This window comes from Collinsella sp. CLA-ER-H2, from assembly GCF_040092405.1.
GTDB lineage: Bacteria > Actinomycetota > Coriobacteriia > Coriobacteriales > Coriobacteriaceae > Collinsella.
This window is the reverse complement of the sequence record NZ_JBBNLO010000015.1, coordinates 1-57671: the sequence shown is the minus strand read 5'-3', so window position 1 is coordinate 57671 and position 57671 is coordinate 1. Positions and strand designations below refer to the sequence as shown.

At 60.7% G+C, this 57671-nt stretch carries 46 protein-coding genes (1 of these 46 running past the window's edge); 18 read left to right on the top strand and 28 right to left on the bottom strand.

Features of this window, described 5'->3' with window-relative positions; all coding sequences use genetic code 11:
* On the bottom strand, positions 1 to 2287 hold the 5' portion of the coding sequence (locus AAAX59_RS05845; RefSeq protein WP_349071083.1) for a bifunctional (p)ppGpp synthetase/guanosine-3',5'-bis(diphosphate) 3'-pyrophosphohydrolase. It extends 74 nt beyond the left edge of the window; only the first 2287 of its 2361 coding nucleotides appear in the window; its start codon is at positions 2285 to 2287; the stop codon falls past the left edge of the window.
* A 15-nt stretch (positions 2288 to 2302) separates the two neighbouring features.
* Entirely contained in the window at positions 2303 to 5590 is a 3288-nt protein-coding gene (gene recJ / locus AAAX59_RS05840; RefSeq protein ID WP_349071082.1) for a single-stranded-DNA-specific exonuclease RecJ, read from the bottom strand.
* Between the two features lie 274 nt (positions 5591 to 5864).
* On the opposite strand from recJ, the gene AAAX59_RS05835 reads away from it, so the two are divergent.
* Positions 5865 to 6863 carry a bile acid:sodium symporter family protein gene (locus AAAX59_RS05835; protein ID WP_349071081.1) on the top strand — a complete coding sequence of 333 codons (999 nt, stop codon included), beginning with the start codon at positions 5865 to 5867 and terminating at the stop codon, positions 6861 to 6863.
* Positions 6864 to 6893: 30 nt separating this feature from the next.
* Here the strand turns inward: AAAX59_RS05835 and AAAX59_RS05830 are convergent, their stop codons facing one another.
* The 8 genes from AAAX59_RS05830 to AAAX59_RS05795 all read right to left on the bottom strand — a co-directional run bounded on the left by AAAX59_RS05830 (position 6894) and on the right by AAAX59_RS05795 (position 13875).
* Positions 6894 to 7691 carry a DUF4931 domain-containing protein gene (locus AAAX59_RS05830; RefSeq protein WP_349071080.1) on the bottom strand — a complete coding sequence of 266 codons (798 nt, stop codon included), beginning with the start codon at positions 7689 to 7691 and terminating at the stop codon, positions 6894 to 6896.
* 3 nt (positions 7692 to 7694) lie between these two features.
* Positions 7695 to 8372 carry a copper homeostasis protein CutC gene (locus AAAX59_RS05825; protein ID WP_349071079.1) on the bottom strand — a complete coding sequence of 226 codons (678 nt, stop codon included), beginning with the start codon at positions 8370 to 8372 and terminating at the stop codon, positions 7695 to 7697.
* 174 nt (positions 8373 to 8546) lie between these two features.
* Positions 8547 to 9248, bottom strand: coding sequence for an ABC transporter ATP-binding protein (locus tag AAAX59_RS05820; protein WP_035137222.1), 702 nt, complete (start codon positions 9246 to 9248; stop codon positions 8547 to 8549).
* Between the two features lie 12 nt (positions 9249 to 9260).
* Positions 9261 to 10121, bottom strand: a complete 861-nt coding sequence (locus tag AAAX59_RS05815; RefSeq protein ID WP_349071078.1) for an ABC transporter ATP-binding protein — start codon at positions 10119 to 10121, stop codon at positions 9261 to 9263.
* Positions 10111 to 11190: a branched-chain amino acid ABC transporter permease gene (locus AAAX59_RS05810; RefSeq protein WP_006234440.1), complete on the bottom strand. Its 1080-nt coding sequence runs from the start codon at positions 11188 to 11190 to the stop codon at positions 10111 to 10113. The genes AAAX59_RS05815 and AAAX59_RS05810 overlap by 11 nt, the downstream gene beginning before the upstream one ends.
* Before the next feature lie 9 nt (positions 11191 to 11199).
* Positions 11200 to 12081, bottom strand: a complete 882-nt coding sequence (locus AAAX59_RS05805) for a branched-chain amino acid ABC transporter permease (RefSeq protein WP_040358647.1) — start codon at positions 12079 to 12081, stop codon at positions 11200 to 11202.
* Between the two features lie 139 nt (positions 12082 to 12220).
* Complete coding sequence (locus tag AAAX59_RS05800) at positions 12221 to 13408, bottom strand: ABC transporter substrate-binding protein (protein WP_035137075.1); 1188 nt, start codon at positions 13406 to 13408, stop codon at positions 12221 to 12223.
* 215 nt (positions 13409 to 13623) lie between these two features.
* A complete protein-coding gene (locus AAAX59_RS05795) occupies positions 13624 to 13875 on the bottom strand; it encodes a hypothetical protein (RefSeq protein WP_230308399.1) in 252 nt (83 codons plus the stop codon).
* A gap of 252 nt (positions 13876 to 14127) precedes the next feature.
* Between AAAX59_RS05795 and AAAX59_RS05790 the strand changes: the two genes are divergently transcribed.
* Positions 14128 to 15471 (top strand): homoserine dehydrogenase, encoded by a 1344-nt coding sequence (locus AAAX59_RS05790; protein WP_148332586.1) that lies wholly within the window; start codon positions 14128 to 14130, stop codon positions 15469 to 15471.
* A 214-nt stretch (positions 15472 to 15685) separates the two neighbouring features.
* Positions 15686 to 16435, top strand: coding sequence for an SDR family NAD(P)-dependent oxidoreductase (locus AAAX59_RS05785; protein ID WP_349071077.1), 750 nt, complete (start codon positions 15686 to 15688; stop codon positions 16433 to 16435).
* A gap of 280 nt (positions 16436 to 16715) precedes the next feature.
* Here AAAX59_RS05785 and AAAX59_RS05780 read toward each other — a convergent pair whose 3' ends face one another.
* Complete coding sequence (locus tag AAAX59_RS05780) at positions 16716 to 18278, bottom strand: cation:proton antiporter (protein ID WP_349071076.1); 1563 nt, start codon at positions 18276 to 18278, stop codon at positions 16716 to 16718.
* 184 nt (positions 18279 to 18462) lie between these two features.
* On the opposite strand from AAAX59_RS05780, the gene AAAX59_RS05775 reads away from it, so the two are divergent.
* Both AAAX59_RS05775 and AAAX59_RS05770 read left to right on the top strand, forming a co-directional pair.
* Positions 18463 to 22209 (top strand): phosphoribosylformylglycinamidine synthase, encoded by a 3747-nt coding sequence (locus AAAX59_RS05775; RefSeq protein WP_349071075.1) that lies wholly within the window; start codon positions 18463 to 18465, stop codon positions 22207 to 22209.
* Between the two features lie 99 nt (positions 22210 to 22308).
* On the top strand, positions 22309 to 23244 hold the full coding sequence (locus AAAX59_RS05770) for a DMT family transporter (RefSeq protein WP_349071073.1): 936 nt from the start codon (positions 22309 to 22311) through the stop codon (positions 23242 to 23244).
* Between the two features lie 99 nt (positions 23245 to 23343).
* On the opposite strand, the gene AAAX59_RS05765 is transcribed toward AAAX59_RS05770, so the two are convergent.
* The 4 genes from AAAX59_RS05765 to AAAX59_RS05750 form a co-directional block, all read right to left on the bottom strand.
* Entirely contained in the window at positions 23344 to 24486 is a 1143-nt protein-coding gene (locus AAAX59_RS05765; protein WP_349071072.1) for a diguanylate cyclase, read from the bottom strand.
* Between the two features lie 189 nt (positions 24487 to 24675).
* Positions 24676 to 25698 (bottom strand): 2-keto-3-deoxygluconate permease, encoded by a 1023-nt coding sequence (locus AAAX59_RS05760; protein WP_138375064.1) that lies wholly within the window; start codon positions 25696 to 25698, stop codon positions 24676 to 24678.
* Positions 25699 to 25839: 141 nt separating this feature from the next.
* Positions 25840 to 26163 carry an AzlD domain-containing protein gene (locus AAAX59_RS05755; RefSeq protein WP_055310541.1) on the bottom strand — a complete coding sequence of 108 codons (324 nt, stop codon included), beginning with the start codon at positions 26161 to 26163 and terminating at the stop codon, positions 25840 to 25842.
* Positions 26153 to 26809, bottom strand: a complete 657-nt coding sequence (locus AAAX59_RS05750; RefSeq protein WP_161145017.1) for an AzlC family ABC transporter permease — start codon at positions 26807 to 26809, stop codon at positions 26153 to 26155. The genes AAAX59_RS05755 and AAAX59_RS05750 overlap by 11 nt, the downstream gene beginning before the upstream one ends.
* A 162-nt stretch (positions 26810 to 26971) precedes the next feature.
* Between AAAX59_RS05750 and AAAX59_RS05745 the strand changes: the two genes are divergently transcribed.
* Positions 26972 to 27784, top strand: a complete 813-nt coding sequence (locus AAAX59_RS05745; RefSeq protein WP_349071071.1) for an HD domain-containing protein — start codon at positions 26972 to 26974, stop codon at positions 27782 to 27784.
* Here the strand turns inward: AAAX59_RS05745 and AAAX59_RS05740 are convergent.
* From AAAX59_RS05740 to AAAX59_RS05730, 3 genes are read right to left on the bottom strand one after another with little or no spacing between them, the layout of a single operon-like run.
* Positions 27781 to 28986 carry an electron transfer flavoprotein subunit alpha gene (locus AAAX59_RS05740; protein WP_349071070.1) on the bottom strand — a complete coding sequence of 402 codons (1206 nt, stop codon included), beginning with the start codon at positions 28984 to 28986 and terminating at the stop codon, positions 27781 to 27783. The two genes, AAAX59_RS05745 and AAAX59_RS05740, sit on opposite strands and share 4 nt — an antisense overlap.
* Positions 28987 to 29802 (bottom strand): electron transfer flavoprotein subunit beta/FixA family protein, encoded by an 816-nt coding sequence (locus tag AAAX59_RS05735; RefSeq protein ID WP_347478248.1) that lies wholly within the window; start codon positions 29800 to 29802, stop codon positions 28987 to 28989.
* Between the two features lie 2 nt (positions 29803 to 29804).
* Positions 29805 to 31406 (bottom strand): FAD-binding oxidoreductase, encoded by a 1602-nt coding sequence (locus tag AAAX59_RS05730; RefSeq protein WP_349071069.1) that lies wholly within the window; start codon positions 31404 to 31406, stop codon positions 29805 to 29807.
* Positions 31407 to 31752: 346 nt separating this feature from the next.
* Between AAAX59_RS05730 and AAAX59_RS05725 the strand changes: the two genes are divergently transcribed.
* From AAAX59_RS05725 to AAAX59_RS05685, 9 genes are all read left to right on the top strand, one after another.
* Complete coding sequence (locus tag AAAX59_RS05725) at positions 31753 to 32049, top strand: hypothetical protein (RefSeq protein ID WP_349071067.1); 297 nt, start codon at positions 31753 to 31755, stop codon at positions 32047 to 32049.
* A complete protein-coding gene (locus AAAX59_RS05720) occupies positions 32046 to 32555 on the top strand; it encodes a hypothetical protein (RefSeq protein ID WP_349071066.1) in 510 nt (169 codons plus the stop codon). The genes AAAX59_RS05725 and AAAX59_RS05720 overlap by 4 nt, the downstream gene beginning before the upstream one ends.
* A gap of 90 nt (positions 32556 to 32645) precedes the next feature.
* Positions 32646 to 33245, top strand: a complete 600-nt coding sequence (locus AAAX59_RS05715) for a hypothetical protein (RefSeq protein ID WP_161160416.1) — start codon at positions 32646 to 32648, stop codon at positions 33243 to 33245.
* 49 nt (positions 33246 to 33294) lie between these two features.
* Positions 33295 to 33510 (top strand): hypothetical protein, encoded by a 216-nt coding sequence (locus AAAX59_RS05710; RefSeq protein WP_138111941.1) that lies wholly within the window; start codon positions 33295 to 33297, stop codon positions 33508 to 33510.
* Positions 33511 to 33528: 18 nt separating this feature from the next.
* The gene (locus AAAX59_RS05705; protein WP_349071065.1) at positions 33529 to 34959 is read left to right on the top strand and encodes a hypothetical protein; all 1431 of its coding nucleotides are present in this window, start codon (positions 33529 to 33531) and stop codon (positions 34957 to 34959) included.
* Between the two features lie 49 nt (positions 34960 to 35008).
* Positions 35009 to 35794: a DUF554 domain-containing protein gene (locus AAAX59_RS05700; RefSeq protein ID WP_239057625.1), complete on the top strand. Its 786-nt coding sequence runs from the start codon at positions 35009 to 35011 to the stop codon at positions 35792 to 35794.
* A gap of 87 nt (positions 35795 to 35881) precedes the next feature.
* Complete coding sequence (locus tag AAAX59_RS05695) at positions 35882 to 37642, top strand: TerB N-terminal domain-containing protein (protein ID WP_349071063.1); 1761 nt, start codon at positions 35882 to 35884, stop codon at positions 37640 to 37642.
* Complete coding sequence (locus tag AAAX59_RS05690) at positions 37635 to 38939, top strand: ATP-binding protein (RefSeq protein WP_349071062.1); 1305 nt, start codon at positions 37635 to 37637, stop codon at positions 38937 to 38939. Before AAAX59_RS05695 ends, AAAX59_RS05690 begins: the two co-directional genes overlap by 8 nt.
* A gap of 116 nt (positions 38940 to 39055) precedes the next feature.
* Complete coding sequence (locus AAAX59_RS05685) at positions 39056 to 41500, top strand: DEAD/DEAH box helicase (protein ID WP_349071061.1); 2445 nt, start codon at positions 39056 to 39058, stop codon at positions 41498 to 41500.
* Positions 41501 to 41526: 26 nt separating this feature from the next.
* On the opposite strand, the gene AAAX59_RS05680 is transcribed toward AAAX59_RS05685, so the two are convergent.
* The 4 genes from AAAX59_RS05680 to AAAX59_RS05665 form a co-directional block, all read right to left on the bottom strand.
* Positions 41527 to 42405 carry a fused MFS/spermidine synthase gene (locus tag AAAX59_RS05680; RefSeq protein ID WP_349071060.1) on the bottom strand — a complete coding sequence of 293 codons (879 nt, stop codon included), beginning with the start codon at positions 42403 to 42405 and terminating at the stop codon, positions 41527 to 41529.
* A complete protein-coding gene (locus tag AAAX59_RS05675; protein ID WP_349071059.1) occupies positions 42406 to 44313 on the bottom strand; it encodes a tRNA uridine(34) 5-carboxymethylaminomethyl modification radical SAM/GNAT enzyme Elp3 in 1908 nt (635 codons plus the stop codon).
* A gap of 98 nt (positions 44314 to 44411) precedes the next feature.
* Entirely contained in the window at positions 44412 to 45314 is a 903-nt protein-coding gene (locus AAAX59_RS05670; protein ID WP_349071058.1) for a DUF4097 family beta strand repeat-containing protein, read from the bottom strand.
* Complete coding sequence (locus tag AAAX59_RS05665) at positions 45311 to 46033, bottom strand: helix-turn-helix transcriptional regulator (RefSeq protein ID WP_349071057.1); 723 nt, start codon at positions 46031 to 46033, stop codon at positions 45311 to 45313. The genes AAAX59_RS05670 and AAAX59_RS05665 overlap by 4 nt, the downstream gene beginning before the upstream one ends.
* 267 nt (positions 46034 to 46300) lie before the next feature.
* Here AAAX59_RS05665 and AAAX59_RS05660 point away from each other — a divergent pair, with 267 nt between their 5' ends.
* The 3 genes from AAAX59_RS05660 to AAAX59_RS05650 all read left to right on the top strand — a co-directional run bounded on the left by AAAX59_RS05660 (position 46301) and on the right by AAAX59_RS05650 (position 50911).
* Positions 46301 to 47173 (top strand): class I SAM-dependent methyltransferase, encoded by an 873-nt coding sequence (locus AAAX59_RS05660; protein ID WP_349071056.1) that lies wholly within the window; start codon positions 46301 to 46303, stop codon positions 47171 to 47173.
* A gap of 118 nt (positions 47174 to 47291) precedes the next feature.
* The gene (locus AAAX59_RS05655) at positions 47292 to 48131 is read left to right on the top strand and encodes a methyltransferase (RefSeq protein ID WP_349071055.1); all 840 of its coding nucleotides are present in this window, start codon (positions 47292 to 47294) and stop codon (positions 48129 to 48131) included.
* A 98-nt stretch (positions 48132 to 48229) separates the two neighbouring features.
* Positions 48230 to 50911 carry a DUF3516 domain-containing protein gene (locus AAAX59_RS05650; protein ID WP_349071054.1) on the top strand — a complete coding sequence of 894 codons (2682 nt, stop codon included), beginning with the start codon at positions 48230 to 48232 and terminating at the stop codon, positions 50909 to 50911.
* Positions 50912 to 50991: 80 nt separating this feature from the next.
* Here AAAX59_RS05650 and AAAX59_RS05645 read toward each other — a convergent pair whose 3' ends face one another.
* The 6 genes from AAAX59_RS05645 to AAAX59_RS05620 all read right to left on the bottom strand — a co-directional run bounded on the left by AAAX59_RS05645 (position 50992) and on the right by AAAX59_RS05620 (position 57221).
* Positions 50992 to 52749: a DUF2130 domain-containing protein gene (locus AAAX59_RS05645; protein ID WP_349071053.1), complete on the bottom strand. Its 1758-nt coding sequence runs from the start codon at positions 52747 to 52749 to the stop codon at positions 50992 to 50994.
* A 139-nt stretch (positions 52750 to 52888) separates the two neighbouring features.
* Positions 52889 to 53653, bottom strand: a complete 765-nt coding sequence (locus tag AAAX59_RS05640) for a ChbG/HpnK family deacetylase (RefSeq protein WP_117799923.1) — start codon at positions 53651 to 53653, stop codon at positions 52889 to 52891.
* Between the two features lie 77 nt (positions 53654 to 53730).
* Positions 53731 to 55179 carry a PTS transporter subunit EIIC gene (locus AAAX59_RS05635; RefSeq protein ID WP_349071052.1) on the bottom strand — a complete coding sequence of 483 codons (1449 nt, stop codon included), beginning with the start codon at positions 55177 to 55179 and terminating at the stop codon, positions 53731 to 53733.
* A 340-nt stretch (positions 55180 to 55519) separates the two neighbouring features.
* Positions 55520 to 56356, bottom strand: coding sequence for a PRD domain-containing protein (locus AAAX59_RS05630; protein ID WP_158548887.1), 837 nt, complete (start codon positions 56354 to 56356; stop codon positions 55520 to 55522).
* A gap of 73 nt (positions 56357 to 56429) precedes the next feature.
* Positions 56430 to 56975 carry a metallophosphoesterase gene (locus AAAX59_RS05625; RefSeq protein WP_349071051.1) on the bottom strand — a complete coding sequence of 182 codons (546 nt, stop codon included), beginning with the start codon at positions 56973 to 56975 and terminating at the stop codon, positions 56430 to 56432.
* Between the two features lie 66 nt (positions 56976 to 57041).
* On the bottom strand, positions 57042 to 57221 hold the full coding sequence (locus AAAX59_RS05620) for a hypothetical protein (protein WP_117563521.1): 180 nt from the start codon (positions 57219 to 57221) through the stop codon (positions 57042 to 57044).
* Positions 57222 to 57671: the final 450 nt, after the last annotated feature.

Sequence of the window (57671 nt, the reverse complement as noted above, 5' to 3'; positions counted from 1 at the left end):
TGCTGATGGAAGCAAGCAGCGGATCCAGACCACTCGCGTCCGAGATCTCGACCATAAAGCGCAGGGTTGCAATACCCTCGCGGTTAGTCGACGTGGCGGCAGAAAGGATATTGCCGCCCGCATCGCCAATGGCAATGGTGACATCCTTGAGCAGGCCCATGCGGTCCAGGCATTCGACCACGATCTCGACCTGGAAGAGGGTGTCGGCAGCGCCGTCCCACTCCACTTCGATCATGCGCTCGGGATGCTCCATAAGACCCTTGACGTTGGGACAGTTGGCGCGATGCACCGAAACGCCACGGCCGCGCGTGATGAAGCCGACGATATCGTCGCCCGTCACCGGATTGCAGCAATGCGCCAGACGGACCAGCAGGCCGCTGTTGCTCTCGCCCTTGACGAGAATGCCATTGCTGGCGCTCTTGCCGCGCTTTTGCGGCTTGCGGTTGGAGCCGCGGGCAGGCTGCTTGACAACCTCGGCGATGGCTTCAGTCTTGGTGAGCTGCTCCTCGGGCTTGGGGTCCAAGATTTGCTCGACCTTGTTACCCACAGCGCGCGGGGCAACCTTGCCGGCGCCGACGGCAGCAAACAGGTCCTCGAGCTGTTTGTAGTTAAATTGCTCCGCCACGGCGTTGAGCGCACGCGTGGATCGCGGCGTAGAGATGCCATACCCGCGCTTGCGCAGGTCCTTGGCCAGTATATCGCGGCCGGCAGCAGCGTCATCGTCTTTGGTCGCGGCGGCGAAATAACGGCGGATCTTTGACTTGGCCGAAGGTGTCTTGACGATCTTGAGCCAATCGCGCGATGGCTTGGAGCTCTTGTTCGTCAGAATTTCAACGCGGTCGCCCGTCTTAATCTCGTGCGTGAGCGGAGCCACCGCACCGTTGATTTTGGCGCCGACGCAGTGGTTGCCCACCTCGGTGTGAACGGCGTAGGCAAAGTCGAGCGGCGTGGAGCCGGCACGAAGCGCCATGACCTCGCCCTTGGGTGTAAAGACAAAGATCTCCTGGTCGAACAGATCAACCTTCAGCGAATGCAGGTATTCCTTGGCGTCCGTAATCTCATCAGACGCTGCCCAATCGAGCGAATGTTTGAGCCAGTTAATCTGGTCGTCCAGACGCTGAGCGTCATTGGTCTTGGAAGCAGACGATCCGCCCGACTTCTTATAGAGCCAGTGGGCGGCAATGCCGTACTCGGCCTGCTCATGCATCTCGTAGGTTCGAATCTGAATCTCGAGCGGGCGGGCCGTGGGGCCGATAACCGTCGTATGGAGCGACTGGTAGTTATTGACCTTGGGCATGGCGATATAGTCTTTAAAGCGACCGGGCATGGGGTGCCACAGCGTATGCACCGCGCCGAGCGTGGAGTAGCAATCGCGCACCGAATGCGTGATGACGCGCAGCGCCACCAAATCGTAGATCTCGGAGAACTCCTTGCCCTTGCGCTTCATCTTTTGGTAGATGGACCAATAGTGCTTGGAGCGACCATTGATCTGGAAGCCCTCCAGGCCAATGCGGTTGAGCTCGTCGGTGAGCGTCTTGATGGTCTCGGCCAGATAGCGCTCACGGACCTCGCGCGACTCAGCCACCATGCGCGCGATGCGCTGGTAGGCGTCGGGCTCAAGGTAGAAGAAGGACAGGTCCTCGAGCTCCCACTTAATGGAGCTCATGCCCAGACGGTCGGCCAGGGGCGCATACACGTCCATGGTCTCGCGAGCTTTAAACAGGCGACGGTCTTCACGCAGGGCTGCAAGGGTGCGCATGTTGTGCAGACGGTCGGCAAGCTTAACGATGATGACGCGGATGTCCTTGGACATGGCGAGAAACATCTTGCGCAGCGTGAGGGCCTGCTTCTCGTCCATGCTGTCGACTTCGATGTTGGTGAGCTTGGTCACGCCATCGACGAGCTCGGCCACCGTATCGCCAAACAGGCCGGAAACATCGGCAAGCGAGGTCTCGGTATCCTCGACGGTATCGTGCAGCAGCGCGGCGCACACCACATCGCAGTCCATTTTGAGATCGGCCAAAATGATGGCAACCTCGACGGGATGGTTAATGTACATCTCGCCCGAACGGCGCTTTTGGTTGCAGTGCTTCTCGGCGGCAAAGCAGTAGGCCTGCTCAACCTTAGAAAAGTCGTCCTCATTCATATATTTGAGGCACAGGCGCTCCAGCTTGTCGTAGCTGTCCGCCATAATCTCGGGCGGCAGCTCATCGGCATGCTTATAGTGCTCCATCTCCGAGAACGGCTGGAGGGTGGAATCATGGGTGGTACGGGCTGCGGCATCCATCGAGGTCCCCTTCCCCTAAGCCCGCGGAACGATCGGGCGGTTAACTTTGGCTAGCATATCAGAAGCACACGAATCGAGTGCCCAGCTCCGAAAAGCCGAGAACTCCATGCGCGAGCGCAAGCCCTCCAAATAGCGAATCGACCTGCTCAATTGCACGCGGCCGGGGTTTTCGGCCATCGCGATGCGACGGGTGTCGTCAAACCCCGAAACGCGACAGAAACCAAGCTCTTCGAAGATTCCCAAGCCGCTTTCCACCGAGCGCTCGTCGACCGGCGTGCGAGCATCGATGGCAAGGCACATCTGCGCGATGTCGATATCGCTCGCGCTAAAGGAATCGTCCCCGGTCTTGCCGCGGTTGGAGCGCCACATGGTCTGCAACGCACGATAGAGCGTGACGAGCTCGTCGCGCTCGGGCGCATAGCAGTCGAGCAGGCGCTCGTTAATGCGGGCGTCGCGCGACGAATAGAGCAGATGGATCACGGCGGGCTGGCCATCGCGACCGGCGCGGCCGCTCATCTGGTTAAACTCAATGCCGCCAAACGGCATGTGATAGAGCACGACATGGCGAATATCGGGAAGGTTGACGCCCTCGCCAAAGGCAGATGTCGAGACGATGCAGCTGAGGCTGCCGTCTCGAAACGCCTCCTCTACGCGATGGCGGTCGGTGCGCGTAAGGCCCGCGTTATAGAACGCGATACGGGTCGCACAGTCGGGAACGCGTTTGCGTAGCGTCTTGGCAAGCGCCACAGACTGATCACGCGAGTTGACGTAGATGACGGTCTTCTCCCCCGTCGCGACGATGGACACCAGGCGGTTTTCGCGACTCGCAAGATCGCGGTCGTCCTCGAGCTGCAAGTTCTCACGCACGGTCTCGTCGACCACCGTACGGGTAATCGGCAGCACGCGGGCAAGCTCGGCCACGACCGGAGCCGTCGCGGTGGCCGTCGCCGCCATAACGACCGGGTCGCCCAGGGCTTTCAGGATATCGGGCATGTCGAGATAGGCACTGCGATCGCCGCCCTTGGCAAGACCGGCATGATGCGCCTCATCGATAACGACAAAACCGATGCGCCCCGGACGCGCAAAGCGGTCGCGGTGAATGGACAGGAACTCGGGCGTCGTGAGCACGATGCCGGTGCGGCCCGAAGCCAAGCCGGCAAACACATCATCGCGCGCCGCCTCCACGGTCTCGCCGGTCAGCACGCCTACGCCAATGCCGAGCGCGGCCATCGTCGACGAGAGGTGATAGGCCTGGTCGGCAACGAGCGCGCGCAGCGGATAGACAAAGATGCTCGCACGCCCGCGAAGGACCGCCTCACGCGCGGCGTGAACATGGAAGATAAGAGACTTGCCGCGGCCCGTTCCCATAACGGCCAAAACGCTCTGGTGGTCGGCGAGCGCGTCGAGTGCCTCGACCTGCGCGCGGTGCGGCTGGTTCGAGCCGATAAAGCTATGGATAAGCGAGCGCGTCAGCTCGGTATAAGAAAGCTGGGCGAGCGTCTCGCGCTTGCGCGACTCCAGGCGCGGGCCGGAATCCGCCGGCTGCACGCCACGACGAAGCTCGCACGCCGGATCGTCAAAGCCTCGCGCCGTGGTATCGCGCACCAAGACATCTTTGACCATGAGCTTGGGCTTCACACGCCCCTGCCAATGCTCGGCAACGGCCTCGAACACCACGTCGACGGCGCTGTCGCAATTGATAAGCCTGTCGATCTGCGGTACACGAAACATGATGGCCGGCACACTCGCGGCGCCATCCGTCGCCACGAAGCGCATATGCTCGCCGGTCTTACCCACCACGGCGCGATCGCACATCGTCACGCCCTCGGCGGCCAGAAGCGGCACCTTATTGCCCTGGCCAAACGGCTCAAGACGGGAAATCTGCTCGATGGTCTCGATATTTAGCTCGGAAAGGTCAACGGTAGCGGCAACCTCGTCGGTGTCTTCAAAGTCCTCGGCGGGAAGCTCCGATAGCACGGCGGAAAGGCGACGACGAAATTCATCGAGCTTGGATGCCTCGATGGTCACGCCCACCGCGCCGGCGTGTCCGCCGCGACGAATCAGCAGGTCGGAACAGCGCTCGACGGCGTCAAACAGGTTAACTTTGCCCACCGAGCGACCCGAGCCGCGTGCGATGCCATCCTCGATCGAGAAAAGCAGCGCCGGCACGTGATAACGGTTGGTCAGGCGGCTCGCCACGATGCCCTTGACGCCCTCGTGCCAGCCTTCTCCGCCCACGACGATTGCGCGCCCGCCGTCATAGGTCTCCTCGACCTTTGCCATGGCATCGCGCGTAAGCTCCGCCTCGATCTCACGGCGCTGGCGGTTAATCTCCTCGAGCTCGGCGGCCAGTGCGCTCGCCTCGATGGGATCGCGGGCAAGCAGCAAGTCGAGCGCCAGCTTGGGATCGGCCATGCGGCCGGCAGCGTTTAAGCGGGGAATAAGCGAGAATGACAGGCCGTCGGCCGTAATGGTAGAAAGATCGGCCTTGGCAAGTGCGGCAAGCGCGATATAGCCGGGACGGGCCGTCACGCGCATCTGCTGGATGCCCTCGGCGACCAGCGCGCGGTTCTCGGGCGTCAGCGGCATCATGTCGGACACGGTGCCCAGCGCCGCGACCTCTATCAGCGAACGCCAATACGACGGCTTGCCCAGGCGCTCGCCCAGAACCTGCACCAGCTTGAGCGCCACGCCGGCACCGGCAAGCTCACGCGAAGGGCCCTCGTCCTCGAGCTTAGGGTCGGTCAGGGGCACACCCTGCGGCACCTGGTCGGAGGGCTCGTGATGATCCGTGACCACCAGCTCGATCCCCAGGCTCTCCAGATAGGAAACCTCTTCCTTGGCGGCAATGCCGTTGTCGACGGTCACGATCAGCTGAGGATGAGCGAGCTCATTAACGCGGTCGAGCGCCACACGCGACAAGCCATAGCCCTCGTCAAAGCGGTGCGGGATGAATGGCGTGACATTGGCGCCAAACGTTCGCAGCGCCTCGGTCAACAGACAGGTCGATGTAATACCGTCAACGTCAAAATCACCAAAGACGGCAATGTGCTCGTGGTTGCGGATAGCGCGCTCGACGCGGTCGGCAACGACCGACATGCCCGGGATAATAAGTGGGTCGGCCCAGTCGCGATCGAGCGAAGGCGTCAAAAATAGCTGGCCTTCCTCGATGGATGTAATGCCGTGCGCAACCATAATGCGCGCCACCAGCCCGGGTATGCCCAGCCCAGCCGAAAGCTCCTTTTCGAGCTCGGGGTTTTGCTGAGCGACCGCCCAGCGATGCGTCGTCTTAAGCGATGACATGAGCGCCCACCCCCGATAGGGGCAGGTCGCCGCGATACCTCTCACGGTTCATAGCGATGAGTCCTCTGTGTATGCCCGCTTCGGCAGGCAGATCTGTTGAACGGATTTATTATACCGTGCAGCGCGGACGCAAAACGCCGCGGTGCGCCGCGGTTTCGGCAAACGATAGCGGTAATGGCCTCGAAATAATCGAGCGTTTCAGCCGCACGGACACATACGAGCGTCTAGCATATCCATACAAACGAGTTCGCGGATAAAGGGAGTCACGGGGCATATGAAGCAATGGGCTGGACTGGGAAAGTTCCTCGCGGGGCATATGCAGGTCATCGTTCCGATTTGCGTAACGCTCGGCGTACTCTTTCCCCAGCAGATCGGCGTACTCAAGCCCATCGTTCCCGCCCTGTTTGCCTTTATGACGTTTCAGGGTGCGCTCAGCAACACCTTTCACCAGGTGGCTGAGGTGTTCCATCGTCCGCTGCATTTGATTTTGGCGTTAATTGTCTCCGCTGCGCTCATCCCCATCGCGGCGTATGCCATGGGCTCGCTGTTCTTTGGTTCCAACCCCAACCTTGTCTGCGGCATCGTGCTCGAGTACAGCGTACCCGTGGCAGTCACTGCCTTTATGTGGATTAGCATGTTCGGCGGCAACGGCCCGCTCGCGCTCACCATCATCCTGACGTCCTCGGTCATCTCACCTGTGACGATTCCTCTTACGCTCAAGCTCCTGCTGGGCGCCACCGTCTCGATCGATGTGCCGAGCATGATGCAAGACATGGCCTTTATGATCGCCATCCCCGCCGTGCTCGGCATCGTGATCAACGAACTCACGCGCGGATGGGGACACGAGAAACTCTCCCCCGCGCTCTCGCCCGCCTGCAAGTTCATGATGATGGGCGTTATCGCGTCTAACTCCACCGCCATGAGCGAGTACGTGCTGCACATGAACGCGGTGCGCCTGGAAGTCGCCCTTTTTATTTTGGCCTTCGCCATCAGCGGCTTTGTCGTCGGTTTTCTGGTCGCCCGCGCGCTCCATCTGCCATATAACGAGACGACTACCATGTGCTTTACCTGCGGTATGCGTAACATCTCTTCGGGCGCCGTCATCGCCACGCAGTACTTTCCGGGCGAAGTCGTGTTTCCCGTCATGTGCGGAACGCTGTTTCAGCAGGTACTCGCTTCGCTTATCGGACATCTCTTTGAGCGTCTGACCGGCGAGGAGCGCGCCGCCCAGCGCAAGCGGGTCGAGGCCGGCCGCGACGCCATGGCACGCTAGGCTGTCCGCATTACGCGGGTGTCAGTCTTGCTATACGAGCGTTTCCAGATGCGCACGCAGGCGCTCAGCATCGATATCGAGCGTTGTCTCGGCATTGACCTGGGCCAAACGATAGCCGACAAAGTAGGGCGAAACCACCCAACGCGGCAGCGCCTTGGCAATGGTCCGACCGCCCAAGTGATAGAAGAACAAGTTGTACGACTCTGCGCGACCACCGTGGTGCTCGTCCAGGATATAGCGCAGAGTTGCCTGGATCGCATCGGCGAAGAGATCCGCCTCGGCTTGGTCTCGCGTGCCATTGCTGGCGGCGATTCCCTGCGGGGCTGAAACGTTGACCTCAAAGAACCCCATAATCGGTTCGGTTGAGATATTGACCGAGATTCTCCCCTGTTGCCAGACATTGATGCCTTCGAAATTGGCGGGGGCTAGTGCCGCATAGCCGTCTTCCTGCTCCAAACCCACAATCTGCATGTGCGGATGAACGAGACTACCGCCCGAGAGCGGGCCCTTGTTTTTATACATGAGCACGCTTCGATACTGCTGTGAATCGATCATCTGCTGCCAGCAACCCAGGGCAAACCGCATCACATGATGCAGCTCGTCCGGCGCATAGGTCACCAGGTCGGCATCGTGATCGGCTGACTCGATCAGCACGGTTTGACGGGTGGCGCGCAGGGTTTTGAACTTATTCTCGAGCCAGATACAGCCACCGTCGCGCCGGATGATATTGGCGAGTTCCTCGGTATCGCAAAAGGGGCACGCGGTGCCAGGGCGCCGGTTATCGTCGGGCTTACCGTTCGCCTGCTGAACGTCAAATACCAGCGCCACGGGTTATACCTCCATCGGCACGATCTTGGTGCCATGGAGCTCGGAGACGCCCAGTGCCGCCGCCACGGTATCGCGGTTGGCCGTGGAAATGCCACCGCCGGGAAGGATGGTCAGGCGGTCGCCCGCATACTCGATAAGACGCGACAGGTGATCCAGGTTGTCCTCGATCGGCGTTCCGGCAGCGCCACCATGCGTCAGGATGCGCGTGATACCGCAGTCGGCGAGTGTGTCGACGGCATCGAGCTGAGCCTCGGGCGAGAGCTGGTCGAAGGCCATGTGGAAGGTGATGTCGATGGGCTCGCGCTTGCATTCCTCGGTCGCGCAGCCCGCAGCCATCACGAGGGCGCCGAGTGTAAGCTCATCGAGCGCCCATCCGCCGGCACAAGGCTTGCAGCAGCCAAAGACCAAGCCGTCGGCGCCGGCGCTCACGGCAAGGCCCAAGTCCATCTCCATCATGCGCAGCTCGTCTTGGTTGTATTGAAAGTCACCGCCACGCGGGCGAATCATGCACATCACTCGCGCGTCATGCTCGTGAGCATAGCCGACCGTAGCGCTGATAACGCCAGCCGAGGGCGTGGTACCACCGACGGCAAGGTTGTCGCACAACTCGATGCGCTTAGCACCGGCATCGATAGCCGCCGGCACCCGCTCAAAGTTCTCGGCACAAAACTCGTACAGCATAGATAGACCCCCAAAGACAGCAGATGTTTTCCGACGGGCATTGTCACACATCCCCATGAAGTTGCGGTGGAATAGGGACTCTTTTGGCCTCTGGAGCCCGTATTCAGTCCCTATTTCACCGCAACTAAAAAGGGGCGCTGACTGAGATAGTCAGCGCCCCTTTTGTTAGGTGGGTTAGCCTCCGAGGTAGGCTTTGCGGACGTTATCGTCGTGCAGGAGCTCTTGGCCGGTGCCGGTCATGGTGATCTTGCCGGTCTCGAGCACGTAACCGCGTGTGGCGATGGAAAGCGCCATCTGCGCGTTTTGCTCGACCAGAAGCACCGTGGTGCCGGCCTTGTGAAGGTCCTCGACAATCTGGAAGATCTGTTCAATCAGAATCGGCGCCAGACCCATGGAAGGTTCGTCGAGCATAAGCAGTTTGGGGTTACTCATAAGGGCGCGTCCCATAACGAGCATCTGCTGTTCGCCGCCTGAAAGAGTGCCGGCGACCTGGCGACGACGTTCCTTCAGGCGCGGGAACTGCTCGTAGACGCGCTCCAAGCCCGGAGCCACCGTGGACTTGGGCTGCGTATAGGCACCCATCTCCAAGTTCTCCTCAACCGTCATCTGCAAAAAGGCGCGACGACCCTCGGGAACCTGAGCCAAGCCCTTACCAACCAGCTTATCAGCGGGCGTATGGGTAATGTCCTCGCCCATAAACTTGATGGAGCCGGTCTTGGAGCGCAGCAGGCCCGAGACGGTCTTGAGCGTTGTGGACTTGCCGGCACCGTTGGCACCAATCAAGGCCACGATCTCGCCCTCGTTAACGTTAAAGGAGATGTCCTTGATGGCGTGGATGGCGCCGTACCAGACGTTGATGTTGTAGACGGAAAGCATCGGCTCTGCCATTTAGTTCTTCCCCTTATCCTGCTTACCCAGATACGCCTCGATAACGGCGTCGTTGTTCTGGATTTCCTCCGCCGTACCCTTGGCGATAACCTTGCCAAAGTTAAGCACGCAGATGCCCTCGCAGATGTTCATAACGAGCGACATATCATGCTCGATAAGCATGATGGCGATGCCGAAGGTATCGCGAATCTTGACGATGTTCGCCATGAGCTCTGCGGTCTCGGACGGGTTCATGCCGGCGGCAGGCTCGTCGAGCAGCAGCAGCTTGGGGTTAGTGGCAAGCGCGCGGACGATTTCCAGACGGCGCTGAGCGCCGTAAGGAAGCGAGCCGGCCTGTTCATTTGCCAGGTGCTCCATGTCAAAAATGGACAGCAGCTCCATGGCGCGCTCGTGGGCGGCCTTCTCGTGCTTCCAATACGTCGGCAGGCGCAGCACGCCCTCAAAGCCGGAGTAGCGCTCCTGGTTGTGCAGGCCGACCTTAACGTTGTCCTCCACCGTCATGGTGTTGAACAGGCGAATGTTCTGGAACGTACGGGCAATACCCATGCGGTTGACCTGGTAGACCGACTTGCCCGAGGTGTCCTCACCATCGAGCAGGATGGTGCCGTGCGTAGGCTGGTACACCTTGGTGAGCAGGTTGAAGACCGTGGTCTTGCCGGCACCGTTGGGGCCGATGAGACCGGCGATCTCAGTCTTGCCGATGGTCAGGCTAAAGTCATCGACTGCCTTAAGGCCGCCGAATTCAATGCCCAGGTGGATGCACTCGAGCGCCGGGCGCTGGCCCAGGTCGCGGTCGGGAACGATGGCGCCAGAAGGATACGGGACCATCTTGCCCTTGTTGAACTCAAACTTACTGGGCATCGGCTGCCACCTCCTTCTTGGAAGCAAAGCGATCCTTAATGCGTGCGAAGAACGCCTTGAGCTGTGGGTTGTTGGTAAAGACCATGACCAGAATCAACACGATGGCGTAGATGAGCATGCGGTAGTCCGAGAACTGACGGAGCAGCTCGGGGAGCACCGTGAGCAGCGCCGCGGCGATAACGGAGCCGCGCATGTTGCCCAGGCCGCCCAGGACCACGAACACCAGAATGAGAATGGACGTATTGAAGTCGAACTTAGTGGCGGAAAGCTGCGAGAAGTTACCGCCGAACAGAGCTCCGGCAGCACCGGCGAGGGCAGCGGAAACCACGAAGGCGATCATGCGGTACTGGGTGACGGAGATGCCCACAGACTCGGCAGCGATCTTGTTGTCGCGCACGGCAATAATGGCACGACCGGTACGGCTGCGAACCAGGTTGAGCACAATCACGAGCGCGACCATAACCAGGATTGCGCCGGCAAGGAAGGTCGAATAGGTCGACACGCCCGATGCACCCTGCGCGCCCTTGATGATGGCGGTGCCGTCCTCGAGCAGGTGCAGGTCGTCGATCGTGGAGTTACCCGTGATGTTAAAGATCACATGCAGGCCGCGGGAATCGACGCCCACAATGAGGCAGGTGACGACCTCTTTGATAATCTCGCCAAAAGCCAGGGTCACGATGGCCAGATAGTCGCCGCTCAGGCGCAGGACCGGGATACCGATCAAGAAGCCCAAGATGGCAGCGGCGATAGCGCCGACCACAATGCTGATGATCAGACGCATCGGATCAGACGGAACGGTGCTCTCCAGCGCGACGGCAGTGACGATGCCCGTATAGGCGCCGACGCTCATAAAGCCCGCGTGGCCCAGCGACAAGTCGCCCGCGATGCCGACGACGAGGTTAAGGGAGATGGCCATGACGATATAGGCTGTTATGGGAACCAGCTGACCGGCGATCATGCGCGGGATCATGTGGTTGGACTGCATAAAGAACACGATGGCGAACGCCACAACGCACATGGCGTACGTGACAAAGTCGTGACGCGTCTGCTTGTCTTTAAGAAACTTCATAACGCTCACCTACACCTTCTCGGGGACGTACTTGCCCAAGAGGCCGGCAGGCTTGACGAGCAGGACGATGATCAAAACACCAAAGACGATGGAGTTGGCAAGGCTCGTGGAAATGTAAGCCTGCGCCATCGCCTCGATGATGCCGATGAGAATGCCGCCGACAAAGGCGCCGGGGATGGAGCCGATGCCGCCGAAAACGGCAGCGTCGAAGGCCTTGATGCCAGGCATGGCGCCCGTGGTGGGCTGCAGGACCGGCGAGTAGGAGCACAGGAGCACGCCGGCGATGGCAGCGAGGGCGGAGCCGATGGCGAATGTCATCGAGATGGTGCGGTTGACGTTGATGCCCATGAGCTGAGCGGCGGCCTTATCCTCGGACACGGCGCGCATGGCCTTGCCCATCTTGGTCTTACCTGTAAAGAACATCAGGCCGGCCATGATAACCAGGCAGGCGACGATGGTGACGAGCGAGACGGCGCTTACGTTAAACTTGGCCAAGAACTCCGGCACCGGGAAGGTGACGAGCGAAGTGAAGTTCTTGGGCGTGGCGCCCCACAGAAGCTGCGCGGCGTTCTGCAGGAAGTAAGACACGCCGATGGCCGTGATCAGAACGGCCAACGGGCCCGCTTGGCGCAGCGGCTTATAGGCCAGACCCTCAATGAGAACACCGAGAACCGTGCAGACCACACAAGAGAGAACTACAGATGCCCAGCCCGGGAGGCCGAGATACGACGTGGCGCAGAACGAGACATAGGCACCGACCATGATGACGTCGCCGTGAGCGAAGTTGAGCATCTTGGCGATACCGTAGACCATGGTGTAGCCCAACGCGATGATGGCGTAGACGCTGCCCATGGACAGGCCGTTGACCAGGTATTGGATAAAGACCGTCATGTTCCACATCCCCCTTTCGAATAGGTTTCCAGTTAATGAATGAAACAGGGACGTTACATAGCCCCTAGATACCAAGCAAGCAGGGAAGGCCAAAACCTCCCCTGCTTGGGATCAAAACCGCTCTATGTAAGGCGGCCAATTAGGCCTGTACGTACTTGCCGTCGGTGATGACGTACGCCGTGGGCTCCTTCTGGACCTGGCCCTTATCGTTCCAGGTGAGCTTGCCGGTCAGACCATCAACGGTAATCTTGAGCATAGCCTTGGACAGCTTCTCGGCGACCTCGGTCGGGTCGGCGTCGACACCAAGACCGGCCTCCTTGACGGCCTCGGCCACCGCGTGCACGCCGTCATAGGCGTCGGCGGCAAACTGGTCGGGGGTATCGCCGTACTTATCCTTGTAGGCGTTGACGAAGTCGGCGTTCTTCTCGTCGTCGGCAGAGAACGGAGTCATGAGCAGCAGACCCTCAGCAAGAGAGGTATCGAAGCCCTCAACGCCCAGGATGCCGTCCATACCGTCGCAGCCCATCATCTTGACGTCGTAGCCCATGTCCTTGGCGTTCTTGAGCAGGACGGACGCCGGCGTATAGTAGATCGGCGCAAAGATCATGGTGGCACCGGCCTGCTTGGCCTTGGTCAGCTGGTTGGTAAAGCTCGTGGCGGAGTCGTCCTTAAAGGTCTCCTCGTCAACAATCTCGAGCTTGGACTCAGCGGCCTGGGCTTTAAAGGAATCTGCGATGCCCGAAGAATAGGCGTCGCCGGAGTTATAGAACAGCACGAACTTCTCGTCCGCATACTTCTGCGCCAGGAACTTGGCAGCGTTGACACCCTGGTTGGGGTCGGTGAAGCAAACCTGAAAGACGCAATCCTTGCCGTCGGTGACGTCCTCGGAGGACGCGGACGGGGTGATCATGAACGTCTTGGGGTCGTTACCACACTCTGCGGCAACGGCAACCGACGCACCCGTGGTGGTCGGACCGACGAGGGCCTGCATGCCCCAGTCGAGCAGGGTGTTGAAGGCGTTGACGGCCTTCTCGCCATCGGCCTGGTCATCCTCGGCCTTGCTGGCAAGCGGCAGCTCCTTGGTCGAAAAATCCTTGCAGCCAAGCTCGACACCCTGGGTAACAGACTTGCCGTAGGACGCGTTGGCGCCGGTCAGCGGGCCGATGGTGCCGATCTTAAACGAAGCGTCGCCCGAAGCGGAACCGCTGTCGCCGCCGTTGGAGGAGCAGCCAGCTAGAATGGACATCGCCCCCAGACCTGCTGCGCTCGCGATAACGCTCCTGCGATTCATAACAGGGTTCAATGACTTACCGGTGAGGCTCGACATGCGGCTCTCCTCTCAAATCTCGTCGGGTTTCGGTTACCCGACAGGCCATCCTTCGCCGTGTTCGGCGTTCGCAAAATAGTAGACGCTTTAGTTGAGAAAAGTGGCGATTATTTCGACTTTTCTTTGGATTTGTTCATTTATCCATAATTATGCGTATTTCCATTGTTTTATGCAGTTTAGCCACTTTATTATGTAAAAGTAATGTTTCCATTCTGTTACAGGCGTCCCTGCCCTGAATAAAACAGCCTCACCGGTCGTGCTTTATGCGCACTTAGGAAGCGATGTACTTGCCGTCCTGGATCACATAGGCTGTCCATGCCGTCGACACCCATTAGTGTCATGTCGTAGCTCATGTCCTTGGCGTTCTTGAGCAAAACGGACGCTGGGGTGTAATAGATCGGGGCAAAAATAAGCGTGGCTCCGACAAGGAAACTCCTGCGGTTAAGTACGTTGTTGATGCTAAACATGGTGTCCCCCTTTTTTCGCTGGCCGCGGTGCGGCCGTCTTGCGGTACAGGGCAAACCTTATGGCGCAAACGTTGACAGTTTGTTACGGAAGTTCGTTTGTAGCGAGCATGTTTCCAATGTTTCCGCAGCGTTTCGGGGGTGCCGTTTTGTGCGACTCCTGTTGCCTGGCGAGCACGCACCCTCGGTTCACGCTAGAATGCACTCAACCTTTAAGCGGTTAATCCATCCATAAGATGCACGAAGGAGCTATCTATGAGCGAACCCCTGCGCACCGTGAACGTCGGTCTGATCGGTCTGGGAACCGTCGGCGGCGGCGTGGCCCGTCTGATCAAGAGCCACCACGATGAGTACCTGGCAGCCTACGGCATCGACCTTAAGCTGACCCGCGCCTGCGCGCTTGCCTGGGAGCAGGCCGAAGCAGCCGGCATTGAGCGCGAGGCCTTTACGAGCGACTGGCACGATGTCGTCACCGACCCCGCCGTCGATATCGTCGTCGAGCTGATCGGCGGCGAGCATCCCGCGACCGAGATCTTCACCACTGCCTTTGAGCACGGCAAGCACGTCGTCTCTGCCAACAAGGCCCTGCTGGGCCGTCACGTCGAGACGCTTGCCGAGAAGGCGCGCGCGTGCGGCGTGCAGATTAAGTGCGAGGCCAGCTGCGGCGGTGGCATCCCCATTGTCAGCACGCTCGAGCACGACCTGGTGGGCAACAAGATCCTGACCATCGCTGGCATTCTCAACGGCACCACCAACTACATCCTGTCGCGCATGGACGCCGAGGGCGCCGATTACGCCGACGTGCTCGCCGACGCCCAGGCAAAGGGCTATGCCGAGGCCGACCCGTCCGCCGACGTCGACGGCTTCGACGCCGCCAGCAAGACGGCAATCCTCGCTTCCATCGGCTTTGGCACCCGCGTGACCACCGACGATGTCTACCAGCAGGGTATCCGTACCATCGGCGCCGAGGACATTGCCCAGGCCCGCGAGCTCGGCTACACCATCAAGCTGTTGGGCATCGCCCGCAATACCGACGCCGGCGTCGACGTCCGCGTGCATCCCACGCTCATCCCGGCAGACCATATGCTCGCCAAGGTCAACGGCGCCATGAACGCCGTCTACGTGGTGGGTGACGCCGTGGGCGAGACCATGTTCTACGGCGCTGGCGCAGGCTCCTTCCCCACCGCGAGCGCCGTCGTGGGCGATATCCTGTCGCTCTCCGAGCAGATCAGCCGCGGCGTGGCTCCGCTGCCCGAGATTGAGCCCTATGGTCACAATCTCGCCTTTAAGCCTATGGACGAGCTCCAGACCAAGTACTATGTGCGCCTGAAGGTCGCCGACCGCGTGGGCGCCCTGTCCGAGACGGTCGACATCTTTGCCAAGCACAACATCTCGATCTCGCTCATCAACCAGGTCGAGGACGGCAAGTCGGGCGTCAGCGATGCCTGCTCGGTCATCTTCCTGACGCACCGCGCGCTCGAGAAGGACGTCCAGGCTGCCGCCGCCGAGCTTGCCGGCGTCGACTGCGTGGCCGAGGTCGCCAACGTCCTGCGCATCGAGGACGTTGAGGCTTGGACCGAAGGCGTCATGGCGAACTAGCCCAACGCTCGCCTAGCAATACGCGCCTTGAGGGCTCCCGTCCGATGTGGGACGGGAGCCCTTTTGTCACCTGCCGTAAGCACAACGGCAGAGCATATTTGCGCGAGCCGCTCATCGGTAACGCGGGCTACCGTTCACCGATATGCAAACGCGGCCGATTCCGGCTACCGCTACGCTGAGCTGCGTATGTCCGCCCGCGATGAGAGGAAATACCATGTTGCTCGAGGGCAAGAAAGCAATCATCACCGGAGGCACGCGCGGTATCGGCTATGCGATCGCCTGCCGTTTTATCGAGGAAGGCGCTGCCGTCACCGTCTTTGGCTCACGCCAGGAGACTGCCGACGCGGCCGTTGAGAAGTTGGCGGCCGCCTATCCCGACGCCAAGGTCTGGGGCCGCTCCTGCGACCTCACCTCGCTCGAGGCCGTGACCGAGGCCTTTACCCAGGCTGCAGCCGATATGGGCGGTTTGGATACAGTCGTCAACAATGCCGGCATCTCCCAGCGCTCACCCCTTTTGGACTACACGGCCGAGGAGTTCGCTAAGGTTATGGACCTCAACGTCGTCGCCGTCTTTAATGGCCACCAGGCAGCCGTCAAGATCATGACCGAGGCAGGTCATGGCGGCACCATCACCACCACGAGTTCGATGGTCGCCAAGTACGGTCAGCCCTCCGGCGTTGGCTATCCCACGTCCAAGTTTGCCGTCAACGGTATGGTCCAGTCGCTCTCGCGCGAGCTCGCCCCCATGGGCATCCGCGTCAACGCCGTCGCGCCTGGCGTAACCAAGACCGATATGGTCGCCAACCTGCCCGAAGAGGTTATTAAGCCCATCATCGCCACCATTCCGCTGGGTCGCATGGGCGAGCCCGAGGATGTCGCCAACGCCTTTGTTTTCCTGGCGAGCGACATGTCCTCCTACGTCACGGGCGCCGTGCTCCCCGTCGACGGAGCCGCCCGCTCCTAAAGGTCGCAAACCACGACTTCGAACCTCAACGAGGCCCAACGCAAAAGGCGCGCTGTCTGCATCAACCGCAGGCAGCGCGCCTTGTTCTGCTTGCAGGGGAAGCTGCGTCCCGGTATTTCAGCTCAGAACGGGGCGCAGTTTCCCTCAGGGCCTTCTTTCGGAAACTATGTCCCATTCTGGGCGCGCATTCTGGGACACGCTTTCCGCAACGGGCTTCTCGCGGAAAGCGCATCCCACTCTGGACGCCAATTCCGGGATGCATTTTCCGCGGCGGTGTCGGCTACTTGCCGTCGTCGTCCTCGGCTTCTTCTCTTGCATAGAGCTCCAACATGCGGCGGCGGTATTCGCGCACGGCGAGCTTGGCGCGCTCCAGGCGGCGACGCTCGCGCGGGGTCAGCTCGGACGGGTCGACCTCATCACCATAGGTCTTATCGGCAAGAAGATGCGCCGCGTCCACGATGCGGGCATCGATGTGGCCGCTCGCCGCCTCGGCGGAAAGACGCTCGGCAATCGTATCGAGCGTAGGCAAGCCCTCGAATACGCGACCATGGCCATGCGAAGTCAGCAGCTCGTGCTCACGTGAGAGCAGGCTCGCCAAATCGTGATGGGCGCGCAGGATGTCGAGCGCATCGGATGGATGCTCGGCAACTTCTGCCACGGCGGCGACCGGCGCGGCGTCGACCACGCGGTAGAAGAGCTGCGCGAGCAACGGCATCAAGAACACCGTGATGGCACCGGCAGCAACCATGACCGACGCAATATCTTGCGACAGCGCGCCCGCGTTGACGGCAACGCTTGTCACGGCAACGATGATCGGCAGGGCCGTGGTGCAGTACAGGGCCACGGTAATGCGACCATACGCCGACACATCGCGCGTCGCAGGACAAATGCTCATAGAAATAAGTATGGGCACGGCACGAATAATCAACAACGCCACGATAAAGCCCACGAGCAGACCCGGGCGCGACGCCACGGCCGTCAGATCGATCTTTGCGCCCGATACGGTAAAGAATACCGGAATCAAAAAGCCGTAGGCCAGGCCATCAAGCTTGGTCTCGAGCGTATGGTTGCCCTCGGGGATGATGTAGCGCAAGACAAAGCCGGCGGCAAAAGAACCCAACACGATGTCGAGATCAAAGACAGCCGAGAACGCCACGAGCGTGACTAGGATGAGCACCGTCAGGCGCACGAAGGTCTGCGACGTGGTATCGGCGCGTTCCTCGACAAACGCAAAGAAGCGACTGCCGACGCGCTTGGAGCGGCTCGGGACCACGGCCAGCAACACGCAGACCACCGCAAACAAGCCAAGGATTACAAGCGTTTGGATGCCGGTGCGGGCAGACAGCAGCACCGACATGGCAAGCACAGGGCCGAGCTCACCCCAGGTGCCATACGCGAGAATCGAGTCGCCCACGCGCGTGCCGGTGAGCGAGCGCTCACGCATGATGGGCACGAGCGTACCGAGCGCCGTCGAAGTGAGGGCAAGCGTCACGGCGATACCGTCGAAATGACTGACCGAGAACCACGGGGTAAAGCGCACGGCAAGCCAGGCGATACCAAACGTGACGACCCACGTCGCCAAGCCGTAGCGCCCCTCGACGCCCGTGATGCTCTTGGGGTCGATCTCAAAGCCGGCAAGCAGGAACAAGAAGGCCAGGCCCAGCTCGGACACAAGCGAGACCTCGGCATCTACATGGATGACGCCGAGCATATGGGGTCCCAGCACCGCGCCGAGCACGAGCAAAAAGACCGTCTCGGGAACAGGTTTTCCGGGAATCGCTGAGGCGATAAAAGGACTCGCAAAGGCCACGAGTGCGATGATGGCGAGCGAAACGAATGCCATGTGATGCCTTTCTCTTGTTTGCGCTTCACTGTAGCACCCTCGCCGTCCTCAACGCGCCGCGAGCTGTCGTATCATAGTGAGGTTTACAAACATGTGGCTCAAGGCGACCGCGAGGCTTGCCCCGCAAACCGACCGCTGCCGCATACCGTACCGTACGCCCAACCGATCAGGAAGGCAGGAACCAATGGTCTCTCGTATCTACGTGGAGAAGAAACCCGGGTTCGACGTCGAGGCTCAGCAGCTCAAGGGCGAGCTGACCGAAATTCTCGGCATCAAGGGCATCGAGGCCCTGAGGATCATCAACCGCTACGACGTCGAGGGCATCGACGAGGAGCTTTTCCGCTCCTGCGTGCCGACCGTCTTTAGCGAGCCCCAGGTCGATGTGACCTACGACGAGCTCCCCGCAAGCGATGGCGCCGTCTTTGCCGTCGAATTCCTGCCTGGCCAGTTTGACCAGCGCGCCGACTCCGCCAGCGAGTGCGTGCAGCTCATCAGCCAGGGCGAGCGCCCCGCCGCGCGCTCCGCCAAGGTCTATATGATCTCGGGCGCTCTGGACGAAGCCGCCATCGATGCCATCAAGCACTACGTGGTGAACCCCGTCGAGGCGCGCATCGCCTCGCTCGACCTGCCCGAGACGCTGTACATGGAGACCCCCGAGCCCCAGCCCGTCGAGGTGCTCGACGGCTTCCGCGAGCTCGACGAGGCCGGCCTTGCCGCCTTTATTTCCGAGCGCGGCCTTGCCATGGACGAGGCGGACATCGCCTTCTGCCAGCAGTACTTCCGCGATGAGGACCGCGACCCCACCATCACCGAGATCCGCGTGATCGACACCTATTGGTCCGACCACTGCCGCCACACCACCTTCGGCACCGTCCTGGATGACGTGACGATCGACGACGCCGTGGTGCAGCAGGCCTTCGACCGCTACATGGAGATGCGCCACGAACTCGGCCGCGACGCCAAGCCCGTCTGCCTCATGGACATGGGCACCATCGGCGCTAAGTACCTTAAGAAGACCGGCGTAATGACCGATGTCGATGAGTCCGAGGAGATCAACGCCTGCACCGTCAAGGTGAAGGTCGATGTCGATGGCGAGGACCAGGACTGGCTGTTCCTCTTTAAGAACGAGACCCACAACCACCCGACCGAGATCGAGCCCTTCGGCGGTGCCGCCACTTGCGTGGGCGGCGCTATCCGTGACCCGCTCTCGGGCCGCAGCTATGTGTATCAGGCTATGCGCGTCACCGGTGCCGGCGACCCCACCGTCCCGGTTTCCGAGACGCTCGAGGGCAAGCTGCCGCAGCGCAAGCTCGTGACCACTGCCGCCGCCGGCTACTCCAGCTACGGCAACCAGATCGGCCTTGCCACCGGTCAGGTCAACGAACTCTATCACCCCGGTTACGTGGCCAAGCGCATGGAGGTTGGCGCCGTCGTGGGCGCTACCCCGGCAAACCACGTTCGTCGCGAGTGCCCCGCCCCCACCGACAAGATCATCCTGCTGGGCGGCCGCACCGGCCGCGATGGCATCGGTGGCGCCACCGGCTCCTCCAAGACCCAGAACACCGAGTCCATCGAGACCTCGGGTGCCGAGGTCCAGAAGGGCAACGCCCCGGTCGAGCGCAAGCTGCAGCGTCTGTTCCGCCGCGGCGACGCCTGCCGTCTGATCAAGCGCTGCAACGACTTTGGCGCCGGCGGTGTCTCGGTCGCCGTGGGCGAGCTTGCCGACGGCCTGTATGTCGACCTTGATACCGTGACCAAGAAGTACGACGGCCTGGACGGCACCGAGCTCGCTATCTCCGAGTCCCAGGAGCGTATGGCCTGCGCCGTCGCCGACGGTGACGTCGAGGAGTTCATGGGCTACGCCGCCGAGGAGAACCTCGAGGCGACCGTTATCGCCGAGGTTACCGCCGAGCCGCGCATGCGCATGGCCTGGAACGGTGTCGCCATCGTCGACCTATCCCGCGAGTTCCTCAACTCCAACGGCGCGCCCAAGCACCAGATCGCCCACGTGTGCGCCCGCAGCGTGTGGCAGCCCAGCTGGGCCGGCACCACGCTTGCCGAGCGCATGACCTCGCTTGTCACCGACCTCAACGTCGCTTCCAACAAGGGCCTTTCCGAGCGCTTCGACTCCACCATCGGCGCCGCGACCGTGCTCATGCCCTTTGGTGGCAAGACGCAGCTCACCCCAAGCTCGGCCATGGTCGCCAAGTTCCCCGTGGACGGCGAGACCACCACGGCGAGCGCTATGGCATGGGGCTTCAACCCCTACCTGATGGAAGCCGACCAATTTGCGGGCTCCTACCTGTCCGTGGTCGAGTCCATCGCCAAGCTCGTTGCCGCCGGCTTTGAGCACAAGCGCGCCTACCTCTCCTTCCAGGAGTACTTCGAGCGTCTGCGCACCGAGGCAGAGCGCTGGGGCAAGCCCACGGCAGCCGTCCTGGGCGCCCTCATGGCCCAGGTCGACCTGGGTGCTGGCGCCATCGGCGGCAAGGACTCCATGAGCGGCTCGTTTGAGGACGAGGCCGGCGAGCTCAACGTTCCGCCGACCCTGATCAGCTTCGCCGTCGCCGTGGGCAGGGCCGCCCGTGCCGTCTCGCCCGAGTTCAAGGGTCTGACGCACCGCGTCGTCCGCATCGCCCCCGCTACCTATGGCGAGGACTACCGTCCCGACGCCCAGCAGCTGCTCGCCGCGTTTGACGCCGTCGAGGCGCTCACTGCTACCGGCGACGCCCTGGCCATCTCCACGCCCGGCTACGGCTGCGGCGCCGAGAGCCTCTTTAAGATGTGCGTCGGTAACCAGATCGGCATCGAGCTTGCCGAGGACGTGGACGTGGAGAGCCTCTTCACCCCGCTCTACGGCAGCTTTATCGTCGAGCTCGCCGAGGATGCCGAGCTGCCCGAGGTCGCCGACGGCGTTGTCGTCGAGCCCCTGGGCACCACCGTCGAGGGCTATGTCATCGACACCGGCTCCGAGGTCATCGAGCTCTCCGAGCTCCAGGAGGCCTGGGAGAGCGGCATCGAGGGCGTCTTTGCCTACCGCAGCGCCGACGAGACCCCCGAGGTCGAGACCATCGACTTCCGTGCCAAGGACATCCACGTGTACAGCGGCGCCAAGATCGCCCGTCCGCGCGTGATCATCCCCGTGTTCCCCGGCAACAACTGTGAGTACGACAGCGCACGTGCCTTCCGCGCAGCCGGTGCCGAAGCCGACACCTTCGTGATCAACAACCTCACGCCCGAGGCCGTCGCCGAGAGCACCCACGAGCTTGCCCGCCGCATCCGTGCAAGCCAGATCGTCATGATCCCCGGCGGCTTCTCGGGCGGCGACGAGCCCGATGGCTCCGCCAAGTTCATCACGGCGTTCTTCCGCGCTCCCGAGGTCACCGAGGCAGTTCGCGACCTGCTCAAGGCCCGCGACGGCCTGATGCTGGGCATCTGCAACGGCTTCCAGGCCCTGGTCAAGCTCGGTCTGGTGCCCTACGGTGACATCGTCGACGCCACGCCCGATGCGCCCACGTTGACGTTCAACACCATCGGTCGTCATCAGAGCCGTCTGGTGCGCACCCGCATCTCGTCCAACCTGTCCCCGTGGCTGTCGCAGTGCAGCCTGGACGACCCCTACACCGTCGCCATCAGCCACGGCGAGGGCCGCTTTGTCGCCAATGACGAAGTGCTCACCCAGCTGATCGCCAACGGCCAGGTCGCCACGCAGTACGTGGGCGAAGACGGCAAGCCCAGCATGGATCTCTCCGTCAACCCCAACGGCTCCGCACTCGCCATCGAGGGCATCACGAGCCCCGACGGCCGCGTCCTGGGCAAGATGGGCCATGCCGAGCGTCGCGGCGACAACCTGTACCGCAACGTGCCCGAGCATGTCCCCGGCGATAAGTTCATGCCGATCTTCGAGAGCGGCGTAGCCTACTTCGCCTAAACCTTTCCCATCGGGTACAATCCCCTCGGGTAACAACACCCGCCACCGGCACACCCGGTGGCGGGTTCTTTTTTGCTTCGCGCATACAGGAAGGACATCATGGAAAGCCGCAAGCCGTATCTCGCCACCCTGCCCGGACTTATCCTGGGCTGTCTTGTTTGCTGTGCGCTCTGGGGGTCGGCTTTCCCCTGCATCAAGATCGGCTACGCACTCTTTGGTATCCCGGCGCACGATGCCGCTTCGCAGCTGCTCTTTGCAGGTTTACGCTTTACGCTTGCCGGCGCCCTGGTTATCGTTGGGATGAGCGCGGCCCAACGCCGCCCCCTCATACCGCAAGCGCGCGACATCAAGCCCATCTTTGTCTTGTCGCTCTTCCAGACTATCGGGCAGTATTTCTTTTTCTATCTGGGCCTCTCGCGCGCCAGCGCCATGTCGAGCTCCATCATCGAGGCCAGCGCCAACTTCCTCGCAATCCTCTTTGCCGCCCTGGCATTTCACACCGAGAAGCTCAATACGGCCAAGGTGCTTGGCTGCGTGTTGGGCTTTGCCGGCGTCGCGCTTGTCAACCTTTCGGGCGCAGATGGCACCTTTGGCCTCACGCTCGATGGCGAGGGCTTTATCCTAGCCTCCACTGTCGCGGGCGCTCTTTCGACCTGCCTGATCGGCATCTTCTCGCGCAAGCACGACGGTGTTTTGCTTGCCGGCTGGCAGTTTTTAGTCGGCGGCCTGGTCCTCACCGCCATCGGCTTTTTGATGGGCGGCACGTTGTCCCCCACCGAAGTCGCCCCCGCCATCGCGCTCATCATCTACATGGCGCTTATCTCCGCCGTCGCGTACTCGCTGTGGTCCCGCCTGCTCGCCGTCAACCCCGTCAGCCGCGTGTCGGTCTTTGGCTTTATGAACCCGGTCTTTGGCGTGCTGTTGAGCGCACTGCTGCTCGGCGAGGGCGCTGGCACGAGCCCCGTTACCGTCATCGTTGCCCTGTTGTTGGTCTGCGGCGGCATCATCATCGTCAACAAACCCAAAAAAGCCTAGCGAGCTCACCTTTTTAGGGAGGGCGTTTGCACACTTTAGCTTAATGGAATACATCGATGAGCTGAGGGCCGCCACGCACGCAAGCGTGCGACCCTTTTCCTAGCGTATCTGGATGCCGGCTTTCTTTTTCTCGGCCTTGACGCGGTAGAGCTCCGCATCGGCAGCGCGAAGTAAGTCTTGCCAGGTATCAACACTATCGCCGACCCGCGCGCAACCGATGGACATCCGCAATGCATACGGCACCTCGGCATGCGCGAGCTCGTCGTTGATTGTCGCGCACAGATGCATGATATCCTGTTCCGCCGCTGCCTTTTGGAGCACCACGAACTCATCGCCACCATAACGCGCGATAAAGCCACCAGACGCCGAGCAGACCTCTTTGAGCGCAGCGGATATTACCTGAAGAGCATGGTCGCCCTCCACATGTCCATAGCGATCGTTAATCTGCTTAAAGCCGTCAGCGTCCATCATAAGCAGATACACATCTTCGGCCTGATCCACATTTGAAAAGAGCGACAGCATATAGGTCTCAAAACGGTTGCGGTTGTTGAGTCCAGTCAACGGGTCAGTCGAGATCAGTTGCTCCTGGCAGATGATATAGAGCAGCAACATGCTAATCATTATGCCGACACAAAGGCCAGGCACCGAGTATACGATCTGAAAGGTACCGCCCACCAGAGCGGGAACCGCAAAAAAGGCGAGGGTGCGATAAATGGCCTTCTTTTGCAGGCTTTCGACTTTTCGAGCCTGAATAAAGGCATGCAAGGACGTATATATGACGTAGCAGTAGCTAACGATAGGCTGAATCATATAAAGCGCTCCGCGACGATATACGCCCCGCGCATCGATATAGAACATAGCGTGCGTCCAGTAGCTGGTAAATGCCAGAACGACCACCAATGCGGTTGGCAACGTTAAAAGTACCACCCTATAGGGCGTGGTCAGGAGCCGTGAGCCCTGCATCGTCTCGGAATAGAAAAACCAAATGAGGCACGCGATGGCGAACAGCGAAAACGAAACCGCGTTGGAAATCCAGTTGGCCGTGATGCCTACAGGAGTGCTCACGCCGTCCGAGAGCGTCCAGATCATATCGAAGAAAATGTAGGCAGCAGACGTGTAGCCCAGCATGCTAAACAAAAGCTGCTGGGTGCTCGAGAACAGGGAGCGACGGCTTCGTACGGCAAGCCCGATAAGAACAATCATGCACAGCAGGAATATCTCGATCTTGAGTGCCTTTACCACTAGACGCCCTCCCTTCAATATCCAAGTGGCCAGAATCGCCCAATTCGAATCTGGGCAACAAACACCCCCCTACTCCGCAGGGGTAAGGGGAATAATAGCAGAGCGCCCGAACGTCACTGCAAGACAGCTCTCGTTCGGGCGCTCAAACGGCGCGAGTTGCACGCCGGAATCATTGATGGGTATCGATTGCTACTCGCCATCGATGTCGGTCGCGACAGCCTCTTCGATGGCCTCGACACCGGCAGGCGACAGGTCTTCCTTGCTCTGGCAGAACTTCTTATCGACCCAGCCGGTCAGAATCGGGGCCATGATTGCCGTGATGATGACGGCAGTGGCGATCTGCGCATACGCGGTGGGCGCAAGCTCGGCATAGCGCGGAGCGACCTCGGCGAGGGCGACCGGCGTGGTCATGGCCGTGCCGGCAATGGTGGAACATGCCACAGCCGCCTTACCATTGCCGCCACACAGGCGCTCGAAGGCAAAGGTAATGGGACCGACGATAAAGAGCGTGATGAGGCCCAGCAGGATGCCCGAAATGCCACCGGCGATGAAGCTCGAAAGGCTCATGGACGCACCGAGCTGAAAACCAATTACAGCGATCGCGGGATTGGCGCCGGGAACCAGCAGGTTCTTGATAAACGGGAACAAGTTGCCCAGGACCATGCCGATAACAAGCGGCAGGATGGATCCGATGATGGTGCCGACGGGGATGTTGGCGAGACCCGAAACACCAAGGATGATCATCGTGACGGCGGGGCCGGCCGTAAAGAACAGGATACCGACAGCGCCCTGCTCGGACTCATCGCCGAACTCGCCCATGATGCCCGTATAGAGCGCCATGTTGCAAAACGTAATGCCGCCGATGATGGAAACCGAGCTCAGGCCTAAAAAGTTATCGTTAAAGAAGTACGCGACGCCCAGACCCAGCGCGGCTGCCACTACAAGCTTAGGAATCAGCACGACGATGCCGGTCTTGATGGCGCCCGGCGTGGACTTAAAGCTGATGCCGGCGCCCACGAACAGCAAGATCGCGGCAACGATGGTGTTGGAGCCGCCGCGGCAGGCAGCCGTAAAGAAGCCGCCGACCTCAAAGACCTGCGGGCAGAAGGTATTGAGCAAAAGGCCGACGATCATCGGATAGATCATGATGTCGCCCGGGATGCGCGGTACCTTGAATTTCTTTTGCTCGCTGGCGGTCGCTTCCTGTGCCATGAAACCCCCATTTCCGCTGACGCAGAACAAAAGCCCACGTCACGCTTTGCTACAGTAAAGTTTGACCATGGTACCAGAAGAAGCAGACCGCCTCGGTGAGAAATTCGATTCGTTAGGCCGGGACGATAACGCGTCCTGCTCCTATACGAGGCTCAAAACGATATAGAACACGATGCCCGAAACGCAGCACCACAACATCGACTTTGTCTTGATTGCCACCGCCACGACGCCGGTGGCCGCAATCCAGGGAACCAAGGCAGGCCAGAGTCCCGCGTCGAACGCGCCGGGGTTCACCAAGTCGTTGGCGACCAGCGCGGCAAAGGCAGCGGGCGGGATATAGCCCAGGGCCTCGGTAATGCGGGGCGACAGGGTCCGCCCGCGCAAGGCGAACGCCGGCGCGATGCGAAAGAACGCGATAGCAGCCCACGACGACAGCCACAGAACCAAGAACTCGTTAGCGGGCATCGCGGGCACCTCTTCCGTCAAATACAGCATCGCACGCCAGCGCAATGGCAATGCCGACCACGACGCTTGCCGGCACGGCAATATTCGCGAGGCCCAAGAACTTGCATACGGCGACGGACACCGCGCCCGAAACCGCCGCGACAACGTTACCGCGCGACAGCCGCTGCGAAAAGAGCAGGCAGATAAAGAGCGAGGTGCAGACAAAGGCTGCAATGGCGGTGGGAACATCGACAACGGCGCCGACGATGGCGCCCATCGTACACGAAACGCCCCATGTTGCGATGAGGATCACGTTGAGCACAAAGGACTCGCGCGGGCCCCAATCCTCCCCTTCAACCAACTTGGCAAGCGAGATGCCATATGCCTCCTCGGTAAGTGTCGCGGCAACAGCCAGCGTCTGACGCTTCGAGGCACCCCTCAGATGCGGTGCGATCGATGCCGAGTAAAGCGCAAAGCGCGAGGAGATTGCGGCGACGCTCGCGACGATCGATGCTGCAGGCACACCCGCCAGCCACAGGTTGCAGATCATAAACTGGCCGCTACCCGTCACAAACGTACTGCTTAGAGCAAAGACCATCCAGGGCTCCATTCCCGTCTGCCCCATGATCATTCCGCACGGCGCGCCTATTGCAACATAGGTAAGCATCACTGGCCAGACGGTTCTAACGATTTTGAGCACCATACGTTTCTCATCCTGACAAGGTCTCCGAGCCGCATGTAGCGACACGGCAGAATCATCATCCGGCAGCAACCGAGTTCACCTACAATTGCCACCGGATCGAAAGACACAACTTTTTAGGAAGTCATTATGACAGCTATCGATCGAGACCGGGCGCGCGCGGCCTTCAAAAGCTACACCGATGCCTACGACGCCACCAACCCACGCATCGCGCTCAAAATCGAGCATACGTACCACGTGGCCGAGGCATGCGATGCCGTAGCGCGCGAGCAGGGCTGGTCGTCAGAAGATATTGACCTGGCATGGCTTTGCGGCCTGCTACACGATATGGGCCGCTTTGAGCAGCTGCGACGCTGGGACACCTTTAAGGACGCCGAGAGCATGAGCCATGCGGCGCTGGGCATCGAGGTCCTCTTTGGCGAGAATCCCGCCGATGCACCCGCCGTAACGAGCATCCGCGACTTTATCGATGACCCGGCAGAAGAGGAGCTCATCCGAGCGAGCATTGCCTATCACAGCGATTTCCGTCTACCCGCGCAGCTCGACGAGCGCACGCGGAGCTTCTGCGATATCGTGCGCGATGGCGACAAGATCGACATTATGCGCACCATCGCCGACAGCACTGTCGACACTATCCTCAAGGTGGACGAGAAGACGTTTCTCGGCAGCCGTTTCTCGTCGCCGACACTTGCCGCCTTTGACGAGCACCGCTGCGTCGCACGCGATGAGCGCGATGAGCCCGCCGACTTCTTGGTGGGGCTTATCTGCTTTATGTTTGAGCTCGTCTATCCAGCAAGCCGCGCGCTGGCGCGCGAGCAGGGCGATATCCACCGCCTGCTCGACGCGCCCTTTGGCATTACGCGGCCCTTTACCGACCCCGCCACGCAGGCAACTTGGAGCCGCCTAAAGGACGAGATGCGCGACTGGCTGGCGCGCGCCTAGCGCTCAAGCTGGGCCAGCAGCTCCTCGACGACCTCGACGGCGTCCCCAACAACCTTGTACTGGGCAGCACCGAAAATGGGGGCATCCGGGTCCTCGTTGATGGCGATGATGCACTCCGCCCCACCGATGCCGGCAAGATGTTGGATGGCGCCCGAAACACCGATACTCACGAGAAGCCTGGGCGAAACCGATACGCCCGTCTGGCCAATCTGGTGGCGATACTCCAGCCAACCCGCCTCCACGACGGGACGCGTGCAACCAAGCTCGGCACCCAGAGCCTCGGCGAGCCTTCGCATCAACGGCAGGTTTTTCTTGGAACCAATGCCGCGACCCACCACGACCAGGCGCTCGGCATTGGCGATCGAGGGCTGCTGTCCCCACTCCTCGGCGGGAATCGAGATCTCGACACGAGCCTTAGCATCATCCGCAAGCGATATCTGGGTGATCGTGCCGGAGCGGCCGTAGTCGAAGTCGGGAGCCTTAAAGATACCGGGGCGCACCGTTGCCATCTGCGGACGGTGGTTGGGGCAAATGATGGTGGCCATCAGGTTGCCGCCAAACGCCGGACGCGTCTGTTGCAGCAGTCCCGTCTCTGTATCCATCGAAAGTACGGTGCAGTCAGCCGTAAGGCCCGTCTGCAAACGCACGGCAACGCCGGGTGCCAGTTCGCGACCAAAAGCGGTCGCACCGTATAGGATGGCCTCGGGTTTGCGTTCGGCTACCAAATCGCAGATCAAGCGGGCGTAGACCTCCGCATCGTTTTGGCGCAGGCGCTCGTCGCGACAGGCCAGGACTTCGTCGGCGCCCGCGCAAACCAGATGCTCCAGGTCCCCGAGCGAGCCCTCAGGGCTCATGCCGACCAGTGCCACCAGACGGCAGCCGCGAGCATCGGCAAGCTCGCGCCCCTTGCCCATAAGCTCATAGGCCACGGGAGCCACGGCATCGTGCTCGTCGGTCTGCGCGAATACCCAAATGTCTCGATATGCATCAAGGTCCACCGCACCAGCAGCCTCGTCACGCTCGATCGAGATAGCGTTGACAGGGCAGGCGTCGACACACCCACCGCATAGGATGCAGCCGTCGGTTACATGGGCGCATCGGCTGGGTCGCTCGCCTTCCACTACGATGCCGCCCGAGGCACAGGCGCGAACGCAGCGACCGCAGCCGATACAGGCTTCGCTATCGATAATCAGTCCGCCCATCTATGCCATCCCCTCGATAATCTTGGCAAGCTTTGCCGCCTGCTCGGACGCCGTTCCCTCAACGGTCTCGCACGTTTGGTCACGGTCGGGCACAAACGAGCGCACGACCTGTGTCGGCGACCCGGCAAGGCCGCAACGCGCGGGGTCGGCGTTCACGTCGGCGGCACTGACCACGCGCACGTCCGCCTCCTCCGCCGCGCGAATACCGGCAATACTCGGCATACGCAACTGGCCAATCTCCTTGGCAGTCGTCATCGCGCACGGCATCTCAAGGTACACCGTCTCCTCGCCGGCATCGCATCCGTGAACGAGCGCCAGCGAGCCACAGGTCGTAAAGCCCGCGCTTTGCACGCAGCTCACGTCGGTCACGCAGGGAATCTCAAAGGCACCGGCAAGCTCGGGACCAATCTGGGCCGTATCGCCATCCACCGCCATCTTGCCGCAGATGAGCAGGTCGAAGTCCTCGTCGAGCGCCTCGATGCCGCACTTGAGGGCGTAGGTGGTCGCCAGGGTATCGGCACCTGCAAAGGCGCGATCGGTCAGCAGCAGCGCGTCGTCGGCACCGCGGGCGATGCAGTCGCGCAGCAGCGACTCGGTCGCGGGGATGCCCATCGACACCACCGTTACGCGCACGTCCATGCCAAAGCCGATAAAGTCGTCTTTCAGCGCCAGCGCGCATTCCAAAGCGCTCGCATCAAAGGGATTAATGACCGCCTGCTTGCCATCGCGCACGATGGTATTGGTCTTGGGGTCCATCTTGACCTCGGTGCTGCCCGGCACGGCCTTGACGCACACCACCATATGGAAATCGCTCATCTTCACGCGCCCCCTTTCTGGACAAGCTCATCCAAGAGCTTCTCCGAAAACAGGTTGCCGCGACCCAGCTGCCCGTCGGGATCGAGCTGGAGCTTGAGCCGCGCCGACTCGACCATGGCCTCGTGACCGTACATCGTCTCTAAGAAGCCCGCCTTGATCTTGCCGACGCCGTGCTCGGCAGAAACGGCACCGCCCATAGCCGTTACCTCCGCAGCCCACTGGGCAAACAGCTCGCCACCGCGACGGTAGTCCTGCGCATCGCGCGGCAGGATGTTCACATGCAGATGGTTGTTACCGATGTGCCCCCAGGCAGCAGATTCAAGCCCGCTTTCGGCCAGTGCGCGGCGATAGAGGACCACGACATCGGCAAGGCGTGCATTGGGCACCGACATGTCCGAACCCAGTTTGGTGATGGTGGGATCCGTGCGGCGACGCTCGTCGATAAGCATATTGACGCTCTCGGGGACCGCATGGCGGAAGAACCGCTGGCACTCGCGATCAACCTCGGTGCGCGCGACCCATGTCGCATCGTCGCGGCCACCCGCAAACTCGAGCACCCATCCCAGGTGGTACAGTTCCTCGGTCGCCTGGGCCTCGTCATCGCAGTCGAGCTCCACGTACACACAGACCTTGGCCTCTTTGTCGAGCGCCGGCAGCGAGGCAAACGCCGTCGACTGCTCGCGCTGGCGACGTAGAATATCCAGGGCGCCAGCGTCGAAGTACTCGATAGCAGCCGCATGGGACAGGACGGGACGCACGGAATCGGTAAAGGACACGGCCTTGTCTTCGCTATCGAAAAAGCAGCTCACACCCCAAACGACCGCAGGCGCCGCCTGCAGGGCAATCTCGAGCTCGGTGATAACGCCGAGCGTGCCGCAAGCACCGATAAAGAGGTCGATGGCGTCCATTTCGTCCGCAACGAAATAGCCTGAGGCATTTTTTGTCTTGGGCATGGTATAGCCGGGAAGATCGAGCTCGAGCGTACGGCCCACTGCCGTCACGAGCGACAGGTGGCGGCCCTGGGCAAAAGCCTCGCCGCGCTGAAGCTCAAGCAAATCGCCATCAGCCAGCGCGACGTGGAGTCCCGTGATATGTGGGCGCATGGGGCCGTAAGCGTAGCTACGGGCGCCGGAAGCGTTGCATGCCGCCATGCCGCCCAGACAGGCAGATGCCTCGGTGGGATCGGTAGGAAAGAATTGCTCGGGCGCTTCCTGGAACTCCTCGTAGGCCTCAAGCGATGCCTGGTCCCAACCAGCGGTCGGCAGCACCTTCTTGCCCAGCTGCTTGCGCAGCTCCGAGAGCACAACGCCCGGCTCCACGCGCAGCAGAAATTGGCCTTGTTCATCGCGGCGAAGGCCCAAGTAGCGATTCATACGGGAAGTATTGAGGATATGCCCGCCGTGGGGCACGGCACCGGCGGCAAGGCCGGTTCGGGCGCCCTGAACCGTTACCGGGACACGCTCGGCATGGAGCTTTTCCAAAATGGCACGGACCTCGTCTTCCGTTGTCGGAAACGAGATGCTCGATGCTTCGCCCGATGCGCGAGACTCATCGCGACCATACTCTTCGAACTCGTCGGTGAAGGGTTTGATGGTTGCAGACACGCGAACTCCCCCTTTAGCTAACTACAGTGTTTGCAGGGAGATGTTACCGCATCGTTTCGTCGACGTGTTCGAGACCGTCTCCATAATTGGCGATTTTTACGTTCGTGCAATTCGGCGAGCGGCTTGATTTCCTCGGCAGACGATGCTTTTGACACATATGGCCCCGCCGTCGCCGACCGCGCGATTGTCGCTTGAAAAAAGTTGGAGTATTTTTTGCCGCCTTTTACCTGCGGAGACACCAATCCGTCAAGCATTTGGTCAGCAATTGGTCAAGTAGTGGCTGATACCGTCGGCATCGACAGCCAAAACCGACAGAAGTTTTGGCCCCAGAAGCAGGGAGGTTCCCATGGCATATTACTGGCCCCAGTACGGCATCGCCATCGAAGTCGACGACGATCCCCATCTCCTACCTTTCGACGAAGAGGCATTCCCCGATACGACGGTCTACCACGTTACCACCGATGTGGTCTGCGACCCCGAGTCGTTCTCGGCGCTCGCCCACCGCATCGCGCATATCCACGACATCGAGCTCCCTCCCGACTTCGACGAGCTTGTCTACTCACGCCGCCTGATGCTTCACATGCTCTTTGGAGCGAACCCGTCCACCTTTGCGCGCATCTATACCGCCAAGGATGCCGCATGAGCGCGAAGAAGCCACCCCACTTTGCAGGCCCGGGTCGTCGCAAGAAGCTCATCGTTGCCTGCTTGGCCATCGTCTGTGCCCTTGTCGCCGTAGGACTATACGCTTGGCAGTCGCAGCCCGTACCCGAGGCGGGCGCTTCGGTTACGACGGCCGAGGGCAAAACGCGTCAGGAAATCCAAGATGAGCTCGACGCCATCGTCCGCGACAACATGATGACGATTTCGGTCGCACCGGTCGCTCAGCTGCAGGAGGACGGCAAGCTGCGCGTCAACGTGCAAAACGTCCAAGACAATAAATTTCCCCAGCGATTCCGCGTCATCCAAAACGACGAGACCATGCACGAATCCGGTGTGGTCGAGACCGGCAAGACAATCGAAACGTGCCCCGCCGGCGACATCAAAGAAGGCGAGGCGTACATCGAGATCCAGGCACTCGATGCCAAGACCCTCGACAGCCACGGCAATCCGACACGTGTCAAGGTGCGGGTTGAGCAAGCCGAGAACTAGCTTTTCCGGCCGACGCGGCACCGCACGCAATTCACCAGCATTCGTCCAATCATCGCGGGGACGGCCCGCGGCGAATAGAAAGGAACGACCATGGACATCACCAGGAACATGAACGGAGCCAGAGCGCTCGCCGTGGGCGCAGGGCTCGCGCTCGCGCTCGCAATGGGCGCCGCCCCGACGCCAGCTATGGCAGCCGGGCGCGTTGGAACCACGAAGGTAATGGTCAGGACCGAGATCGACAACGTTGAGTTCAAAGTTCCGACGGTTATTCCCTTCGTCGCCAAGGCCGACGGCACGCTTCAGGGCCCCTCAGAAGACGCGACCACCATCGACAATCATTCGGCCTACGGCATCCATGTCACCAACATGAAGATCGACGCCATGAACACCTGGACCATTGCCGCCGACGCCAAGGCCGGAACCGCGCAGAACTCCATCGACTTTAAGGTCGGCCCCGACGGCGCGCTCCAGAACGCCAGCGCCGCAATGCAGGGAACGGGCCTCGATCTTTCCAAGAATGCAGCCTTCGACATGGGCTACCAGGGCATTGCCGGTGGCACGGACAAAATTAAGCTCAAGACAAGCGGAAACGTCGCCCGCGTCACGCGCGACATCTTCCGCGTAACCGGCGAAGGCGATCAGGTTGCAACGATCACCTGGACGGTCGAGCCCGGTGCGCACACGGCATAAGGCCGTCGCCCTGGCCGCCGCCGTCAGCATCCTAGCGTTTGGGCCAGCCATGGCCTTTGCCCAGCAAGAACAGGCGCAGGCCGCCACGCAAGTGACGGTCGACCTCTCGGAGCTCGACCGCAGCGACCGCGAGGAACCGTTGGCGCAGACAGGCGACAAACGATGGCTCTTGGCAGCAGGCGCCGCAGCAGCAGGCGCGGGAACCGCCGGCCTCGGTCTGCACATCAAACACAGCCAGAAACAAAACATGAACAGGCCGCACTAAATTAGCTAAGGAGACCCCATGGCATCGAAGAACCTTTTGCCCGTCGTCGCACTCTGCGGCGCGCTCGCAACCGGAACGCCTGTCGCCGCTTGGGCGACTCCTGTCATGGCAGACTCCTTACCAGCGGCCCTAAGCTCCGCACCAAATCCGTCGAGCGCCATTGCGTGCAAGCGTTTTTCGATCGCACAGGCCGCAATCTCAACCTCGGGATGCCTTCGTCGTAATACGGACGGCTCGATAGTCGTGGATATCAATCGTTCGAACAAGGCAAACGGCTCCCAGGCGGGGTGCGCCGTCTGCACGTGGCGCTCGGTTGTGCTCGATGCAGATGGCGATCCATGCAATTTAGAGCTGCGCATCGACATCGCTTCGGTCGATGACTCGGCGAACGGAGCGAAGGTCGCCTTCGACGGTACGTTTTTTGAGAAAGGAGGCGGTATATGTCTGGGCTGCGCCGCCGCGAATGCAGACGACACGCAGCCCACCCTCTCATTCACGGCATCGTTGCGGCTGACCAAAGCCGGTACCGATGCCATCGCGGCGGGAGAAGCGTCCCTGCTGTTCTACGCCGTCAGTACCAAAGACACAGACGCTCATTTCGAGAAGCCAGCCGGATCACTCAGCCTTACACGAGGGATAGAGGCAGGCCCTATTGAAATCGATGCCCGCGCGCAAAGCAGGCAACGCATTCTTGCCGACCCGGCGCCTCTCGAAATGGAGTGGAACGGATCCGGAGCCATCGGAATTCTCCCCTCCGCGTTTGACGCCAAGACGCTCCCCCCAAACGACGAACCCATCAACGCAACCATACAAGAAGAGAGCGCGGACAAAGAAGCAGGTGCGGGCGACACGCCGTCGCCGACAAACAGCGTCCCAGCTTCTTTCGAAGCGCCGAATGAGCCCGCTGCCGATCCAAACGATCCCGAGTTCGCGGACAGTCTGGGGCTTGCTGATCCTCAAGAGATCGATGAAGGTAACTGCTGCGTGCTTGCCGCGCTCGACCACACGGAGGTCATCGACGCTGCGAACATCGAAGTTGCCGCCGCCAATCAGCCCGTCCGCAAGTCGGCTATCATCGCATTTCCTGAATCCATCGAAGTCGTCTTTTTGCCATCGGGCGAGGTCGTGGCCCCAACACTGCTCACCTTGTTGGGCGCCAAGCATACTCGAAACGAAATTAAAAAGGTCACGGTTGTCGACCCTGCAACCACCGCCAAGCTGCGTCTATACGCCGTTGCTCCAGACGGAGGCAAGACCTTGGAATTCGATGGTGACACACTCCTAGCCTGGCGACGTCTGGACATTATGCAAGACGTCTCGTATCAGATCGAACTCGAAGGGTTTGATCGTGCCCGCGATGCCAATATCATCGCCGCGGCTATTGAATCCCCGCAGCGGCTTATGACACTGCGCTTTGAATACTATCCCTATGTCCCGACAACCACCTGAGGCTTAAATGCTGCACATCATTCCTAACACCACTTATATAACGTATTAGATGAGTCGCGATGTGCCTCGCATTTCGTTCTGCTACGATTGCCACGTTGGCATCAATACAGGAGGGCTCATGCCGGGCTTGGGAACAATCATCAACGTTGTGCTTTTAGTTGCGGGCGGTCTTTTGGGATTAGCGGGCGGCCGCTTCATCACACCGCGCATCCAAGACACGCTCATGAAAGCATCGGGGCTGTGCGTCCTGTTTATCGGCCTTGGCGGCACCATGCAAAAGATGCTCCTTATCGATGGGAAGGCGCTAGCGACCACCGGCACCACCATGCTCATCGTCTCATTTGCGCTCGGTTCGCTCATCGGCGAGGCCGTCAACTTGGAAGCCGCCATCGAGAACCTTGGCGAATGGCTCAAGCGCAAGACCGGCAGTGAGGGCGATAACGAGTTCACCAACGCTTTTGTCTCGACTTCACTCACCGTGTGTATCGGCGCCATGGCAATTGTGGGATCGATCCAGGACGGCCTGCTCGGCGACTGGTCAACGCTTGCCCTCAAGGGCGCACTGGACTGCATCATCGTCTGCACCATGACGGCGTCGCTCGGACGCGGCTGCATCTTCTCGGCCCTGCCCGTAGCCGTGTTCCAGGGGACGATCACGTTGTTTGCCGGCGCGCTCTCCCCCATCATGACCACAGCAGCCCTCAACAGCCTTTCGCTCGTAGGCTCCATGCTCATCTTCTGCGTCGGCGTCAACCTCATCCGTCCTCAGACCTTCCGCACGGCCAATATGCTCCCCTCCGTCGTCATCGCCGTCATCTACGCCCTCCTGTTCTAAATCTATCAACGCAGCGGTATCTCGAACACCTGTTTGATGCTGTGCTATGATATGAGGTCACCGTAGCTGCGTTCGAGAGGAGGAGCGGTGGCCGACCAGGACATCAAGATGCTCATCGAGCGCATTATGGCCGAGGCCCGGACCCATCAGTCTGCCCGCTTCTCACATGAAGTCTACGCAGACGAGCCGATTCTCAAAACCGGCCGACAGATGCAGAATTTCCTCCCCGACCAGTACCGTAAAATGCGCGAGATATCGCGCTGGCAGGATGACCCCAAGGGCGGTGCGGGCCGCTGGCTTTCGGAAGCCGAGCTTTTTTACCGCCAGGGCCTGCTGATGGCCGACTTTGAGGACGACTGTCCCTACAACGGCACCTTTAAGTCGTACTTTCCCACCTACAACGCCATGAGCGACCGGCAGCTGCGCGGCTACTTTACCTGGCGTGCCCAAGTGCGCCGCGGAACCGTCGAGGAAACGTCTACGTCCTTTGCCTTTCTGTATCTCTATGAGCTGATTTGCGGCATTGGCGTAGATGACCCACTCGACGGTTTTAACAAGATCAAGGCCTTTTGGGATGTCTATCGCGCCTTCGAGCCCGGCATTGATCGGTTTGCACGCGTGTGGTTGCAGGATTACGCCGTATTCCATGGGCTCGACCCCAAGCTGCTCCGCGACTCTAAAACCGTCATGTTCGATAACGCCCTTATCGAGCTGCGGCGCGCGGCACGAGACCTTGTACCGGCACCGGCACCGTCCGACCAGACCCCCAAACGTCGCAAAACCTCCGAGCCCACGCTCCCCCTTCCGCCCGATGAGGTGCGCGAGGAGCGACTCATGGCCGCCATCAACGCCCTCTCCACGTACAACCTAAGTAACTCGCGGCTTGACCGCAGCCACCACCGCGATCTGCGCCACGTGGCATGCGCCGTGTATGTCCGCATGGCTCGCTACTATGACACGCACCGAAAGACCGGCATCGTAGCGAGCTTGTTTGGGGAGGAGACGGCCATGCCCTACACCATGTTTGCCTCGGCCGTATTCTTTGCGCCCGAGCGCCACGAGGACTGCGAATACCGCCTGGATCCCATCCACATCTACCGTTGCCAAAACGGCTTTTGGGAATGCATGCGTATCCATGGTAGTAGGCAAAAGAGCAAAAAGCTCGGTGAAATGATGCGCGCCTGCGACCAACGCTTGCGCCTGGCGCTGGACCCCGCCCATCCCCTTAAGGAAGAAAAGGTCCCCAAATATCTGGCCAAAATTATCGATGACGAGATTGTGGCATGGCTTTCGTGGGACGCCGTACACCAGCCCGTCAAGATCGATATCGATCTGAGTCAGCTGGGGCACATTCGGAGCGCCGCTGCGCAAACGCGCGAAGCGCTTTTGATCGACGAAGAGCGCGAGGACGATGTGCCCACAGAGGTCGATACGGCGGAATCCGAGCAACCGGAAGCCAAGCCTGCGACCGACGTGATGGCCGAGCCGATCGCGGCGCCTACGGAGCGCAACAAAGCCGACGAGCCAACCATTTCCACCGAACAGTTTGGCGTCGTGGCACCGCTCCTCGCACCGACGCCAGCGGTCGTATCGACTGCACCCGCTGGCACCGCAACCGAACTCGCGCCCGCCGCAGATGCCTTCCTTCGCGCGCTGCTCGAGCACAACGCAGTACAGGCGGAATCGGCGGTAGTGCAATCGGGGCAGAGCGAGGACATGCTCGTCGACAGCATCAACGAGGCGCTCTTTGACCTGGTGGGAGACACCGTTATCGAATTCGGCGCGGCAGGACCGCAAATTATCGAGGATTACGAAGCAGACGTGAGAGGATACCTAGACTATGAGTGATATCGCATCCGCAGCACCCCGCGTGCCCAAGCGCGTCGCCGCCGTCATTCTCAACTCACTCAAGGGCGGCGTGGTCCCGCGCATCGGCCTTCCCTACATCACCGTAGGGCGCGAGGTCGAGATCCGCGCCCTGCTCACCGATCTGAGTCTCATCGCCGACGGTGGCGCGAGCTTCCGCTTTCTGGTCGGTCGTTACGGCGCCGGCAAGAGCTTTTTGCTCCAGACCATCCGCACGCACGCCATGGGCGAGGGATTCGTCGTCGCTGATGCCGACCTGTCGCCCGAGCGCCGCCTGCAAGGCGGTCAGGGGCGGGGCCTTGCCACCTACCGCGAGCTCATCCGCAACATATCGACCAAGACGCGCCCCGAGGGCGGTGCGCTCAACCTTATTCTGGATCGCTGGGTCGCCTCGTGTGCCGACGTCGACGAGTCAGTCGTCAATACCCAACTGGCCCCGCTCGAGGAGATGGTCCACGGCTTTGACTTCACCCGCATGCTCCGCCGCTATCGCACGGCCGTATCCGAGGGCGACGAAGAGGCCATGAGCCGCGTGACCAAATGGATCCGCGGCGAATACCGCACCAAGAGCGAGGCACGCGCTGAGCTGGGCTCCTCGACCATCATCAGCGATGACGACTGGTACGACTACGTTAAGCTCATTGCACGCTTTTTGGTCTGCAGCGGATACAAGGGCATGCTGGTGCTCATCGACGAACTCGTAAACCTGTACAAGATTCCCAACGCCATCACGCGCCAGTACAACTACGAGAAAATCCTCACCATGTACAACGACACGCTCCAGGGCAAGGCGCAGTACTTGGGCATGATCATGGGCGGCACGCCGACCTCCATCGAGGACCGCCGCCGCGGCGTATTCTCCTACGAGGCTCTGCGCAGCCGGCTCGCTCAGGGTCGCTTTGCACGCGAGGACCTTAAGGACATGCTCGCGCCCATCATCCGCTTGCAGCCGCTCACCTACGAGGAGCTACTGGTGCTGATCGAAAAACTCATGCAAATTCACGCCGGCTACTTTGGCTGGACGCCCACGCTTACCGAGAACGACTTGGTGGACTTCCTCAAGATTGAGTTTGGCCGCGTGGGAGCCGATACGCACTTGACACCGCGTGAGGTCATCCGTGACTTTATCGAGCTGCTCGATATCCTGTGTCAGAACCCCGATGCAAATGTGGCCGAGCTGCTGCAAAGCGTCGGCGGCGACGCGCTGGTGCCAGCAGCCGCAACAGGCGACACCGGCACCGCAGACGGCGACCGCAACTTCGCCGAATTCACCATCTAACCTGCCAAAAAGGGACAGGTTTATTTTGGCTGGTTTTATCTGGGCAAACGTTGAGGCGGTAATGCAGCAAACCCTTGGCCACCGCGTTAAGAGGTTCGTATTTGAGAGGAGGCCCCGTGAACGCCTTTGACCGATATGCTCCGTTTATCCAAGACTTCATCTACTCCCACGATTGGGAGAGTCTGCGCTCTATCCAGGTTGCAGCGGCAGACGCCATCTTTAACACGCAAGACAATGTGCTCCTGACGGCATCCACGGCTTCCGGCAAAACCGAGGCAGCCTTCTTTCCCATCCTGACCGAGTTTTGGGAGAACCCGCCCGCGAGCGTGGGCGCCCTCTACATCGGCCCCCTCAAGGCGCTCATCAATGATCAGTTCGTCCGTCTCAACGACCTCTGCGAAGAGGCCGATATCCCTGTCTGGCACTGGCATGGCGATGTCTCGCAGTCGCACAAGGCTAAGCTCATCAAAAAACCGAGCGGCATCTTGCAGATTACACCCGAGTCGCTCGAGGCGCTCCTGATCCATAAGCACATGGCGATCCCGCGCATGTTTTGCGACCTGCGCTACGTGGTCATCGATGAGGTCCACTCGCTCATGCGCGGCGACCGTGGCGGGCAGACGCTCTGCCTTATCGAGCGGCTCTCGCGCATGGCCGGCGTGCAGCCTCGACGCATTGGCCTTTCGGCCACCATCGGCGACCCCGAGCGCACGGGCGCTTTTCTCTCACAGGGAACGGGGCGCAACTGCGTTATCCCCCGCTTTGAAGAACCGCGTCGCGTGTGGCGCATCTCCATGGAGCACTTCTACAACTCGGGCCCCCAGGCACAGCAGCGGGAATTCGAGAGCATGGGTCCTCAAGAGGCCGAAGTGCTTGCGTGCGAGCGCATCGAGGCGGCGGCACCCCCGGCACTGCCCGCCGGCGCCCAAGACATGCGTCACAGCGGACAGCTCACACAAGAGGAACGCCGTCAACATCGTGAGCGGACACGGGGCAAGGCCACACCCAAGGACCGTCGCACTTCCTCGGCCCCCGAGGGCGAAGTCGACATCCCGCAGGCAACCGAACAGGCACTGCTCAACCCCACCGACACCGCACCCGACAACGCCGACCCCGGCATGGGCTACATCTTTGAGCATACCCGCGGCCGCAAGTGCCTGGTCTTTGCCAACTCGCGCGAGGAGGCAGAGGCCGTGTGCTCCATGTTGCGCAGCTACTGCGAGAGCCGGCACGAGCCAGACCGCTTTCTCATCCACCACGGCAACCTTTCGGCATCGCTGCGCGAGACGGCCGAGGAGCTCATGCGCGACGAAGAGCAGGCGCAGACGACCGTCACCACCTCCACGCTGGAGCTCGGCATTGATATCGGTCGCCTGGAGCGCGCGTTCCAGATTGACGCGCCGTTTACCGTCAGCTCCTTTTTGCAGCGCATGGGGCGCACAGGCCGTCGCGACCTTCCGCCCGAGATGTGGTTTGTCATGCGCGAGGAAGAACCCGAGCCGCGCACGATGATGCCCGAAACGATACCCTGGAAGCTCCTGCAGGGCATCGCACTCGTACAACTCTATCGCGAGGAAAAGTGGGTCGAGCCGCCCGAGCTCGATCGACTCCCCTACAGCCTGCTCTACCACCAGACCATGTCGACGCTCGCCAGCACCGGCGAGCTCACGCCGGCCGAGCTTGCTCAGCGCGTGCTCACGCTCAGCTATTTCCACCGCGTCTCGGCCGATGACTATCGCGTACTGCTGCGCCACCTCATCAAGATCGACCACATCCAGGTCACCGAGGGCGGTGGGCTCATCGTGGGTCTCGCGGGCGAGCGCATCATTAACAACTTTAAGTTCTACGCTGTGTTCCAGGAAAACGAGGAGTTCACCGTTCGCAGTGAGTCGGCCGAGTTGGGCACGATCATCAATCCGCCACCGCCCGGTGAGCGCATCGCCATAGCCGGGCACTGCTGGATAGTCGAGGAAGTGGACTGGAAGCGACACACCGTCTTTGCCACGCAAGTCAAAGGTCGTGTGCCGGCATACTTTGGCGACTGCCCCGGCGACATTAACACGCATGTACTCGAGCGCATGCGCAAGGCGCTCAACGAGCACGCGGCATATCCGTACCTCATGGGCAACGCACGGGCACGCCTTGCACAGGCTCGTCATACCGCCGAGATTTCGGGTGCGGGGACCAAACCGCTCATCAACCTGGGTGGCGACACCTGGGTGCTCTTCCCCTGGTTGGGCAGCTACGCCTTTCTGGCGCTCGAACGTATGCTCAAGATTAAGTGTGCCGCGGAGCTGGGCCTTCGCGGGCTCGATCCGTCGCGTCCATACTTTATGCAGTTTAAGATGAAGGCCGACGAGGAGACGTTCTTTGAGGTGCTCGCAGCCGAGGCCGAAAAGGACTTCGACCCCATCGAGCTCGTCTATCCCGGCGAGGTACCTTATTTTGATCGCTACGACGAGTACGTTCCCGAGGAGCTCGTGCGCAAAGGCTTCGCCGAAGGCGTGCTCGACATCGAGGGCATGAAGCAGCGCGTCCTCAGCTGGCGCGACCACGCCTAAGACCAGTCTTTTTGGGACGGAAAGACTTACTTGTCGTGAAGGACGGTGCCGAGGAAGTCGGTGTCGAAGGGCACAGCTTCGGCAAAGGCGTAGTCGCCGTCGCTGGCGATAAGCAGGTAGTTCTCCTCGCCGCCGAACTCCGCATCGCCACATGGGACCACCCAAGCATGGTCGAACACCTCAAGCGCCGTGGCGGCACAGTCGCGCAGGAACGCCACATCGCTCCCCTCGTTTGCACTCACGATATTGGCAACGTAGACGCCACCGACATTTAGGCTGCCCCGCACCAAACGCAACGCCTCAACCGTCGCCAGCTCGCGTACGGGCTCGGCACCGCCAAAGCAATCGCTCACGACCACGTCGTAGCGACGATGGCCCACACTCGTCACGCCCAGATATGAGCGAGCCTCAGCGGTAATCACCCGCAAGCGGTCGCCCACCGCGCGCTCCAGCTCGTCCAGGTAGAACCAACGGCGCGCCAGGCGCGTAATCTCGGCATCGTACTCAATGACGTCCATGCGCAAGCTCTCGTGCGACATCAGCGCGAACTTGGGATAGGCAAACCCACCGCCGCCCAGCATAAGCGTACGGTCGATACCGTGACCATAAGCGTCACGCATTGCGTCCTCGGCCTCAAACACATCGTCAAATGCACGATAATACGCAAAGACGGGCTCTGCCCAACGATCGCCAACATAGCTTGCGCTTTGGTAGACGCCGCCCTGCACGAGCACGCGAATCTCATCGCCGCCCTCATCGTGCACGCGTTTCACGCGCGCCAACCCATTGCGGGCTCGCGCAACCTGCAGACAGGCAGCACGAACAGCGACAGCGGCCGCACCAAGCGCCGCGGCTCCCAGAGCAACGCCGGCAACGACGCCGGCAGAAACACTCGGCTTGTTCATCTAGAGCTCCTTTTGCAGATAAAGGCCATGGTCATAAAATCCAAGATGGCGATAGTACTCGCGTGTGCCAATCGCGCTAATCACGTTGATGCGCGCATAGCCCGCATCTCGGGCAATCTCGCACGCACGCTCTACGAGCAAACGCCCCAACCCGTGATGCTGCGCCGCCTGGCCTTGATCCCCCACGCGCGCCGCCATGCCATACACGTGTACCTCGCGAATCATCGCCTCGTCCGGCGTCGTCGGCAACTCGTCCGCATGCGCGGCAACAAACGAATGGTCGGGCAGCGACAACCGCAAAAAGCCCGCGATCTTGCCCCGCGGCGTCACCCACTGCAAAAAGCGCTCGTAAGTCACCGGCGTCTCGTACGCCACTTCCTCATCAAGAGATAGCTCATCCAAGTCGGCACCCGCCGTGCTGATCTCGCGGTAACGGATCTCGCGCACCGTCGCACCGTCACCCCGAGCAGCCAGGCGGTTCTCAACGAGCTGACGCAGGTTAGGCTTCTTGTTGCCCACCATGATGTCGTCGGAGCTAAAGTCGCGGATCATGCGACTGATACGGCAGAACGCCGGCGTCACCACGATGTCGTTGGCCAACACATCGAGCAGCTCGTCCTCGGTATAGGGACGCCACTCGCCGCGCTCATAGCAGCCCACCAGACGCGAACCCTCAATGAGCGCACACGGGTAGACCTTGACCTCGTCGGGCATAAAGGCCCCCTCGGTCATAAAGCGCTCGTAGTCGCGCTTGTCCCCCTCGGGTGTGGCGCCCAGTAAGTTGAGCATAAAATGCGCATGGATCTTAAAGCCAAACAGGCGCGCAAGCGAAAACGCCTGCTCGATCTGAGCCACCGAAATGCGGCGCTCGTTGATATCGAGCAGGTGCTGGTCGAGGCTCTGGATGCCCATCTGAATCTTGGTGCAACCCAGGCGGCGGATGAGCTTGAGGGCCTGCGGCGTTACAGCATCGGGGCGCGTCTCGATAACGAGCCCCACCACGCGATGCTTCGCCGTCTCGTTGACGCGCTGCTGACGCTCAAGCTCATCCATCGTGGCGGTCTGCCACTCGGCAACCTCGCCCCACGGCGTACCGGGTCCGTACAGACGACGCACCGCGCGGTTATAGCCGCCCACGGCAACATCCACACGCTCCTGCTCGTCGGCAACGCCGGCAGCAAGCTCAGCCTCGTCTGTCGCAATGCCGGCAGCCCGATAGCGCTCGCGGCGCTCTGTTACCACCGGCGGCAGGGCATCGGCGGGAGCGTCATCGAGCAGGCGCCCTGCCTCGGCACGGCTGATGCCCGGACGCGCCAACATGGGGTTTGCCGCCACGCCGGCGACGGCATCGTCATTGAGCGCCCGGAAAAGCTCCGACATAAACCATGTCTGATACCCTTGCGGATAGTCGCTCCAGGTACCGCCGAGCACGATGAGCTCTATCTTGTCGGTCGCATGCCCCATCTGCGAAAGCGCCGTCAAACGGGCACTCACCTGCAGATACGGGTCAAAGCAATTTTGCTCCGCACGGGCGCACGCCGGCTCGGCGTGCAGGTAGCTTTTGGGCATGCGCAGATCGTTGGGACAAAACAGGCAATCGCCCGAGCATGGCCAGGGCTTGGTGATAACGGTAATGGTCGCCACGCCCGAAGCCGTGCGACGAGGCTTCATACGCAGCACCTGCAGCAGTCGACGTTCCAGCTCGGCATCGACATTCCACCCAGCCCAACGAGCCGGCTCCTCACGTTTTACCCGCTGGTAGAACGGCAGCAGACGGCGCTTGGCCAAATCGCGTTTGTCGGCACCCTCACGGCGCGCCTCGGCATGTATCAGTTTGACGAGCGCTTTGTCGTCCACGGTCTCGCCGCGACGCAGAGCCTCGAGTATGTTCAAGATAATCTGTTCCATGACCCCATTGTAAAGGCAAAGGTGCCGGAGCCCGTCACGGCTCCGGCGCCTCCATCAAACAGCGCAGCTATGGTATATAAGTCTTCGATAACCGCCCGTCACTCTGAATCAAATGACATGTCGCCCGAACCGACCTCAAAACGATACGTAGCAGACTTATCGCCGTTATCGAATTCAAGATTCAAAATGGTCTCGCCGTCGTAGCCAAGCGGAAGGAAATCGCTCTCGAAGTCGCCGCTGCCCAAGGTAAGGCTTGCCTTAAAGCCCGTCGAGTTCGGAACCATCATCTCCACATCGCCCGAGCCCACACTCACGTCCATCGACTTCGCGGGGGCCTGGTAGAGCTCGAACGTCACATCGCCCGAACCGACCTCAGCACTGAGCGCATCAGTCACGCTGCCCGCAAACTCTACATCTCCCGCACCCAGGAAAAGGTCGAAACCATCACAGGTGACACCGGCAATCTGCAGATCACCCGAGCCCACGTGCGCGTTGACTCCCTTCAGATGTTCGGCAACACGGCGCGGCAGCTCGACCGTAACTGAGCGATCGATTGCCTTACCGTCATCACTTCCAAACTGGGAAACCTTGAGCGTCGAGTCCTCGACGGATGCGATGTTCTGCGTCGCGGCCTTGGAGGCATCCATACCATTGGCAACGCGTCCCCGCTCGATAACGCGAGCCTTGTTACCATCAACAACCTTGACGTCCACCGTAGCCGCATCGATATCGAAATCGAGGTAGCGAAACTCATCGGCATCAAAGGTCGTACACGAAAGCTGCTGAGGCCGAGCGGAATAGTTACCGCCATCGTTCATAAAATCGTCGTCATCAACCACATCGTCCATACCGGACAAGCCGGGTATAACATCGTCGAGATCCCACGGGCCATCAAAATGAATCAAAGTCCGCGAAACGCCAAAAACAAGCCCGATAATCAGTACAAACGCTCCGATGCCGACGCCCAGGCGCAGCTTGGATTCATGCGAAAGCTTCATCATTCGTCACCCTCTTTGGCACATGGCTCAGCGGTGGCCGCGGTAGCCACACCAGCATCAGGTTCCGCAGAAGTATCCTTCCCCTGGGCCTTGATCGCCACCGACGCCGGACCAACCTGAATATCCCCGCGCGCCCAATCACCATCGAGCGCACGCGCCACCCAGCGATAGATGGGAATCGTGAAGAAGATCAGCGCGGCAAAGGGACCGGCACCAAACAGGAACATCAGTAAAAAGAACAGCAGCCAGCACACGGCCCAATACGGGAACGACTGGAACGGACCCTTCACCGGAGTCGGGCCGGCCGCGCCACCGCCCGTCACCTGCGCCGTCGCCGCATTGGCGGCCTGTGCACTCCAGCTTGCCGCTTGCGCCGCCTTGGCCGCAGCATCACTCGCCTGCGTTGCCGCCTCGGTAGCGCGTGCCGCCGCCTCGTGGGTACGGGCACGCTCCGCCGCCTCGGCCTCGCGCTGACGGGCGCGGTCCTCGTTCTCAAACTCGATATCGTCCTCGATCTCATCGCTCGGATTGAGCAGCTCATCCAGACTCACACCATAGAGCTTGGCGAGCGAAATCAGGTTCTCGGTATCGGGCGAGCTCTCCGCGCGTTCCCATTTACTGACCGCTTGGCGTGACAGTCCCAGCTTTCGCGCCAATCCTTCTTGGCTAAAGCCCTTGCTGCGGCGAAGGTCGGCGAGCCGCTGAGCAGTTTCTACATTCATGGTTCCTCCTATGCGATGCCAGCCGTGCCGCCGGACCGTTTTTGTTCTTAAGGCGCCTTGCACAGTTAAAAATCTATCCGCCACCGCCAAAATCATGCCACCTATTCTAGTGAGATTTTTGACAACCGGCGGTTGCGGGCACATATGAGCTGCGGAAATGTGTCCAAACAAAGCAATGACCCACAGCTCGGTTGTCCCCGTTGCGGCGTTAACGGTAGTATGGTCGTACTGTTTATTCCGCACCGCCATCGGAGGGAGTTCCGCGCCGTGAACCGCGATTTCGCATCATCGCTCATCCAGCTCAACAATACGTTCTATCGCGAGCACTCCGCTTCCTTTTCCGATACGCGCCAAGCCCCGTGGCCCGGCTGGGTGCGCACCATGGACATCGCGCTCGAGCAGCTCGATGTGGCCACGATCGAGCATCCCGTCCGCGTCTTCGACCTTGCCTGCGGCAATATGCGATTCGAGAACTTTGCCGCCGGCGGGGCACTTGCCGCCAAGGGCGTCGACGGCGCAAACCCCTCGGCAGATGCCAGCTGCCCGTTTGAGTTCTATGGTGTCGACTCGTGCCAAGATTTGGCAATAGACGCCCACGGCCACGCCCTGCGCATTCCCAACCTGCACTTCCAGGAACTCGATGCGCTCGACGCCCTCATGAAGCTCAACCCCGCCGAGACGCCCGATGTGCTTTTCGATGCCCCGCTCGCCGATATCTCGGTCTGCTTTGGCTTTATGCACCACGTGCCGTCGTGCGAGTACCGCGTACGCGTGCTCGACGCCCTGGTACGCCAGACGCGCCCGGGCGGCATCATCGGCATCAGCTTTTGGGAGTTTATGAACGACGAGCGCATGGCGCGCAAGGCCGTTCGAGCCGAAGCCCGCGCCGAGCTCACCCCGCCGTTTGAGGGCTACGATTCCGCGCAGTTTGAAGCCGGCGACCACCTCATTGGCTGGCAAAACGACCGTCACGCCTACCGTTATTGCCATCACTTTGATGATCAGCAGATCACCGACCTGGTGCGCGGCGTCCGTACGTTCTACAAGAGCGGCGAGGTCCCCGTGCGCGAGCTTGAGCGTTTCCATGCCGACGGTCGCAGCGGCGAGCTCAACCGCTATGTGATTCTCAAGCGCCTGTAGGTATCGGCGACTCGCCGCCGAGCCGCACCGCATCTTTCGGGCAAACCATGCCCACCCTTTTTCAACCCATTGACGGAACGTGCAGCTATACGTTCCATACTTATAACCAAGGAGCCTCATGGGAGCCGTCCACGTTCGCACGCCTAAGAACTTTGTGCTCGAGGAGCGCCTGGAGCGCTACGCCGATGCGATTGAGACGAACCCCGAGGCCTATGCCGGAGATTGGCGCGAGGCTTGCGCGCCAGTTGGCTGCAAGCCCTTCGAACACCTTCACCTGGATCTTGGCTGTGGCAAGGGAACGTACCTTGTAGAGCGCGCGGCCCACGAGCCAAACACCCTCTTTATCGGTATGGACCAGGAGCCCATCTGCATCGCCTATGCCGCACAGAAAATCTGCGAGCAGGAGCTGTCCAACGCACTCGTCCTGCCCCGAGGCGCCGCATCGCTGCCGCAGCTGTTTGCCGCAGGCGAGCTCGATGCCATTACCATTAACTTTCCCACGCCGCAGCCCAAGGCCAAGTACGCCAAAAAACGACTCGTCCATGTCGACCATCTAATGCTCTATCGCCCGCTCTTTGCAGCCGACGCCACCGTCACGCTGCGCACCGACAGCAAGCCATTGCGCGATTACGCCCTGGGACAGTTTGCCGCGGCAGGCTACGACACGCTTTGGGTAAGTGGCGACGTCCGCCGCGACCATCCCGAGCATCCCGAGACCGAATATGAATGCCGCACGCGCGAGATGGGTGCCGTCGTCTATGGCATTTGCGCCACGCCCGGAGCGCAGCCAACCGACGAACAGCTCACAGTAGGCCGCGCGCAGGAGCAAAGCCTTGCCTGCTACCTGCCCGATAACCTCGATGAGCTCACCTATGTACCTCTGGGCATGGAAGAAGCCGTCGAGAACTTTAGAAACCGCGCCCGCAAAGGCAAGAAGCGCCTGCCGCAAGAGCACTAACTTCACGCGCCCATTTCCTGCATTTTCTCGCGCGCTGGCGCCCCGCGGCGCCGCTACGCCATAATAGTTGGCGGACAATCGCGAGAGAAAGCAACCACATGGCACAGACCACGACAGATACCGCCGCCAGCACCGTCTCCGGCGTCGGCGCCGCCAGCTCATTCTCGGGCGGCACGGGAACCGAAGCCGAGTTTGGCTCGCTCGGTGCGCTCTCCCCCACCTGGTGGGAGCCCGAGGATGGTAGCGAGCCCGAACCATGGCTCACGCCTGATCAGGCTTTCGAACGCTTCTTTGAATGGACGAGCGACCGTGGCATTGGACTGTGGGATCACCAAGAAGAGGCCCTCATGGACCTGGCTGCCGGCGATCACGTCATTTTGGGAACACCGACCGGATCGGGTAAATCGCTCGTCGCGCTGGGCATGCTCTTTATGGGCATGGCGCAGGGCAAGCGCTGCTATTACACGGCTCCTATCAAGGCTCTGGTCAGCGAGAAGTTCTTCGACCTGGTACAGGTACTCGGCCGCGATAACGTCGGCATGATCACCGGCGACACGCATATCAACACCAAGGCACCCGTCATCTGCTGCACGGCCGAAATCCTTGCCAACGATGCGCTCCGCGAGGGCGAGGACGCCGACGTGGGCTGCGTGGCCATGGACGAGTTCCACTACTTTGCCGACCCCGACCGCGGCTGGGCCTGGCAGGTGCCGCTGCTCACCCTGCCCCATACGCAGTTTATGCTCATGAGTGCCACGCTCGGCGATGTCACTGCCATCGCCACCTCACTCGAGGAGCACACCGGCGCTGCTTGCGACTTGGTTGTCGACGCCCCGCGTCCTGTTCCGCTGAGCTACGACTATGTGACGACCTCCCTCGAGGGCACGGTCGAGCTCGCGATGCGTCGCGGCGAGGCCCCGCTCTACATCGTGCACTTTAGCCAGGATGCCGCACTTGCGACGGCGCAATCCCTCGCCAACTTTGGCATTGCCAGCAAGGAGCAGCGCGAGGCCATCAAGGAAGCGGCCAAGGGCACGAGCTTCTCGACGGCCTTCGGCAAGATCCTCAAGCGCCTGCTCGGCTGCGGCGTCGGCGTGCACCATGCTGGCATGTTGCCGCGCTACCGCCTGCTGGTCGAGCGCTTGGCGCAGCAGGGCCTGCTACCCGTCATCTGCGGCACCGATACGCTCGGCGTCGGTATCAACGTGCCCATCCACACCGTGGTGCTCACCGCGCTCACCAAGTTCGATGGCTACAAGATGCGTCGTCTGCGCGCCCGCGAGTTCCATCAGATTGCCGGTCGTGCCGGCCGCTCGGGCTTCGATACCGAGGGCATGGTCATCGCCGAGGCACCCGAGCACGAGATCGAGAATGCCAAGCTTATGGCCAAGGCGGGCGACGACCCCAAAAAGCTCCGCAAGATTAAAAAGAAGAAGGCCCCCGAGGGCTTTGTCACCTGGAACAAGCAGACGTTCGAGCGCCTGATCGAGACGCAGCCCGAGACACTCAAGCCGCGCCTGCGCATCACGCACTCCATGGTGATTAGCGTGGTCGAGCAGGGTGGCGATGCCCGAGCCCGCGTACACGACCTCATCGAGACGAGCCTGCAGACCCCCGAGGAAAAGGCTAAGCTCGAGGTTCGTGCCGACGAGATCTTCGCCACGCTCATCGATTCCGGCGTCGTCGTGCGCACCGAGGTGCCGCCCGCACCCGACGCTCCGGCTGACGCCGCGCCGGACATCGACTACGCACTGACGGTCGACCTGCCCGAGGACTTTGCGCTCGACCAGCCGCTCTCGCCGTTTTTGCTTGCCGCGTTGGAGCTGCTCGATCCCGAGAGCGAGACCTATACCATGGACCTAATCTCGATGGTCGAGGCAACGCTCGAGGATCCCAAGCAGGTGCTGCGCGCTCAGGAGCGCGCAGCACGCGACCGCGCGATGGCCGAAATGAAGGCTGACGGCGTCGAATATGAGGAACGCCTGGAGCGCATCCAGGATGTCACCTACGAAAAACCGCTCGAGGACTTGCTCGACGCCGCCTTCGACAAGTACTGCCAGGAAGTGCCCTGGGCAAACGACTACCAGCTCTCTCCCAAAAGCGTCCTGCGCGATATGCTGGAAAGCGCGAGCGATTTTAAGGGTTACATTCAAAAGCTCGGCATCGCCCGCTCCGAGGGCATTTTGCTGCGTTACCTGGCAGAGGCCTACCGTTCGCTCAACCGCACCGTGCCCATCGAGAAGCGCGACGAGCGTCTGCGCGACATTATCTCGTGGCTCGGCTTTGTGGTGCGCTCGGTGGACTCGAGCCTGGTGGACGAGTGGGAGAACGCCGGCAACCCGGCAGCCCTCGATGCTGCGCCGCCGCAGGACATCGACGAGGTCGTGGCGGACTGCCGCGGCTGCACGCTGTTGGTGCGCAACGCGCTCTTCCGCCGCGTGACCCTTGCCGCCCGCGAGCACGTTCGCGACCTGGGCGAGCTCGACGACGACTGGGGCATGAGCGAGATCCGCTGGCAAAAAGCACTCGACGCTTACCACGAGCAGCACGAGGAAATCCTCACCGACGGAGATGCCCGCAGCGCCGCGATGTTCTCCATCGACGAGTCCGACGAGAAGACCGCGCACGTATGGCACGTGCACCAGATCTTTGCCGACGAGGATGGCGACCACGATTTTGGCATCATGGGCGATGTCGATCTGGACGCCACGCAAGACGGCGGCGAGGTAATCTTCAAGAACTACCGTGTCGGCTTTATCGAGGACCTGCTCGAGGACTAGCCGGGCGCAATGGGACGAAACAAAGCGGGGTCGCTGGCAACATCGCCAGCGGCCCCGCTTTTTGCGCGATACGCTATCCCCTACTCGGCATCCTCGACCTCATACGAATCCGCCTCGGCTGGCTCATCGTTCGTCTCTGTCGCGGCCCCGCGCGCCTCGTCAAACGCTGCTTTCATGGTCTTGTTGCCCCACGTGAGCTTGCGAATGGTAAGATCGTCGGCTTTCTTGTTGGCAAGGCGCAGATTGTTCTCGGAGGACAGCAACGCCTCCTTGGTTTTCTGCAGATGGCTAATCGTCTTGTCGATTTCATCGATTGCCGTTTGGAACTTGCGGCTCGCGATCTCGTAGTTGCGGCCGAAATCGTTCTTGAACTTCTCCATCTTGGCTTCGAAGTTCGTGACATCGATATTCTGCTGCTTGTACTCCGCCAGCTCCTGCTTATAGCGAAGCGAACCCATGGCGGCATTGCGTAGCAGCGTAATGATGGGAATGAAGAACTGCGGGCGGATCACATACATCTTCTCGTAGCGATAGCTCACGTCCACGATTCCCGCGTTGTAAAGCTCGCTCTCGGGCTCGAGCAGCGTGCAGAGCACCGCGTACTCACAGCCTTTCTGGCGACGATCGTGATCGAGTTTCTTAAAGAAGTCCTCGTTTTTATGCTTGGTCGCGGTCTCGTCGTTCTCGTTTTTCATCTCGAACATAATCGAAATGACCTCGTTGCCGCTCGCGTCGCACTCACGGAAAATGAAGTCTCCCTTGGTGCCCTCGGATGCATCGTTATCTTTCTCGAAGTACGCATTGGGAAACGCCGTCATGCGCAGACGGTTAAACTCGGTCTCGCAGTGCTGCTCGAGCGACTCGCCCACCATCTTGGTGGACAGGCGAACCTTCATGTCCTTAAGGCGCTCAATCTCTTCATCCTTGTAGCGAATCAGGTCATCGCTCGCGCGCTTGGCCTGCGCAAGCTCGAGCTCGTGTGCCGCCTTGGCTTGCTCCTCGCGAGAATCGCGCACCGCCAGCTCGCTCGTCAGTTTGGCACGTGCCTCATCGCGCTCTCGCTCCGCCGCGGCGACCGCCTCTGACAGGTTCATTTTTGCCATCAGTTCCTGCTCGCGCAGCTGGGCACGCAGGCCCTCGGCCTCTTGCTCGGACTGAGCCTTTGCGGCGGAAAACTTCTCTTGCACCTTCGCGCGATAGTCAGTAAGCGCGCGCTCGGCCTCGCTGCGAGCGGCATCGAGCTCACGCTGCGACTCTGCCGCGGCAGCGGCAAGCGCCATCTCCTGGGCCTTGTCCGCCGCGGCGATCCTGGCCTGCAGCTCGGCAATCTGAGCGTCGCGCGCGGACAGGTCGTTTTGAGCAGCATTGCGTGCCGCCGCCTCGGCAAGCCTGGCTTCATCATCTTTGCGCTCCAACTGCGCACGTAAATTGTCGATCTCGCGCTGAAGCTCGGCATTCTCCTTCTGAGCGTCGGCGCGGGCTTCAACCGCCGCGCGCTGGCTTGCGCTCTCGCGCTCCGCGGCAGCGCCCTCGAGCTTGGCGTGCAGCTCGGCAAGCTCCGCATCGCGCTTGGCGAGTTCTTGCGCCAGCTGCTGGGCTGCAGCGTTCTTCTGCTCGACAAGCTGAGCGTCGCGCTGAGACTCCGCCTTTTGCAAAGCAGCCGTCGAGCGCGAGCGCTCAAGCTCCAGTGCCTGCTCGCCCTCGCGCTGGACCGCCTTCACGCGCTCATCCAGGTCGCGCGAGAACTCGGCATCGCGCACCTGCTTGACGATATCCGCATAACCGGACGCATCGACCTTAAAAACTTCGCCGCAATGCGGGCACTTGATCTCGTTCATGGCAGCTCCTCGATGGACGCATATTTCAACCGCCTACACTCTACCGCGCCGCACGGACAAAAAAGACGCCGCCGCCATAATGGCAACGGCGCCAGAACCACCACAAAGGCGACTGTCCCCTTTGTGGTGACTTGGGTCCTTACAGGTCGCGGTAGTCGATCAGGCGAAGATCAGGTTGAGACTCAAGCCAAGTGCGAAGCTCGGGGTCGATCAGCGCATCGACTTCCTTGGTGCGGTCGGTCGTGAGCGAGCTGTTCTCCAGGATAAAACGATCGAGATAGCCCGGATGGCACACAAAGACGACCGTCTCGCCGTCCACCATCTCGCGAACCGTCTGCATGATTACCTCTTTGGGCTCGTAGCCCGGCTCCATCGAGCGCATCACCATGCGCAGATCAGTATCTCCGCAATGCACCACAGCCGCGGGGTCGAAGCTCGCCTTTTGCTCCTTAAGGCCCAGCTCCTGAGCAACCGCCGAGATCGCTCGGTTAAGGTTTTTGCTCATGACGGCATGGGCCTCAAAGTAATCGGGCTCGCGGCCCACGATCTCGACAAAGCGGTCATGCTGCGCGCGGATCTCGATGCAGGCCTCGTCGAAGTCTATCAACTCCTCGCCGCGCTTAAAATGATCGCGGAAGGTACGGCTGCTATGGAACTCGCCGTTCTCGTTGAGCATGCTCGGAATGAGCGCCGGGTCGGCACACGGCTTGCCCAGGCACACGTTGGTATGCTGACCCACCGCAATGCCGACATCCGCCACGAGCGACCAGCCACGCTCGGCCTCGGGCATATTGGGCATAAGTCCCGCCGAGCGCACCAGGCCCTCATTGATACTGCGGGCAATCCCCAGGTTAACGGCATACGAATAACCGATATCGTCGGCACGAATGAGCAATTGCTTCATATTGACCCCCATCTACGGAAAGGGACACTTGAAGCGCAGCCAAGTGCCCCAGATAATTGTCCTACCGAACGGATGCTTTAGGCTTTGGCGGCAGCAGCGTCTTCGTCGAGCTGCTCCTTGGTAAAGCCAAAGAAGTAGGCGATGGCAGCGGCGGCAACAAATGCAGTGCCCGATGCAACGCAGCCCCATACGAGATTAGCAGTTCCGCCTGCAACATAACCTGTAATACCAAGGATATTAGTTGCGCCCAAAACATACGTGGTCACATTAGTGAGAGCCGCGATCAGGCCGCCGATAGCGCCGCCCGCGACCATGGCACCCAGGCAGCGAGTATACTTAAAGCCGCAGCCATACAGCGCGGGCTCCGTCACGCCACCGACAATGCCGGAGAGCGAGAAACCAAGCATAGCGCCCTTTTCGTCGACCTCCTTAAGGCGCAGGAAGGCACCGAAGGCCATGCCCCACGTGGCGAACTGAGCGATAGCACCCGCGACCATAACGCAGGAGTCAGACCCTGAGGTGAGCACCTGCACAATGCCGAGGGCAATCAGAACCTGGTGCATACCGGTCATAACCAGGAACTCCCAAAGCGCGGCAATGGCGACGAGGGAGAGGATCGTGACGATGCCGCCAGCGTTTCCGAGGCCGAACATAAAGTTGCCGACCAGGTCGCCCAGAATGGAACCAATCGGAGCTAGGGCGCACAGGGAAACGGGGGTCATCACAGCCATGGTGCACACGGGCACAAACACCGTGGAGAGCATGTCGGGGATGATCTTCTTCATGAACTTCTCGACGACCATCAGCACCGGCATAGACAGCAGCATGGGGAGCACGGTCGCAGAATAGTTGTTCAGCTGAGCCGGGAGCACGCCGTAAACCATCGTGGTCGTAGCACCAGAATCCGCAGCGGCGTTGACCAACGTCATGAACTCGGGGGCAATGAGCACGCCGCCGAGCATCATGCCGAGCGGCTGGCTGCAGCCGAGCTGCTTTGCGGCAGCCCAACCCAGATAAACAGGGAGGAAATAATAGCCTGCGTTGTAAATCCAGTTGTAGAAGAAGTTGTAGATGTCGGAATCAGCAGACCAGATACCGAGCATGCCGTCGCCGCAAAGTACGGCAAGTGTGCGGAACATGGCGGCGCCCATGATAATGGGGATCGTCATGCACATTGTCTTGGACAGGTAGTTAAGGGCCTTCTTGCCCGCAGTCTTGACCGTCAGTGGCTCCTTGGTGCCGTCATCGAGATTCTCGTCAATGGAGCCTTCGCCCTTAACGCCCAGCGAAATGGCGGCGTCATAGACCTTCGGCACGTTCTGGCCAATGATGACCTGATACTGGCCACCAGACCACTGTGCGCCCAGCACACCCTTGATCTTCTTTACTTCATCGTCATTGGGAACGGACTGATCCTTGAGGTTCAGACGCAGGCGGGTCATGCAGTGCGTTGCGTTCGTCACATTGGAGGCGCCGCCGACGGCAGCAAGCACGTCCTCGGCAATCTTCTTGTTATCGACAGCCATGTCGAATCCCTTCTCTTCCAACTAAAGGCCGTGGGACTTCACGGCGCCAAGACGCACGATTCCGCTCGCGCCTGCGCAGCGCGCGATATCAGTTGGCAAGAGATTGATTTGCATGTGATTCCCGGGTGGATCGACATGAAAAAAGCCCCGCGCACAACCGGCAGAGACCCAATTATGGTCTCGGCAGAATCGGTAGTGCCTCTCGGAGCTGCGCCGTGAGTAACACCCAACACACGGCGAGTATATGCGGCAGATGCGTTCGTTGCGGCTCAGATTACCGACGAACGGTAGCAAACGACCCGCGAACGGTCGCCATGACGGAAAGGAAATACCAGAGAGCCTATTTATCCGAGTGGACAGAAGCCACGCGATTCACATGCATGATCAGATAGACGAGCTCCTCTTGGGCCAATGGCTCGCCAAAGGTCTCTTGAATCAGATCGTCGACACGGTGAGCGCAACGCGATGCCGCCGGATACTGCTCCACGAGCACGTCGTAAAGACCGGAGTTCTCGGTATCGATCGGCTCTTTCTTTGCCACGCGGTCGAGCAGATAGCGCACATGAGTGGCAAAGCGGGCAAAGGCGAACGACGAGCGATCGACCGTCACACCCAACTCTTCTTGAATAATCGCGACCGTCATATCGAGCAGTCGCTCCTCGTGCTGCTCGGCAAGCACGCGCCGCTCGCTCGGCTTAACCGATGCGTTGACAATCGACATGGCAATGCCCGCGGCCTCGCTTCGGGGCATACGCACACGGAAGCTTTTCTGGATGCCGCGAACAGCCAGCTCGCCCAAGCGGTATTCGATGGGATGCAGCTGCTCCAGATCGCGCTCGAGCGGCAACGACACCACCATGTGTTCGCGGGCGCGCTTAATGGCAAACTGGATATGGTCCGCCAGTGTAATGGGGAGGTTAGGGCTCAATTCGTACGAAAGCTGTCCGGTTGCGATATCAGCCAGCTGAGCAGAAAACTCCAGCACCTCGGGGTCGACCTCATCAATAAACGCCAGGTACTTTGAATCAATGCCGTAAAAGGTACGCGTGATGACATCCAGGTCGACCTCATGCGGCATATCGCCAAAGCCGATACCACGACCCAGCGCGATAAGCTGACGCCCCGCGCCGTCTTCGCAGATGGCAGCGTTATGGTTAATGCGCTGGATAGCCCTCATGGATTCATCGCTCCTACTGAAACGCGCCGCACAGACCATCCGCGCGGCGCGTTCATTCTACCTGCACTTACAGCTACAGTCCAAAGAAGCCTAGGATTTGGTCACGGCTTACGGGCTTGTACTCGTTGGCATCGAGGCCGACATCATAGCGAAAGATGGGGCGCTCGCGATCGCGGTTGCGCGCGTTGGTGCGGTCTCCCCTGCTGTGGATATGCCCGTGCAACATGATGGCGCCACGCGCCTTGCCGTTCCAGCTGAGCATGGGGTAATGGCTCATTACCAGGCGATGGCCCTTCGCGTAACCGGGGGCGACCTCCAGATAATCGCGCACCTCATCCCAAATGTGCGGCGCGTCTGGATCTTCCCAGTCGCCGTCATGGTTACCGCGGATGAGCGTTACGTTCTGACATTCGATGCGCTCGCGCAGGCGCACCGCCTCCGCCAGGGGCAAACGATAGGTAAAGTCTCCCAAGATATAGAGGCGGTCGTCCACAGCCACGCACTCATTGATGGCATCGATGACCTTGCGGTTCATCTCCTCGACCGAATCAAACGGTCGATCCATGTCGTGCAAGATATTCGTATCGCCCAGGTGCAGGTCGGCGGTAAACCACATCATCGTCTCTGTCCTCATTTCGCAACGCGTATAAGACCTGTTTAGTATACAGACGCGGCGATGAGACAGTCACCCAAAGAGCCCGCCGAACAGACCTCGGCGACGCTTGTCCTGCTTTTTCGAAGCGTCATCCCGCGTCTTCTTGCCCTGCCGCTTCTTACGGTCCTGCTCCAACTCATCGTCATCGAGTAGCATATCCCACTCAAACGGATCGTCTGTCAGATCGAACAGGTCATCGTCATCAAACACGTGCGCCTCCATTACCGATTAGCGAGCATCCACAACGTAGTTGAGAAGTCTACGGGCCCGTGCGGACACAAATTCATCCTGTCTGCGTCTTTCAATCGTTTGCCGCAACGCTTGCGCAACGGAACGCTTGCAGATAAGATAGGAACACGGATGGCACCCGTGGCAGCGGGTCTTGCCAACTCCGATACACGTTTTCATCGTGAGAAATGGCCGTCTTCGCTTACGCGGGGGCGGCCACTTTGTAATATGAGAAAGCCATTGTCAATAGGCATGTTCGTTCGAGCCCGGTTTGAAACCGGGCTTTTTCGTTTCCCGTCGGGAGGGCCCGCGCACGCTGCATGGCTTAGTCGACGCTTGCCTGGCAAGCTAATATCCGCGGGCTCCTGCGGGTGCGCTTCCGGCGGTCAGCCCGGTATGTCCGCGCACCCCACCGCATTTCGATTCTCCGTC

Coding starts and splice junctions, on each gene's coding strand:
- AAAX59_RS05760 (WP_138375064.1), bottom strand. CDS start 25,698: ATGGCACAGGAAGCGACCGCCAGCGAGCAAAAGAAATTCAAGGTACCG.
- AAAX59_RS05690 (WP_349071062.1), top strand. CDS start 37,635: ATGAGTGATATCGCATCCGCAGCACCCCGCGTGCCCAAGCGCGTCGCC.
- AAAX59_RS05720 (WP_349071066.1), top strand. CDS start 32,046: ATGAGCGCGAAGAAGCCACCCCACTTTGCAGGCCCGGGTCGTCGCAAG.
- AAAX59_RS05800 (WP_035137075.1), bottom strand. CDS start 13,408: ATGTCGAGCCTCACCGGTAAGTCATTGAACCCTGTTATGAATCGCAGG.
- AAAX59_RS05640 (WP_117799923.1), bottom strand. CDS start 53,653: ATGAAGCAATTGCTCATTCGTGCCGACGATATCGGTTATTCGTATGCC.
- AAAX59_RS05650 (WP_349071054.1), top strand. CDS start 48,230: ATGGCACAGACCACGACAGATACCGCCGCCAGCACCGTCTCCGGCGTC.
- AAAX59_RS05835 (WP_349071081.1), top strand. CDS start 5,865: ATGAAGCAATGGGCTGGACTGGGAAAGTTCCTCGCGGGGCATATGCAG.
- AAAX59_RS05745 (WP_349071071.1), top strand. CDS start 26,972: ATGACAGCTATCGATCGAGACCGGGCGCGCGCGGCCTTCAAAAGCTAC.
- AAAX59_RS05635 (WP_349071052.1), bottom strand. CDS start 55,179: ATGGCTGTCGATAACAAGAAGATTGCCGAGGACGTGCTTGCTGCCGTC.
- recJ (WP_349071082.1), bottom strand. CDS start 5,590: ATGTCATCGCTTAAGACGACGCATCGCTGGGCGGTCGCTCAGCAAAAC.
- AAAX59_RS05670 (WP_349071058.1), bottom strand. CDS start 45,314: ATGATGAAGCTTTCGCATGAATCCAAGCTGCGCCTGGGCGTCGGCATC.
- AAAX59_RS05705 (WP_349071065.1), top strand. CDS start 33,529: ATGGCATCGAAGAACCTTTTGCCCGTCGTCGCACTCTGCGGCGCGCTC.
- AAAX59_RS05630 (WP_158548887.1), bottom strand. CDS start 56,356: ATGAGGGCTATCCAGCGCATTAACCATAACGCTGCCATCTGCGAAGAC.
- AAAX59_RS05785 (WP_349071077.1), top strand. CDS start 15,686: ATGTTGCTCGAGGGCAAGAAAGCAATCATCACCGGAGGCACGCGCGGT.
- AAAX59_RS05725 (WP_349071067.1), top strand. CDS start 31,753: ATGGCATATTACTGGCCCCAGTACGGCATCGCCATCGAAGTCGACGAC.
- AAAX59_RS05810 (WP_006234440.1), bottom strand. CDS start 11,190: ATGAAGTTTCTTAAAGACAAGCAGACGCGTCACGACTTTGTCACGTAC.
- AAAX59_RS05775 (WP_349071075.1), top strand. CDS start 18,463: ATGGTCTCTCGTATCTACGTGGAGAAGAAACCCGGGTTCGACGTCGAG.
- AAAX59_RS05735 (WP_347478248.1), bottom strand. CDS start 29,802: ATGAGCGATTTCCATATGGTGGTGTGCGTCAAGGCCGTGCCGGGCAGC.
- AAAX59_RS05715 (WP_161160416.1), top strand. CDS start 32,646: ATGGACATCACCAGGAACATGAACGGAGCCAGAGCGCTCGCCGTGGGC.
- AAAX59_RS05790 (WP_148332586.1), top strand. CDS start 14,128: ATGAGCGAACCCCTGCGCACCGTGAACGTCGGTCTGATCGGTCTGGGA.
- AAAX59_RS05770 (WP_349071073.1), top strand. CDS start 22,309: ATGGAAAGCCGCAAGCCGTATCTCGCCACCCTGCCCGGACTTATCCTG.
- AAAX59_RS05815 (WP_349071078.1), bottom strand. CDS start 10,121: ATGCCCAGTAAGTTTGAGTTCAACAAGGGCAAGATGGTCCCGTATCCT.
- AAAX59_RS05655 (WP_349071055.1), top strand. CDS start 47,292: ATGGGAGCCGTCCACGTTCGCACGCCTAAGAACTTTGTGCTCGAGGAG.
- AAAX59_RS05675 (WP_349071059.1), bottom strand. CDS start 44,313: ATGGAACAGATTATCTTGAACATACTCGAGGCTCTGCGTCGCGGCGAG.
- AAAX59_RS05625 (WP_349071051.1), bottom strand. CDS start 56,975: ATGATGTGGTTTACCGCCGACCTGCACCTGGGCGATACGAATATCTTG.
- AAAX59_RS05780 (WP_349071076.1), bottom strand. CDS start 18,278: ATGGCATTCGTTTCGCTCGCCATCATCGCACTCGTGGCCTTTGCGAGT.
- AAAX59_RS05710 (WP_138111941.1), top strand. CDS start 33,295: ATGGCCTTTGCCCAGCAAGAACAGGCGCAGGCCGCCACGCAAGTGACG.
- AAAX59_RS05645 (WP_349071053.1), bottom strand. CDS start 52,749: ATGAACGAGATCAAGTGCCCGCATTGCGGCGAAGTTTTTAAGGTCGAT.
- AAAX59_RS05825 (WP_349071079.1), bottom strand. CDS start 8,372: ATGCTGTACGAGTTTTGTGCCGAGAACTTTGAGCGGGTGCCGGCGGCT.
- AAAX59_RS05820 (WP_035137222.1), bottom strand. CDS start 9,248: ATGCTTTCCGTCTACAACATCAACGTCTGGTACGGCGCCATCCACGCC.
- AAAX59_RS05795 (WP_230308399.1), bottom strand. CDS start 13,875: ATGTTTAGCATCAACAACGTACTTAACCGCAGGAGTTTCCTTGTCGGA.
- AAAX59_RS05805 (WP_040358647.1), bottom strand. CDS start 12,081: ATGACGGTCTTTATCCAATACCTGGTCAACGGCCTGTCCATGGGCAGC.
- AAAX59_RS05755 (WP_055310541.1), bottom strand. CDS start 26,163: ATGCCCGCTAACGAGTTCTTGGTTCTGTGGCTGTCGTCGTGGGCTGCT.
- AAAX59_RS05740 (WP_349071070.1), bottom strand. CDS start 28,986: ATGGGCGGACTGATTATCGATAGCGAAGCCTGTATCGGCTGCGGTCGC.
- AAAX59_RS05700 (WP_239057625.1), top strand. CDS start 35,009: ATGAGTCGCGATGTGCCTCGCATTTCGTTCTGCTACGATTGCCACGTT.
- AAAX59_RS05680 (WP_349071060.1), bottom strand. CDS start 42,405: ATGAACAAGCCGAGTGTTTCTGCCGGCGTCGTTGCCGGCGTTGCTCTG.
- AAAX59_RS05750 (WP_161145017.1), bottom strand. CDS start 26,809: ATGCTTACCTATGTTGCAATAGGCGCGCCGTGCGGAATGATCATGGGG.
- AAAX59_RS05665 (WP_349071057.1), bottom strand. CDS start 46,033: ATGAATGTAGAAACTGCTCAGCGGCTCGCCGACCTTCGCCGCAGCAAG.